At 65.2% G+C, this 54,603-nt stretch carries 61 protein-coding genes and 1 tRNA gene (2 of these 62 only partly in view); 23 read left to right on the forward strand and 39 right to left on the reverse strand.

Annotation, left to right across the window (positions count from 1 at the left end; all coding sequences use genetic code 11):
• Positions 1–2,050 carry the 3' portion of a CHAT domain-containing protein gene (locus tag V8J55_RS16505; protein ID WP_336446681.1) on the forward strand. 1,106 nt of this gene lie to the left of the window's left edge, so only the last 2,050 of its 3,156 coding nucleotides appear in the window; its start codon lies beyond the left edge, outside the window; its stop codon occupies positions 2,048–2,050.
• A gap of 61 nt (positions 2,051–2,111) precedes the next feature.
• On the opposite strand, the gene V8J55_RS16510 is transcribed toward V8J55_RS16505, so the two are convergent.
• Genes V8J55_RS16510 through V8J55_RS16520 form a run of 3 tightly spaced genes read right to left on the reverse strand, consistent with a single transcriptional unit; the run spans position 2,112 to position 3,815 of the window.
• Positions 2,112–3,224, reverse strand: a complete 1,113-nt coding sequence (locus V8J55_RS16510; protein ID WP_336446682.1) for a tyrosine-protein phosphatase — start codon at positions 3,222–3,224, stop codon at positions 2,112–2,114.
• Between the two features lie 41 nt (positions 3,225–3,265).
• Positions 3,266–3,460, reverse strand: coding sequence for an SDR family oxidoreductase (locus V8J55_RS16515; RefSeq protein ID WP_336446683.1), 195 nt, complete (start codon positions 3,458–3,460; stop codon positions 3,266–3,268).
• Positions 3,420–3,815, reverse strand: a complete 396-nt coding sequence (locus V8J55_RS16520) for a LysE family translocator (RefSeq protein WP_336446684.1) — start codon at positions 3,813–3,815, stop codon at positions 3,420–3,422. The genes V8J55_RS16515 and V8J55_RS16520 overlap by 41 nt, the downstream gene beginning before the upstream one ends.
• Positions 3,816–3,974: 159 nt before the next feature.
• Here V8J55_RS16520 and V8J55_RS16525 point away from each other — a divergent pair, with 159 nt between their 5' ends.
• Positions 3,975–4,265, forward strand: a complete 291-nt coding sequence (locus V8J55_RS16525) for an FAD-dependent oxidoreductase (RefSeq protein ID WP_336446685.1) — start codon at positions 3,975–3,977, stop codon at positions 4,263–4,265.
• A 353-nt stretch (positions 4,266–4,618) separates the two neighbouring features.
• On the opposite strand, the gene V8J55_RS16530 is transcribed toward V8J55_RS16525, so the two are convergent.
• The 11 genes from V8J55_RS16530 to V8J55_RS16580 all read right to left on the reverse strand — a co-directional run bounded on the left by V8J55_RS16530 (position 4,619) and on the right by V8J55_RS16580 (position 14,370).
• A tRNA-Met gene (locus V8J55_RS16530) sits at positions 4,619–4,695 on the reverse strand.
• A gap of 61 nt (positions 4,696–4,756) precedes the next feature.
• A complete protein-coding gene (locus tag V8J55_RS16535; RefSeq protein ID WP_336446893.1) occupies positions 4,757–5,242 on the reverse strand; it encodes a 2'-5' RNA ligase family protein in 486 nt (161 codons plus the stop codon).
• A 73-nt stretch (positions 5,243–5,315) separates the two neighbouring features.
• Positions 5,316–5,876, reverse strand: a complete 561-nt coding sequence (locus V8J55_RS16540; RefSeq protein WP_336446686.1) for a peroxiredoxin — start codon at positions 5,874–5,876, stop codon at positions 5,316–5,318.
• A gap of 142 nt (positions 5,877–6,018) precedes the next feature.
• Positions 6,019–6,768, reverse strand: coding sequence for an alpha/beta fold hydrolase (locus V8J55_RS16545; protein WP_336446687.1), 750 nt, complete (start codon positions 6,766–6,768; stop codon positions 6,019–6,021).
• A gap of 29 nt (positions 6,769–6,797) precedes the next feature.
• Entirely contained in the window at positions 6,798–7,739 is a 942-nt protein-coding gene (mltG, locus tag V8J55_RS16550) for an endolytic transglycosylase MltG (RefSeq protein WP_336446688.1), read from the reverse strand.
• A 244-nt stretch (positions 7,740–7,983) separates the two neighbouring features.
• A complete protein-coding gene (gene fabF, locus V8J55_RS16555; RefSeq protein ID WP_336446689.1) occupies positions 7,984–9,243 on the reverse strand; it encodes a beta-ketoacyl-ACP synthase II in 1,260 nt (419 codons plus the stop codon).
• 157 nt (positions 9,244–9,400) lie between these two features.
• Entirely contained in the window at positions 9,401–9,637 is a 237-nt protein-coding gene (locus V8J55_RS16560) for an acyl carrier protein (protein ID WP_003039428.1), read from the reverse strand.
• A 46-nt stretch (positions 9,638–9,683) separates the two neighbouring features.
• A complete protein-coding gene (locus V8J55_RS16565) occupies positions 9,684–10,895 on the reverse strand; it encodes a serine hydrolase domain-containing protein (protein WP_336446691.1) in 1,212 nt (403 codons plus the stop codon).
• A 31-nt stretch (positions 10,896–10,926) separates the two neighbouring features.
• A complete protein-coding gene (locus V8J55_RS16570; protein ID WP_336446692.1) occupies positions 10,927–12,684 on the reverse strand; it encodes a tetratricopeptide repeat protein in 1,758 nt (585 codons plus the stop codon).
• A 331-nt stretch (positions 12,685–13,015) separates the two neighbouring features.
• Entirely contained in the window at positions 13,016–13,687 is a 672-nt protein-coding gene (locus tag V8J55_RS16575; RefSeq protein WP_336446693.1) for a hypothetical protein, read from the reverse strand.
• 164 nt (positions 13,688–13,851) lie between these two features.
• Positions 13,852–14,370 (reverse strand): DUF3617 domain-containing protein, encoded by a 519-nt coding sequence (locus tag V8J55_RS16580; protein ID WP_037511364.1) that lies wholly within the window; start codon positions 14,368–14,370, stop codon positions 13,852–13,854.
• A gap of 88 nt (positions 14,371–14,458) precedes the next feature.
• On the opposite strand from V8J55_RS16580, the gene uvrB reads away from it, so the two are divergent.
• Together uvrB and V8J55_RS16590 are read left to right on the forward strand one after the other, a co-directional pair.
• Positions 14,459–16,645 (forward strand): excinuclease ABC subunit UvrB, encoded by a 2,187-nt coding sequence (gene uvrB / locus V8J55_RS16585; RefSeq protein WP_037511362.1) that lies wholly within the window; start codon positions 14,459–14,461, stop codon positions 16,643–16,645.
• A gap of 97 nt (positions 16,646–16,742) precedes the next feature.
• The gene (locus V8J55_RS16590) at positions 16,743–18,251 is read left to right on the forward strand and encodes a S10 family peptidase (RefSeq protein WP_336446694.1); all 1,509 of its coding nucleotides are present in this window, start codon (positions 16,743–16,745) and stop codon (positions 18,249–18,251) included.
• A gap of 40 nt (positions 18,252–18,291) precedes the next feature.
• On the opposite strand, the gene V8J55_RS16595 is transcribed toward V8J55_RS16590, so the two are convergent.
• The 3 genes from V8J55_RS16595 to V8J55_RS16605 are packed head-to-tail and all read right to left on the reverse strand — an operon-like array spanning position 18,292 to position 19,935.
• The gene (locus tag V8J55_RS16595; RefSeq protein WP_336446695.1) at positions 18,292–18,741 is read right to left on the reverse strand and encodes a hypothetical protein; all 450 of its coding nucleotides are present in this window, start codon (positions 18,739–18,741) and stop codon (positions 18,292–18,294) included.
• 20 nt (positions 18,742–18,761) lie between these two features.
• Positions 18,762–19,370 carry a TetR/AcrR family transcriptional regulator gene (locus V8J55_RS16600; RefSeq protein ID WP_336446696.1) on the reverse strand — a complete coding sequence of 203 codons (609 nt, stop codon included), beginning with the start codon at positions 19,368–19,370 and terminating at the stop codon, positions 18,762–18,764.
• Between the two features lie 10 nt (positions 19,371–19,380).
• A complete protein-coding gene (locus V8J55_RS16605) occupies positions 19,381–19,935 on the reverse strand; it encodes a DUF4287 domain-containing protein (RefSeq protein WP_336446697.1) in 555 nt (184 codons plus the stop codon).
• Between the two features lie 62 nt (positions 19,936–19,997).
• On the opposite strand from V8J55_RS16605, the gene V8J55_RS16610 reads away from it, so the two are divergent.
• Complete coding sequence (locus tag V8J55_RS16610) at positions 19,998–20,741, forward strand: NRDE family protein (RefSeq protein WP_336446698.1); 744 nt, start codon at positions 19,998–20,000, stop codon at positions 20,739–20,741.
• 9 nt (positions 20,742–20,750) lie between these two features.
• Positions 20,751–22,220, forward strand: a complete 1,470-nt coding sequence (locus tag V8J55_RS16615; RefSeq protein WP_336446699.1) for a PQQ-dependent sugar dehydrogenase — start codon at positions 20,751–20,753, stop codon at positions 22,218–22,220.
• Between the two features lie 44 nt (positions 22,221–22,264).
• On the opposite strand, the gene infC is transcribed toward V8J55_RS16615, so the two are convergent.
• Positions 22,265–22,801 carry a translation initiation factor IF-3 gene (gene infC / locus V8J55_RS16620; RefSeq protein WP_179495247.1) on the reverse strand — a complete coding sequence of 179 codons (537 nt, stop codon included), beginning with the start codon at positions 22,799–22,801 and terminating at the stop codon, positions 22,265–22,267.
• Between the two features lie 172 nt (positions 22,802–22,973).
• Positions 22,974–24,110 (reverse strand): penicillin-binding protein activator, encoded by a 1,137-nt coding sequence (locus tag V8J55_RS16625; RefSeq protein ID WP_443030835.1) that lies wholly within the window; start codon positions 24,108–24,110, stop codon positions 22,974–22,976.
• 61 nt (positions 24,111–24,171) lie between these two features.
• Between V8J55_RS16625 and rsmI the strand changes: the two genes are divergently transcribed.
• The 4 genes from rsmI to V8J55_RS16645 are packed head-to-tail and all read left to right on the forward strand — an operon-like array spanning position 24,172 to position 26,968.
• Positions 24,172–25,032, forward strand: coding sequence for a 16S rRNA (cytidine(1402)-2'-O)-methyltransferase (gene rsmI / locus V8J55_RS16630; RefSeq protein ID WP_336446701.1), 861 nt, complete (start codon positions 24,172–24,174; stop codon positions 25,030–25,032).
• The gene (locus tag V8J55_RS16635; RefSeq protein WP_336446702.1) at positions 25,029–25,379 is read left to right on the forward strand and encodes a YraN family protein; all 351 of its coding nucleotides are present in this window, start codon (positions 25,029–25,031) and stop codon (positions 25,377–25,379) included. The genes rsmI and V8J55_RS16635 overlap by 4 nt, the downstream gene beginning before the upstream one ends.
• Positions 25,380–25,389: 10 nt before the next feature.
• Positions 25,390–26,340: a glutathione synthase gene (gene gshB / locus V8J55_RS16640; RefSeq protein ID WP_336446703.1), complete on the forward strand. Its 951-nt coding sequence runs from the start codon at positions 25,390–25,392 to the stop codon at positions 26,338–26,340.
• Between the two features lie 22 nt (positions 26,341–26,362).
• Entirely contained in the window at positions 26,363–26,968 is a 606-nt protein-coding gene (locus tag V8J55_RS16645; RefSeq protein ID WP_336446704.1) for a DedA family protein, read from the forward strand.
• Here the strand turns inward: V8J55_RS16645 and V8J55_RS16650 are convergent.
• From V8J55_RS16650 to V8J55_RS16675, 6 genes are all read right to left on the reverse strand, one after another.
• The gene (locus V8J55_RS16650) at positions 26,965–27,903 is read right to left on the reverse strand and encodes a tyrosine recombinase XerC (RefSeq protein WP_443030830.1); all 939 of its coding nucleotides are present in this window, start codon (positions 27,901–27,903) and stop codon (positions 26,965–26,967) included. The two genes, V8J55_RS16645 and V8J55_RS16650, sit on opposite strands and share 4 nt — an antisense overlap.
• 61 nt (positions 27,904–27,964) lie before the next feature.
• Entirely contained in the window at positions 27,965–29,110 is a 1,146-nt protein-coding gene (gene hemW, locus V8J55_RS16655) for a radical SAM family heme chaperone HemW (protein WP_336446706.1), read from the reverse strand.
• 34 nt (positions 29,111–29,144) lie between these two features.
• A complete protein-coding gene (locus V8J55_RS16660) occupies positions 29,145–29,663 on the reverse strand; it encodes a DUF2239 family protein (RefSeq protein ID WP_336446707.1) in 519 nt (172 codons plus the stop codon).
• Between the two features lie 58 nt (positions 29,664–29,721).
• Positions 29,722–30,348 carry an RdgB/HAM1 family non-canonical purine NTP pyrophosphatase gene (gene rdgB, locus V8J55_RS16665; protein ID WP_336446708.1) on the reverse strand — a complete coding sequence of 209 codons (627 nt, stop codon included), beginning with the start codon at positions 30,346–30,348 and terminating at the stop codon, positions 29,722–29,724.
• A gap of 1 nt (position 30,349) precedes the next feature.
• Positions 30,350–31,066 carry a ribonuclease PH gene (gene rph, locus V8J55_RS16670; protein WP_336446709.1) on the reverse strand — a complete coding sequence of 239 codons (717 nt, stop codon included), beginning with the start codon at positions 31,064–31,066 and terminating at the stop codon, positions 30,350–30,352.
• 48 nt (positions 31,067–31,114) lie between these two features.
• Positions 31,115–31,915, reverse strand: coding sequence for a dienelactone hydrolase family protein (locus V8J55_RS16675; protein ID WP_336446710.1), 801 nt, complete (start codon positions 31,913–31,915; stop codon positions 31,115–31,117).
• Positions 31,916–32,034: 119 nt separating this feature from the next.
• Here V8J55_RS16675 and hrcA point away from each other — a divergent pair, with 119 nt between their 5' ends.
• Positions 32,035–33,078 carry a heat-inducible transcriptional repressor HrcA gene (hrcA, locus tag V8J55_RS16680; RefSeq protein WP_336446711.1) on the forward strand — a complete coding sequence of 348 codons (1,044 nt, stop codon included), beginning with the start codon at positions 32,035–32,037 and terminating at the stop codon, positions 33,076–33,078.
• 5 nt (positions 33,079–33,083) lie between these two features.
• Positions 33,084–33,617 (forward strand): nucleotide exchange factor GrpE, encoded by a 534-nt coding sequence (gene grpE / locus V8J55_RS16685; RefSeq protein ID WP_037511322.1) that lies wholly within the window; start codon positions 33,084–33,086, stop codon positions 33,615–33,617.
• 72 nt (positions 33,618–33,689) lie between these two features.
• Here the strand turns inward: grpE and def are convergent, their stop codons facing one another.
• Together def and recR are read right to left on the reverse strand one after the other, a co-directional pair.
• The gene (def, locus tag V8J55_RS16690) at positions 33,690–34,223 is read right to left on the reverse strand and encodes a peptide deformylase (RefSeq protein ID WP_037511319.1); all 534 of its coding nucleotides are present in this window, start codon (positions 34,221–34,223) and stop codon (positions 33,690–33,692) included.
• 31 nt (positions 34,224–34,254) lie between these two features.
• Complete coding sequence (recR, locus tag V8J55_RS16695) at positions 34,255–34,851, reverse strand: recombination mediator RecR (RefSeq protein WP_336446712.1); 597 nt, start codon at positions 34,849–34,851, stop codon at positions 34,255–34,257.
• Between the two features lie 35 nt (positions 34,852–34,886).
• Here recR and fmt point away from each other — a divergent pair, with 35 nt between their 5' ends.
• Both fmt and truA read left to right on the forward strand, forming a co-directional pair.
• Positions 34,887–35,807, forward strand: a complete 921-nt coding sequence (fmt, locus tag V8J55_RS16700; RefSeq protein WP_336446713.1) for a methionyl-tRNA formyltransferase — start codon at positions 34,887–34,889, stop codon at positions 35,805–35,807.
• A complete protein-coding gene (truA, locus tag V8J55_RS16705) occupies positions 35,804–36,544 on the forward strand; it encodes a tRNA pseudouridine(38-40) synthase TruA (RefSeq protein WP_336446714.1) in 741 nt (246 codons plus the stop codon). The genes fmt and truA overlap by 4 nt, the downstream gene beginning before the upstream one ends.
• A gap of 55 nt (positions 36,545–36,599) precedes the next feature.
• Here the strand turns inward: truA and V8J55_RS16710 are convergent, their stop codons facing one another.
• Entirely contained in the window at positions 36,600–37,127 is a 528-nt protein-coding gene (locus V8J55_RS16710) for a CarD family transcriptional regulator (RefSeq protein WP_037511307.1), read from the reverse strand.
• Between the two features lie 314 nt (positions 37,128–37,441).
• Between V8J55_RS16710 and V8J55_RS16715 the strand changes: the two genes are divergently transcribed.
• Positions 37,442–38,254, forward strand: a complete 813-nt coding sequence (locus V8J55_RS16715; protein ID WP_336446715.1) for an SDR family NAD(P)-dependent oxidoreductase — start codon at positions 37,442–37,444, stop codon at positions 38,252–38,254.
• Positions 38,255–38,329: 75 nt separating this feature from the next.
• On the opposite strand, the gene V8J55_RS16720 is transcribed toward V8J55_RS16715, so the two are convergent.
• The 5 genes from V8J55_RS16720 to hisG all read right to left on the reverse strand — a co-directional run bounded on the left by V8J55_RS16720 (position 38,330) and on the right by hisG (position 44,088).
• The gene (locus V8J55_RS16720; RefSeq protein ID WP_336446716.1) at positions 38,330–40,447 is read right to left on the reverse strand and encodes a sodium-translocating pyrophosphatase; all 2,118 of its coding nucleotides are present in this window, start codon (positions 40,445–40,447) and stop codon (positions 38,330–38,332) included.
• A gap of 183 nt (positions 40,448–40,630) precedes the next feature.
• Positions 40,631–41,563 carry a thiamine-phosphate kinase gene (gene thiL / locus V8J55_RS16725; RefSeq protein ID WP_336446717.1) on the reverse strand — a complete coding sequence of 311 codons (933 nt, stop codon included), beginning with the start codon at positions 41,561–41,563 and terminating at the stop codon, positions 40,631–40,633.
• 117 nt (positions 41,564–41,680) lie between these two features.
• The gene (gene nusB, locus V8J55_RS16730; protein WP_336446718.1) at positions 41,681–42,136 is read right to left on the reverse strand and encodes a transcription antitermination factor NusB; all 456 of its coding nucleotides are present in this window, start codon (positions 42,134–42,136) and stop codon (positions 41,681–41,683) included.
• Between the two features lie 10 nt (positions 42,137–42,146).
• Positions 42,147–43,439 (reverse strand): histidinol dehydrogenase, encoded by a 1,293-nt coding sequence (gene hisD, locus V8J55_RS16735; RefSeq protein WP_336446719.1) that lies wholly within the window; start codon positions 43,437–43,439, stop codon positions 42,147–42,149.
• Positions 43,426–44,088: an ATP phosphoribosyltransferase gene (gene hisG / locus V8J55_RS16740; RefSeq protein WP_336446720.1), complete on the reverse strand. Its 663-nt coding sequence runs from the start codon at positions 44,086–44,088 to the stop codon at positions 43,426–43,428. The genes hisD and hisG overlap by 14 nt, the downstream gene beginning before the upstream one ends.
• Before the next feature lie 39 nt (positions 44,089–44,127).
• Between hisG and V8J55_RS16745 the strand changes: the two genes are divergently transcribed.
• Positions 44,128–45,207, forward strand: coding sequence for a DUF2332 domain-containing protein (locus tag V8J55_RS16745; protein ID WP_336446721.1), 1,080 nt, complete (start codon positions 44,128–44,130; stop codon positions 45,205–45,207).
• A gap of 100 nt (positions 45,208–45,307) precedes the next feature.
• On the opposite strand, the gene V8J55_RS16750 is transcribed toward V8J55_RS16745, so the two are convergent.
• Positions 45,308–45,754, reverse strand: a complete 447-nt coding sequence (locus tag V8J55_RS16750) for a DUF1465 family protein (RefSeq protein ID WP_336446722.1) — start codon at positions 45,752–45,754, stop codon at positions 45,308–45,310.
• A 255-nt stretch (positions 45,755–46,009) separates the two neighbouring features.
• Positions 46,010–46,207 carry a YdcH family protein gene (locus tag V8J55_RS16755; RefSeq protein ID WP_058536547.1) on the reverse strand — a complete coding sequence of 66 codons (198 nt, stop codon included), beginning with the start codon at positions 46,205–46,207 and terminating at the stop codon, positions 46,010–46,012.
• A 123-nt stretch (positions 46,208–46,330) separates the two neighbouring features.
• Between V8J55_RS16755 and V8J55_RS16760 the strand changes: the two genes are divergently transcribed.
• Positions 46,331–46,489 carry a DUF465 domain-containing protein gene (locus V8J55_RS16760; protein WP_082521410.1) on the forward strand — a complete coding sequence of 53 codons (159 nt, stop codon included), beginning with the start codon at positions 46,331–46,333 and terminating at the stop codon, positions 46,487–46,489.
• Between the two features lie 45 nt (positions 46,490–46,534).
• Here the strand turns inward: V8J55_RS16760 and V8J55_RS16765 are convergent, their stop codons facing one another.
• The 3 genes from V8J55_RS16765 to V8J55_RS16775 form a co-directional block, all read right to left on the reverse strand.
• Positions 46,535–46,900, reverse strand: coding sequence for a PilZ domain-containing protein (locus V8J55_RS16765; RefSeq protein ID WP_336446723.1), 366 nt, complete (start codon positions 46,898–46,900; stop codon positions 46,535–46,537).
• A gap of 109 nt (positions 46,901–47,009) precedes the next feature.
• Positions 47,010–47,471, reverse strand: a complete 462-nt coding sequence (dksA, locus tag V8J55_RS16770; protein WP_037511269.1) for an RNA polymerase-binding protein DksA — start codon at positions 47,469–47,471, stop codon at positions 47,010–47,012.
• A 713-nt stretch (positions 47,472–48,184) separates the two neighbouring features.
• Entirely contained in the window at positions 48,185–49,036 is an 852-nt protein-coding gene (locus tag V8J55_RS16775) for a hypothetical protein (RefSeq protein WP_336446724.1), read from the reverse strand.
• 152 nt (positions 49,037–49,188) lie between these two features.
• Between V8J55_RS16775 and V8J55_RS16780 the strand changes: the two genes are divergently transcribed.
• The 6 genes from V8J55_RS16780 to V8J55_RS16805 all read left to right on the forward strand — a co-directional run bounded on the left by V8J55_RS16780 (position 49,189) and on the right by V8J55_RS16805 (position 54,381).
• Positions 49,189–49,533 (forward strand): ArsR/SmtB family transcription factor, encoded by a 345-nt coding sequence (locus tag V8J55_RS16780; protein ID WP_336446725.1) that lies wholly within the window; start codon positions 49,189–49,191, stop codon positions 49,531–49,533.
• Positions 49,530–49,988, forward strand: a complete 459-nt coding sequence (locus V8J55_RS16785; protein WP_336446726.1) for an SRPBCC family protein — start codon at positions 49,530–49,532, stop codon at positions 49,986–49,988. The genes V8J55_RS16780 and V8J55_RS16785 overlap by 4 nt, the downstream gene beginning before the upstream one ends.
• A 42-nt stretch (positions 49,989–50,030) precedes the next feature.
• Positions 50,031–51,311 (forward strand): serine--tRNA ligase, encoded by a 1,281-nt coding sequence (gene serS, locus V8J55_RS16790; RefSeq protein WP_336446727.1) that lies wholly within the window; start codon positions 50,031–50,033, stop codon positions 51,309–51,311.
• A gap of 110 nt (positions 51,312–51,421) precedes the next feature.
• Positions 51,422–52,186, forward strand: coding sequence for a 5'/3'-nucleotidase SurE (gene surE, locus V8J55_RS16795; RefSeq protein ID WP_336446728.1), 765 nt, complete (start codon positions 51,422–51,424; stop codon positions 52,184–52,186).
• 90 nt (positions 52,187–52,276) lie between these two features.
• Positions 52,277–53,329 carry a M23 family metallopeptidase gene (locus V8J55_RS16800; RefSeq protein ID WP_336446729.1) on the forward strand — a complete coding sequence of 351 codons (1,053 nt, stop codon included), beginning with the start codon at positions 52,277–52,279 and terminating at the stop codon, positions 53,327–53,329.
• Positions 53,326–54,381, forward strand: a complete 1,056-nt coding sequence (locus V8J55_RS16805; RefSeq protein WP_336446730.1) for a potassium channel family protein — start codon at positions 53,326–53,328, stop codon at positions 54,379–54,381. Before V8J55_RS16800 ends, V8J55_RS16805 begins: the two co-directional genes overlap by 4 nt.
• On the opposite strand, the gene V8J55_RS16810 is transcribed toward V8J55_RS16805, so the two are convergent.
• On the reverse strand, positions 54,378–54,603 hold the 3' portion of the coding sequence (locus V8J55_RS16810) for a DUF423 domain-containing protein (protein WP_336446731.1). The gene runs 101 nt beyond the window's last position; only the last 226 of its 327 coding nucleotides appear in the window; its start codon lies off the right edge, out of view; its stop codon occupies positions 54,378–54,380. The genes V8J55_RS16805 and V8J55_RS16810 overlap by 4 nt on opposite strands.

A 54,603-nucleotide genomic window follows, 5' to 3' on the forward strand; every position in this document is an offset into this window, starting at 1 on the left:
GAGCGCGAAATATGACGATGCCAGCACGCTTCAGGCACGCGTCATCGCCTTGCGCTCCGCGCTTCCTGAGAGCAGCCTGGAAGAGAATATCGCCGACCTCGGCCGAATGGGCGCGATCCTTGCCAAGCAGGGTAAGGCCGACGCTGCGATCGATTATCAACGGCGCGCGCTGGCGCTCGCGACCGGCTCGCTCGATCCCGGTCACCGCTATGTCGCGATCGCGTCGATGGCACTGGCCCGATCGATCGCACGCCAGGATCCCGCTTCGCCCGAATATGTCAGCCTTATGCGCGGTGCGGTCGCGCGCGCGCGCGCGGAACGGACGCGCGTGCTGTCGGCGCGGGATGTGGCGGGGGCGAGCGCGGGTGAGCGCGCGGTCGCCGCCGCCGTCAGCGAAGGCGGCTGGTCCGACGCCTCGGGGGCCGGCGCCTTCGCGCTGGCGCTCACCCTCAACGCCAATCGGGCGACGCAGGTCCGGAGCGAGGAAGCAAAGCTGCGATCCGAATCCTTCCGCATTGCGCAGGATTTGACATCGAGCGCATCGACCCGCGCGCTGGCCGGTATCGTCGCCCGCGAAGCGCTGGGCGATACCCCGCTCGCCCGGCTGGTGCGACGCCAGCAGGATCTGGCGTCGGAAATCCGTGACCTCAATCACACCCTTGGCACGGCGATGATCGGCGCGCCCGACGCCGCCGGGAATTTGAAGGACAGGATCGGGACGCTGGGCCGGGAACTTGGTGAAATCGATGCCCGGCTGCGTCGTTCCTACCCCGATTACGCGCGCCTCGCACTGCCCCAGCCCCTGAGCGAAGACGAGGTGCGTCGCCGCCTGCGTCCGGGCGAGGCGCTGCTTCTCGTCACCGAGGGCGAACTTTATGATTTCACTTTTGTCGTGACGACCAAGGGGGCGAGCTGGCACGCGGTGCCGCGGCTGCAATCCTTCCTGCGCGGCACCATCGAAGCGTTTCGCTGCGAGGTCGATCCCCAGACTTGCAGCGGCATCTGGACCGCGTCGCCGCTGTTCGAGCGCCGCTACGCCTGGGATCTCTATCGCTTCCTCGTCAAGCCGCATGAGCCGCTGCTCCAGGATGTAAAGACCCTCTATGTGACGACTTCGGGTGCGCTCGCCGACCTTCCCTTCGCCGCCTTCATCACCGCCGAACCCAAAGGCCCCGACACCGAGAAGGCGATCGCCGCCACCCCCTGGCTCGGTGATCGATTCGCGATCGTCAACCTGCCGTCGGTCGAATCCTTGCGGACGGGAAAGCGGCGGCCGGCCGGGCGAAACACACGCCCCTTCATCGGTTATGGTGCACCGGTGCTGGCCAAAGCGGGGAGCAAACGGGCCGCGACCGCAGGACTGTCGCCACAAACCGGAGCGATCGGCGCCGCGCTCGCCGATCCCGAACGCCTACGCACGCTTCCTTCGCTTCCCGGCACCGAGGTCGAGCTGAACGCGATGGCGCGCGCGCTCGACGCCGATGTCGACGCGGTCCACCTCGGTCCCGATGCCACCGAGACCGCCGTCCGAACGAACAGGCGATTGCGCGATGCGCGCATCGTCGCCTTTGCCACGCACGGGATTTTGCCCGGCGAGATCGAAGGCTTCGCTGAGCCCGGTCTGATCTTCACACCGCCCGGCCAGGCGACATCCGCCGACGACGGTATATTGACCGCCGCCGAAGCCGCAGAACTCGACCTCTCGGCCGAGTGGGTCATTCTGTCGGCCTGCAACACGGGAACGACCGAAGGGCCTGGCGGAGCCGACGCCCTATCGGCGCTGGCACGTTCATTCCTCTATGCCGGCACCGACGCACTGCTCGCGAGCCGCTGGCGCGTCGGCGACAGGGTCACGGCTGCGCTCACGGTCGAAACACTCGTCAACGCGCTGCGGAAGCCGAAAGCGGGCAAGGCGGCGGCCTTCCAGTCGGCCATGCGCGCGATCCGATCGGGCAGGCGCGAAGACGGCACCGTGGTGGAAGGCTGGACCAGCGACTGGGCGCATCCCGCCGCCTGGGCGCCATTCACCCTGATTGCGGCAGACAATTGACACAGTGCAGTATCACCGAGCCCGAGCGTCCGCTTTACAGAGCCGGACGCAAACACGGCGACTATTGCGGCACCCCCGCCAGCAAGGTCGCGCGAAGCCGGTCGATCGCGGCATCGTCCAGGCCAAGCCCCTCGCGAATATAGCGGTCGAACGAGCCATAGCGTTTATCGACTTCAGCGAAGGCCGCCTCAATATAGGCGGCGCGAACGGTCAACACCGGCTCGAGATTTTCCGGCGCGATCGGCGTCGGCAATTTACCGAGCATGGCGATCGTCGCGTCGTTCTTGGCGCGCAGATAGTCGTTGCTGGCCAGATAATCGGCCATCACCGTTTCGCGCGGGACGCCAAGGATCGTCAGGATCACCGCGCTCGCCCAGCCCGTGCGGTCCTTGCCGGAGGTGCAGTGATACAGCGTCGGCCCGGCACCTTCTGCGCCGATGCGGGAGAGCAGCGTGCGATAGGCACTGCGCGCGCTGTCCAAGGAGACGAAATCGCGGTTGGCTTCGGTCAGCATCTCCGCGCCCTTGCCAGCCGCGATCGTTGCCATCGCCTGGCGCATATCGCCGCCGACGCTGCCCTTGCTGTCCGCGACGACGTCGAGCAACAGGTGCTCGGCGCCGGCGGGCAGGCGATCGGGCTCATGGCTGCGTTCGCTTGCCGTGCGCAGGTCCGCGACGAGCGCGAGGCCAAGATCGCCCATCGCGCCGAGGTCGCTATCACTCAGCCGGTCGAGCTGATCCGAACGGTAGATCATTCCCATCTTCACCCAGCGGCCGTCGGTCGTGCGATAACCACCGACATCGCGCAAATTGGGTATCGTCCCCAGGTGAAGCCCGCGGTCCGCGATGACCAGCGGCGCGCCCCGATCGGGAACGAGCGCAAAAAACCAGCGCTTGCCGGGGGCAAGGCCGGAAATCCGGATGCTGCCCGTTGCATCCCCCTGCCCCACCGGTTTCGTCCGGTCGCTCACCACGGAATCGGCGCCCGCATAAATCGTCACCCGGCCTGCGCCCGGCGCCGACCAGCTGATCGTGCTATCCGCCGATACGCTGGCGGCGGTGAAGGGAATGACGCCCGGCTGCTCGGCAACCGCGCCGGCGACCGGCCGCTGGTCGACCGTCGCACATGCTGGCAGCGTCAGGACCAATGTGGCTGCAAGGGCTACCCGCCACATCCGATGATCGTCATTCCGCATTTTGAGATACCTTCCTGCGCTCAGCCGCGCTGCGACGAGATATTGCCGCCGTCGACGACGAGTTCGGCGGCGGTGATGTAGCTCGCTTCGTTCGAGAGCAAGAAGCGGACGACGCGTCCGATTTCCTCGGGCACGCCGATGCGTTCGAGCAGGATGCGCTTCTCGAAAAAGCCCTCAGGCAGATTGTCGACCGCGGGCTTCATCATCGGGGTCATGATCTGGCCCGGCGAGAAACAGCTTCACCGGATGCTCGGGCCGCCTGTCGAGTTCGACGTCCCCCGAGGCGACGGGCGCCGTCCACAAGCGATAGGCGAGATACACAAGATAGGCGATGCCCGCCCATTTGATGGCGACGAAAACACCATAAAAATTATGCGCCAGCGCGGCCAGGCCAACAATGGCAAAGGATAGCCAGATGACGTCGCCGAATGTCATCCCGGCGGTAAATGCCACGGCGCCATTGGGGCCGCGCCCGAGAACGCGCGCGACGATCGCGGCAATTCCGGGCCCGGGAGAAACTGCGGCGACCAGCAAGGCGATCGCAAACACGATAATTCCGGCCAGATCCATGACATTTCTCCAACTTCGCGGATGAAGGATTTCGTCGTCAGCCAAGGGAATAGCGGAGCGAAGTCCTCGTTCGCAAGTGGCGACGCTAAAGAAGACCCCGCCAATCGAGAAAAAAAAGGCGGTCCAGCTTATCGGGACAGGTTGCAAAGAAGTTGAGAAGTGGCTGATTCACGCCATCGACTCGCACCGAATAGATCCAGCACCCCTTTTTCGCGCAACGAGGGCAATATCGAGATCGGCCCCGGTCGTGCCTATCCGATCAGCTATGACGCGATCGTGCAGAAGAAGCGCGAAGCCGCGAACCTGCTGGTGCCGGTCGCGCTGTCGGCGTCGCATATCGCGTATGGCTCGATCCGAATGGAGCCGGTGTTCATGATCCTTGGCCAGTCCGCGGCGGCAGCCTCATCGATCGCGATCGACGACCAGATCGCCGTGCAAGACGTCGACTAATGACAAGCTTCGCGCAAGACTGACGTCGGAAGGGCAGATCCTCGAACTTGCGCACTGACAGGAACCCAGGACGCTAAACGCGTTCCGCTCGGCAATGGATCCCGCCGCCTAGTTCCCAGAAGCGGCTGCTTTCAGGCGCAAGTCCATCGCGGTGCGAACGTCATGGATCAGGCGCTAAGCCGCCCTTACATGAGGGGGCAAATGATACCCCCAAATTCCAGCATTGAATCGCAGATTTCAGCCAAAGGCGGAAATCCACTCTCATAATTTCAATGGGTTAGAGTTCATCAGGCTAATAGCGCGGCAGCCAAGATCGCCAAAAATATGTAAATATTTCAATGACTTAGATAGATTGGTAGCGGAGGAGGGACTCGAACCCCCGACACGCGGATTATGATTCCGCTGCTCTAACCAGCTGAGCTACTCCGCCCCGAAAGGCCGCCGCGACGGGCGAGCAGCGCCTATAGGCAGGGCGTTGGCGCTGGTCAATATCATGCACGCACGCCGCGAAAATTTCGCGCGAAGGCCGGCTGCCACGGCCCGCCAAGATAGTGATGCGCCGCGAGCCCCGCGATCGTCAGCGCACGCGGCCGGAAACCGGCGGCGAGTTCGGCGAGGAGCGCGCGCGCCTCGGCGGGCTCCACCTTGTTCTGGACGGTGATGTGGAGCCGCGGCGTTCCCTGGTCCTGCAGCGTCAGCATGCCGGTGAAATGCTCGGCGATACGCTCGCGAATCGTCAGCAGGTCGGGACTGTCGATGCGAAAGGCGACGCCGCCGCCGAGCGAATAGATCTCGCGCAAGCTGGCAGCGGGAGGCGGCGTGTCGGCGGCGATGCGGCGAATCAGCCGGTCGAGTTCATCGAGGCACGACGGCGGCAGCTGATGAAACAGCGTGATATGCGCCGCGAGATGGTTGCGGTCGGGCGGATAATGCGCCGCGCGCAGATTGTTGAAGTGAAGCTGGTCCGCCGCACCCATCGTCGCGGTCACGATGATGGGTACGGCGCCAGCGGCCCGGACGGGAGGGGGGGATGCCGGGCCGCTTATCGGTTTAAGCCGCCTGCGACAGCTTGCCCTGGTACGGGTTCGCCTTCACCCACTCGAGCGCCTTTTCGGGGGTCGATTCGACATAGGGATCGCTGTCGGTGCCGACGTCGTTGATGCCGGGTTCGACGAACATCTGAACCACGACGCCGTCATCGACGATCGCGGTGTAGCGCCAGCTGCGCATGCCGAAGCCGAGGTGATCCTTGTTGATCAGCATGCCCATGCGGCGCGTGAAGGCGCCCGAGCCATCGGGAACCATCTTCACATTTTCAACGCCGAGGTTCTTGCCCCAGTTGTACATGACAAAGGCATCGTTGACGCTGATGCAATGAATGTCGGCGACGCCTTCGGCAGCGAAGTCACCGTGGAGGCGTTCGAAGCCCGGGCACTGTTCGTTCGAGCAGGTCGGGGTGTAGGCGCCGGGCAGGCCGAACAGGATGTGGCGGCCTTCGCCGAACAGCTCGCCGGTGTCGACATCCTGCCAGCGGAACGGGTTCGGGCCGTCAACGGTTTCATCGCGAACGCGGGTCTTGAGCGTCACGGCGGGAACGGGCTGATTGATCATGGGAGAGCCTTTCTCTTGTTGGTTTCGTGCGCCTAAGCGCATGAAAGGCTGCTGCGGTCCAATCGATAAATTGGCAAAGGTTGATCGGATTTATCGATTAACTCCGATTGCAGAAATTCGAATGCCGAAATCGGCCGCGGGGCTATAGGCTGGCCCAGAATCGGCGCAGCGCGGCGACGACCTCGGCGGGCCGTTCGGCGATCGCCCAATGCCCTGCCCCCTCGATCACCGTCAGCGGTGTGCCCGTGTTCGCCGCAAAGCGCTGCGCGACCGACAGCTCGACATAGGGATCGCCCTCGCCCCAGATCAGCACGCCATTCGCGGGCAGCTTGCCGATATCGCGCGCCCAGTCATGCTCGAAACTGAGCCCCTTGGCCGAGCGATAGAGCTTCAGGATCGCGCGGCGCTTGTCCTTGTTCGCCCATTGCGCCGCCTCTTCGCGCGCGATGTCTGCGGGCATGCCCTGCGCCGCCAGCCCCGCGGCGAGCTTGGCGGGCTTGCTGAGCGCCATGAAGATTTCGCCGAGCAGCGGCGTGTTCCAGATGCGCGCGATCCGGTGGCCGCGATAGTCGGGATCGATCACCGCGTTCGAAACCGCCCAGCTGCGGATCAGGTCGGGGCGCAGCATCGCGACGCGCTGTGCGATGAGCGCGCCCCAGTCGTGGCCGACGATGTCGATCGGGCCGTGCGCCGCGAACAGGGCCTCAGCCTCTCCGACCGCCCAGTCGGCATAGGCTTCCTTGGTTGCAGGAAAACCGGCGGGAAGCGGAGCCGTGAAACCGGGAAGCGCGGGAACCGCGACCGGCGTGTCGCCGGGGTCGAGCGCGGCGAGCAGCGGACGCCAGATGGCAGGGCTGTCGGGGACGCCGTGAAGGAAGAGTTTTGCGGTCACTATCGGTCCCCCTATCGGCTGTGCGGCGGCTACTCCATCTCCCCGCGGTCGCGGCGCAGCTGATACCATTTCTGCACATTGGCATTATGCTCCGCGAGCGTGCGTGCGAAGATGTGGCCGCCGTCGCCCTTGGCGACGAAGAAGAGATAGTCGTTCGCCTCGGGATCGAGCACCGCGGCGATCGATGCCTTGCCCGGGTTGGCGATCGGCCCCTGCGGCAGGCCGATCATGCTGTAGGTGTTGTACCCGTTCACCGCCTGGATTTCGGAGCGCAGGATACGCCGCCCGAGCGGCTTGCCCTTGGTGATCGGATAGATGATCGTGGGATCAGCCTGAAGCCGCATGCCGACGCCGAGGCGGTTGGTATAGACCCCCGCGACGGTCCGGCGCTCGGCGGCAACGCCGGTTTCCTTTTCGACGATCGACGCCAGCGTCATCGCCTGATTGCGGTCCTTGACCGCGGTGCGCGGCGTGCGCTTGGCCCAAAGCTCGTTGAACGTCTTGTCCATCGCCGCCTGCATGCGCTTCACGACCGCAGCGCGACTCTCGCCGGTGGTGAAGGCATAGCTGTCGGGAAGGATGCTGCCCTCGGCGGGCACCGGGATTTCACCCTTCAGGCGTTTTTCGGCCATCAGCCGTTCCCACACCATGATCGAGGGCATGCCCTCGGGGATCATCACCATGCGCTGGATCGTCTTGCCCGACTGGAACAGTTCGAGGATGTCGCCCGCGTCCATCCCCTTTTCGATCTTGTATTCGCCGGGCTTGATCGGGTCGTCCGAGCCGAAGAAGCGCGCCTCGTTGCGAAAGCTCGACGCCGAGACGAGCCCGGCGTCCTCGAGGATCTGCCCCGCTTTCGCGATGCTCGCGCCCGGCGGGATCACAACCTCGGCCTCCTTCGGCGCGCCGCCCGAACAGGCGGCGAGCAGCAATGCCAGGATCGCGATCGTCAGCCAGCGGAACGGATGCACGATATTCTCCCTATTCGGCGCTTAAAGCGACAAAAGATACGGACACGCACGTCCAAAATGTCTCCTTTGTCGCTTTAGGCCGTAGCCTGGCGACGAGGGTGATAGAGCATGGCAAGGCAATGTAGGAAAGGGGTTTTAACTGCACACCCTGCCCTCGTCATTCCCGCGAAAGCGGGAACCCAGTTGTGACGTCGGCTCGCTGGGTCCCCGCTTTCGCGGGAATGACGAATATTGGGAATGTCGCTTAATCGATCGCCTTGACGATGACGCTGGCGTTGGTGCCGCCGAAGCCGAAGCTGTTGTTGAGCGCGGCCTTCACTTCGCGCTTCTTCGCCTTGTGCGGGACGAGGTCGACGCCGTCGGTGCCTTCGTCGGGATTGTCGAGGTTGAGCGTCGGGGGGACGATCTGATCGCGGATCGCGAGGATGCAGAAGATCGTCTCGACCGCGCCGGCGCCGCCGAGCAGATGGCCGATGGCGGACTTGGTCGAGCTCATCGACACATTGGCGATTTCATTGCCGAACAGGCGCTTGACCGCGCCGAGCTCGATCGTGTCGGCCATCGTCGAGGTGCCGTGCGCGTTGATATAGTCGATGTCGGCGACGGTCATGCCCGCCTTTTTCAGCGCCATTTCCATCGAACGGAACGCGCCCGAACCGTCGGGATGCGGCGCCGTCACATGATAGGCGTCGCCCGACAGGCCGTAGCCGACGACCTCGGCATAAATCTTCGCGCCGCGTGCCTTGGCATGCTCATATTCCTCGAGCACGACGACGCCCGCGCCCTCGCCCATCACAAAGCCGTCGCGGTCCTTGTCATAGGGGCGGCTCGCCTGTTCCGGGCGGTCGTTATAGCTCATGTTGAGCGCGCGCGCCTGCGCGAAGCCCGCGATGCCGATCGGACAGATCGTCGCCTCGGCGCCGCCCGCGAGCATGATGTCGGCATCGTCGTCGCGGATCATCCGCGCCGCGTCGCCGATCGAATGCGCGCCGGTCGAGCAGGCGGTGACGACCGCATGGTTCGGGCCCTGCAGCCCATATTTGATGCTGACCTGGCCCGAGATCAGGTTGATCAGGCGGCCGTGGACGAAATGTGGGCTGACGCGCCCCGGGCCCTTTTCGGCGAGCAGCAGGCTTTCGCTTTCGATGCCCGGCAGACCGCCGATGCCCGAACCGATCGAGCAGCCGGCACGCAGCTTCATTTCCTCGGGCATATCCTCGAGGCCCGCGTCCTCGATCGCCTGCCCCGCGGCGTCGATGCCATAGATGATGAAGGGATCGACCTGGCGCTGGACCTTGTGATCGACGCGCTTGCCGGGGTCGAAGCCATATTCATGGTCGGGGCCCTTCACTTCGCATGCGATGGTACATTTCTGGTCCGACGCATCGAAATGGGTGATCGTCCCGGCGCCCGATTTGCCCGCGAGCAGATTGGCCCATGTGGTTTCCACATCGGCGCCCAGCGGCGTCACCAAACCCAAACCCGTCACCACAACCCGGCGCATAGTCATTCCTTTCATCGGCCCCTGCCCCCGCAGGGCGCCGCGTCATTCAAGAAAACGCATATCCATAAAAAAAGCTTCCCGGCCTCTGCGCGCGAACGCTCGGGACCGGGAAGCCGGAAACGCGTGGGCGGCTCCGGCAGGGCCGGACCGCAGGGGCTTAGCCCTTGTTCGCTTCGATATAGTCGATCGCGTCCTTGACGGTGGCGATCTTTTCCGCCGCATCGTCGGGGATTTCGACGCCGAATTCTTCTTCGAACGCCATCACCAGCTCGACGATGTCGAGGCTGTCGGCGCCCAGATCGTCGATGAAGCTCGCTTCTTCGGTGACCTTGTCGGCTTCGACGCCCAGATGTTCGACGACGATCTTCTTAACCTTTTCGGCCGAATCGCTCATGCACAGTTCCTTTTTTCTGACTATGTCGTGAATGTTGAAAATTGCCCTAGTGCCCGTGGGCGGGGCTGGCAAGAGGGCTGGCATCGGCCGTGTGGCGAAGCGCCGCGTCGACCAAGACTTCCTCTGCAGCGCTGTAAGCCGACCGTGTCCCTTTCTGCCCCTCCGGCACCTGCGTGACGAAATAGGCAATGCCATCGCCGCCTTCAAGGTCGAACCAGAGCCCCGAACGCAATCCATAGGCATCGCCCGAATGACCGAGGCGCAAACGGCCGTCGCCGAACAGGTCGTCGCGGCATGCGGGGTCACGAAGCGCTGGACCGCCCGTGCTGTGCATAGCTATGCCATATTCGCAGAAAAAGCCGCCCGTCCCCTCGCCGCTCGTCGGATGCACGCGCGCCATCGCTTCGAGCCGCGCGAGGCTTTCGGGTTTCAAAAAGCTCTCGCCGCGGCGCAGCAGCATGATGCCGATGCGCGCGAGGCCGTTTGCCGAGATGCGAACCCCGCCCTGCGGGCTGAACCCCGCGCCATGGCGGGCGAGACGATAGGCGCCGAGGTCGCAGCTGCCGTTCGCTGCCGGCACGACCGGACAGGCCGGCCGCGCGCCCTTCATATCGTCGCGCACGACATTGCCCTCGGCATCGTGCAGCACGACGGCACGCGCGACCGCCGCGTCGCTGCACGTAGGCCAGTTGAAACAGGCATCGAGGCCGAGCGGACGAAAAACGAGCCGCGTCATCGCCTGATCGAACCGCTCGCCGGTTGCGCCCTCGATCGCAGCGGCAACGACCGGATAATTGAAATTGGCATAAGCGAAGGCGCCGCCGGGCGCGCGCGCCTTGTCCCAGGCAGCGGGATTGCCGAGCGCGGTTTCGAGATCGGCGTCCAGCGGCAATGCATAGTCGGTATCGTCGTTGAGCCCCGAACGATGCCCCAGCAACTGCGCCAGGCTGATCGGCCGGTCGGGATAAGCGGGATGGCGCAGCCGCCAGCCGAGATAGTCCGACACATCGCGGTCGAGATCCAGCTTCTCCGCCTCGACCAGCCGCAGCACGCCGAGCGCGACGATCAGCTTCGAAACCGAGGCGACGCGCACCGGATCATCGGGCGTGATCGCGCGGCCGCTCGTTCGGTCGGCCTGCCCTTGGACGACGCGCGTCTCGACCTGTCCTTCGCGGTCGAAACGCACCGCCACCGCGGCCGGGATTGGGGCGGGAGCGGGCGATGCGACCGAGGTCAGCAGGGCTAGAAGCGAGAGCATAGCGCCACTCTGCGCAGCACTCGGCCTAGCGTCAAGGCGCCGCTTTAACCGGGACGACACCCGAATCGCGGAGCGCGGCCGAGGCGCGCTGGATCACCACCGGGGTGATGATGAACCGGCCCAGCACCCGTTCGGGCGTCGCGTCGGCGGGCTGGCGCGTGTAGGCGAGCAGCCGCTGCCATTGCGCGCGCGCCGCCGCCACCTGCCCCTGCCGCGCCTGCACGATCGCGCGCACCATCATATATTGCGGCTCCATATTGCTCGGCGACGGCATGTGATCGAGGATCCGGCGCGCCTCATCCTGTTCGCCGCGTTCCGACAGGGTGAAGGCGAGCGTGACCGCCGGAACGCCGGGATAGGAGGAATCGAGCTGGAGCGACCGCCGGAGCAACAGCTCGCCCTCGGGCCCCATCCCGCACGTCAGTTTGAACAGGCCGAGAAACCCTGCCATGTCGGCATCATAGGGATTGAGCGCGATCGCGGCGTCGCCCATCGCATTACCGCCCGCGCAATTGCCCGTATAGAAATTGGCGCGCGCCATCGCGAACATGCCCGCGGCAGAATTGGGGCTGCTTTCATAGGAGCGCTGCGCCAGCGCCCGAGCTTCGGCAAACGCCTCGCGCCCCGCCGGCGTCATCCGCTGCGGCTGCCAATCGCCATAGCGCACGAGCGACAGTGCGGTGAGCGTCACGGGATCGCGCGGGTTCGCCTTCAGCGTCGCGCGCAGACAGGCGTCAACCTGTTTCACGTTCGTGGTATTGCGCATCTGGCGCACCCGGTTGAACTGCGCGAGGCACGGGAAGCCGGGCGAGAAATTGTCGGGCTGGCGCTGGACCTGGTCGCGCACGATCACGCCATAATCGCCGGCAAGCTGCGCGATCAGCGGCTCGATGGCGGTAAATTCGGGCGTTTCATCCTGTGTCAGGCGCAATTGCTGCGACCAGATGGCGCGCTGGTCCGCGACGCGGTTGAGAACGAGCGTGACGTCGGTATTGCCCTCGACCGTGCGGACGAGCGATGTGTCCAGCCGGTAGTCGCTTTTGCCGGGGGTGGCACTGCCGGGCGTCTTCGAACTCAAAAGGTCGACGAGATCGAAGCGCCGAAGCCCGTCGCGCAGCTTGCCGTCGAGGGCGCGGGCGAGGGCGCGCGATTCGGGCGAATTGCCCGCGGCCGGCGCGCTGACTTCGAGCAAGGGGACCGGCACCGGATCGCCGGCGAACAGCTGGTCGGATCCGCCGCGGAGCGTCCACAGCGTGAAGAGGGCAAGCGCGAGGAGGATGAGAACGACGATCCAGCGGCCAAAGTGGGCGCCGCGATCGGGCGCGCGCCGGACGCCGCCGCCGCGCCCCGTCGGCCGCCCCGCGGCGCCTGCGGTCTTGACGTCATCATCGCTCGCCAGGTCGTCGGCCGATCGCGCCGACGGCGGCGCCGCGCGATACTGGACGACGACTTCATAACTGCCCTGCGGGACGCGCAGCCGGTGGATCCACGGCGTATCGGCATAATAGCGGTCGAGAAGGCTGCGCAGACGCCCCACCATGACGCGCGGATAGCTGTCGACCGCCGGATCGAAATCTTCGCTGCGCCCGAGCGCCTCGGTCGCGATGGCATAGGCCTTGGGCGAGCTGCGCCCGCCACGAAGACGATGTTCGACAAGGAATTGGAGCAGCCGCGACAGCACCGGCGAGCGCGTGAACATCGGGGAATCGAGCAGCCTCTCGAGTTCTTCCGCGATGATCCGATCGACCTCGGCGGGGTCCTGTGTCTCGTTCGTTTTCGCCTGGTCCATGCTACCCTCAAATACCCCTGGCGGGCGGTGCGGGTGATACGCCAATCAACAAGCGCGGCCACCCATTGTTACTTCGACGTAACGGTAACAAGGCGGCCGCACGCCATATCAGAAGAAAAGCCCCTCGCCAATCTGCGAGGAAAAACGCGAAAACGGGTTAAGGATTGGTTATCAAATGGCAACATAGCGGCATGTGACCCCTTGTAACTGCCACAGTTTCGAAACTGTGGCATCCTTTGGGCATCGCGGCATTCCTACGATGACGCGGTGTTGAGGCCAAAAGGCGAAAGGTGCGAGCTGGTCCCTGGCACCCTTCGATCCCCCTCAGGCCTCATTTCAAGACTTCGCCGGGCGGCCCGACAGCCCCACCTGTTCTGTCGCCCGGCAAGTCGACATCCCTCGCTCTCCCCTCAACGCGCCGTGCCGGCAACAGGCGCAGGGCAAGCGCTGCCACCATGACGCTACCAAAGACGACGCCGACCAGCTGCTTGCCCGGATCGGCGCCAAAGGCTCGCCCGGCGTAGCTCGCGGTAAAAATGAACCAGATATAATAGATGCCGAACCGGTGCAGGCGTCCCCACCATTGGCCCAGCCGTCGCTGCCACCCGTCGGTCGAGGTCAGCGCCATCAGATAGAGCATCACATAGGCGAGGCCGCCGCCGATCAGCGACTGCCAGGTCCGCCCCGGCGCATAGACGATGACGTTGATGCCCAACGCGACGAGATGGATCGTATGGGCGAGCGCGAAGCCCAGCCCCCATTGCCGCCGCCGGCGAAGCAGCGCGCGCGTTGTCGCCCCCGGCCAGCGGCGCACCAGCGTCGATGCGAGAAATGCGACAAGGAACAGCGGCAGGCCGGCGCGCGCGGTCCATCGCGCAGCAAGCCCCGCGCGCTCGGCGGCATCGCCACCCGTAAGCAACCCCGCCGCCACCGCGAGCAGCCCGGCGGCGAGGCCGAGCCAGAGCGGGGTCCCGCGGCGGTCGAGCCAGCCGGTCAAATTCACGTGGCTTCGATGCGCAAGGCGCGCATGCACGCACATGTCGGCTCGTCGGCGCCCAACGTCACATAACCAGACATATTAGCGACCCCCATATTTCCTCTGTATATACGAAAGGGGCGCCGGTTTCCACCGACGCCCCATCGTTTTTCGTCAAAAAGATGCAGGACTTAGGTTGTGGCGGGTGCCTTGCACGGACCAGTGTGGGTGCTGGTCATCTGCATGACCATTTCCATGTCGCCGCCGGTCGGAACCTTGCCCTTCGTCGTGATGGTGACGTCGGTCTTCTTGGCTTCCATCGTGCCGGCCATCGCCATGTCGACCGTCTGGCCGTTCGCCGTGCAGGTGCCCGCGACGTCGATCTTGCCGCCCGCAACGTCCTTCTTCGACCATTTGCACTCGCCGCCGTTGCCCGGCCCCTTGGCGAGTTCGGCCGCGACATCTTCCTTGTCGACCTGCTCCTGCGTGAAGCACTGGTCCATGCCGCTGGCGCCTTCCATCATCTTCGTCATCTGGTCTTTCGCTTCCGCCGGCATGCCGGGGACTTCGAATTTCACCAGCTTGACGTCGGTTTTCCAGTTACCGGCTTCGCGCTTCACCGGACCGCTGGTCGCAGCGGTCTCGCTCTTGCCGCAACCCGACACCGCGATGAGGGCGCCGATCGCGGCGACCGTCAGAAATTTCTTCATACCCTGTCTCCTGTGACTGTCCGTTTGGGGGTTCTGTTTTGATTCATTGCGATTGTGGACCCGCCCCATCGATACCATATTGGCGGCAATGGCAATTCAGATTCGTACATCGCTCGATGAAATCGACACGGCGGAGGGCTATGTCCCGCATCGCCCGGCGCGCCCCGACAAGGTCGAAGGCGGCAAGCGATTCGAGCTAGTTAGCGACTATGAGCCCGCGGGCGACCAGCCAACCGCGATCAAGGAACTCGTCTCCACCGCGCTCGACGGCGAGCGCGATCAGGTGCTGCTCGGCGTCACGGGGTCGGGCAAGACCTTCACGATGGCGAAAGTCATCGACGAATTGCAGCGTCCCGCCCTCATCCTCGCACCGAACAAGATCCTCGCGGCGCAGCTTTATGGCGAGTTCAAGAGCTTCTTTCCGAACAATGCGGTCGAATATTTCGTCAGCTATTACGACTATTACCAGCCCGAGGCCTATGTGCCGCGGTCGGACACCTACATCGAGAAAGAGTCGAGCGTAAACGAGGCGATCGACCGCATGCGCCACTCGGCGACGCGCGCGCTGCTCGAACGCGACGATGTGATCATCGTCGCGTCGGTATCGTGCCTCTACGGCATCGGCTCGGTCGAAACTTACTCCGCGATGATCTTCGACCTCAAAAAGGGCCAGGTCGCCGACAATCGCGAGATCATCCGCAAGCTCGTCGCGCTCCAGTACAAGCGCAACGACCAGGCCTTCGCGCGCGGCAATTTCCGCGTACGCGGCGACAGCCTCGAAATCTTCCCGTCGCACTATGAGGACATGGCGTGGCGCGTCAGCTTCTTCGGCGACGAGATCGAGGAGATCACCGAGTTCGACCCGCTGACGGGCAAGAAGATCGCGACCCTCAACTATGTCCGCGTCTTCGCCAACTCGCACTATGTGACCCCGGGGCCGACGTTGAAGCAGGCGAGCGAGGCGATCCGGCACGAGCTGACCGAGCGGCTTAAGGAACTCGAGACCGAAGGGCGCCTGCTCGAGGCGCAGCGGCTCGAGCAGCGCACCAATTTCGACCTCGAGATGATCGCCGCGACGGGAAGCTGCGCCGGGATCGAGAATTACAGCCGCTTCCTCACCGGCCGCCTGCCCGGCGAGCCGCCGCCGACCCTGTTCGAATATCTTCCCGACAACGCATTGCTCTTCGTCGACGAGAGCCACCAGACGATCCCGCAGATCGGCGCGATGTCGAAGGGCGATCACCGCCGCAAGATCACCCTCGCCGAATATGGCTTCCGCCTGCCGAGTTGCATCGACAACCGCCCGCTGCGCTTCGCCGAATGGGACATGATGCGCCCGCAGACGGTCAGCGTGTCGGCGACTCCGGGCACGTGGGAAATGGACCGTACGCAGGGCGTCTTCGCCGAACAGGTGATCCGCCCCACCGGCCTGATCGACCCGCCGGTCGAGATCAAGCCGGTCGAGGAACAGGTCGACGACCTGATCGTCGAGGCGAAGAAGACCGCCGCCGCGGGCTATCGCACCCTCGTCACGACGCTGACCAAGCGCATGGCCGAAGACCTCACCGAATTCCTCCACGAAGCGGGGCTGAAGGTCCGCTACATGCACTCCGACGTCGAGACGCTCGAGCGCATCGAGATCATCCGCGACCTCCGCCTTGGGGTGTTCGACGTGCTCATCGGCATCAACCTGCTGCGCGAAGGGCTCGATATTCCCGAATGCGGGCTCGTCGCGATCCTCGACGCCGACAAGGAGGGTTTCCTGCGCAGCGAGACCAGCCTCGTCCAGACGATCGGCCGCGCCGCGCGCAACGTCGACGGCCGCGTCATCCTCTACGCCGACCGCATCACCGGCAGCATGGAACGCGCGATGCGCGAAACCGACCGCCGCCGCGAAAAGCAGGAAGCCTATAACGCCGAGCACGGCATCACCCCGACGACGATCAAGCGCAACATCGGCGACATCATCGCCCACGTCGCGTCGAAGGATCAGGTCACGATCGACATCGGCGAGGACAAGCCCGCGCACATGGTCGGGCATAACCTCCGCGCCTATATCCAGGACCTGGAAAAGAAGATGCGCGACGCCGCCGCCGACCTCGAGTTCGAGGAAGCCGGGCGGCTCCGCGACGAGATCCGTAAACTGGAGGCCGACGAACTTGGCCTGCCCGTCGATCAACAAGTCGCGCCGCGCGTCGGGCGCTCGAACGAGGGTAAGCCGGGGACGCGCAAGGGGCGGTTCGGGAAGCAGAGCAAGACGAAGTGGGGGCGGTGAGGCCCGCTTCGACAAAACGTATACGTTTTCCGATGAGCGTCCTTGCTCCCGTCGCTTCGCCTGCCTAGGGTCCGCCCCGCAACGGGGAGAACCATCAATGAAAACAGGTCTGTCGCTTATCGCCCTGGCGCTTGCCGCCACCACGCCTGCCGCGCTTTACGCGCAGGACAAGCCCGCTGACGAGAAGGCGAAAGCCGAGAAATCCGTCGATTATGAGCCGCAAGTCCGCACGACAAAGCTGTCGGGCACCTTCGGCGGCCAGCGGATCAACTATGCCGCGACGATCGGCGAGACGATCATCAAGAACAAGGATGGCGTTCCCGAAGTCGCGGTCGTCACCACCTCCTACGTCAAGGAGCCGCGTGATCCGAGCCGGCCGATCACCTTCCTGTTCAACGGCGGCCCCGGATCGGGCACCGTCTGGCTGATGATGGGGGCGTTCGGGCCGAAGCGTGTCGCGATCCCCGGCACCGGCGTCGACGACGGCGCGCCGCCCTATCCGATCGTCGACAATCCCGATGCGCTGCTCGATGTGACCGATGTGGTCTTCATCGATCCGCCGGGCACGGGTTTCTCGCACCTGATCGGCAAGGCCGACCCCAAGGATTATTACGGCGTCACGCAGGACGCGAAGCTCGTCGCCGAGGTGATCCGCCGCTGGCTCAACGACAACGGCCGCTGGAACAGCCCGAAATATCTCGGCGGCGAGAGCTATGGCACGACGCGTTCGGCCGCGGTCGCGAACCAGCTGATGAACGAGACGTACAACGACGTCGCGCTGAACGGCATCATCCTGATTTCGACCGTGCTCGATTTCGCGGCGGGCGCGGACACACCGGGCAACGAGCTGTCGCCGATCACCAATCTGCCGTCGATGGCGGTCACCGCGCTCTATCATGGCAAGGCGACCGCCGCGTCGCCCGAAGCCTTTGCCGAGGAAGCGCGGCAATGGGCGATCGGCCCGTATGCGACCGCCCTCCTCAAGGGCCAGAAATTGCAGGGTGAGGAGCGCGCCGCGATCCGCCGCGAGCTGTCGCGCTTCACCGGGCTATCGGAAACCTATCTCGAAAGCGCCGACCTCCGCGTCACGCCGAACCGTTTCTACAAGGAACTGCTCCGCGACCGTGGGCTCACCGTCGGCCGCCTCGACAGCCGCTACACCGGCAAGGATTATGACAGCGCGGGCGAAGGCCCCGACAACGACCCGAGCTTCTATGGCATCGACGCGAGCTATACCGCCGCGATCAACAGCTGGAGCCGCGACGGGCTGGGGTTCAAGACCGACCGCGAATATCAGTCGATCGGCCGCATCGGCGGGCAATGGGACTGGCGTATCGGCGATCGCGACAGCAATAGCTATCTGAATGTCGCACCCTATATCGGCCAGGCGCTACGCGAAAATTCGGGGCTGAAGGTGCTCGTCGCGCAGGGCTATTATGATTTCGCGACGCCCTTTTTCGCTGCCGAATATGCGCTGTCACGCACCGGCATCCCACAGGATCGCATCAGCTACACCTATTATGGCGCGGGCCACATGATGTATATTCGCGACGAGGACCGGCACAAATTATCGGCCGATATCCGCGCCTTCATCCGCGCGCGATAGGAACGATCAGGGGCGCCGCGGGGGGCGCCCCTTTTTCGTTTCAGCGCAGCACGCCCGCCGCGGCCTGCCGCCGCGCGTAGAAGAAGAGCGCGATCAGGATCACCCAGATCACGATGGCGAAATACATCGGGCCCGGACCGAAAAGCCCCGTGAACTCCTCCTTCTTCAGCACGAATTGATAGAGGGTCATCAACAGCAGCCCCGCCGCCGAGACGAGGAACGCGCTGACCGCATGCCGGCTGCGCATCAGCAGCAACAGCGACCCGGCAAAGCTTCCCCAGACGCCGAGCGCCCAGCCGATGTTGGCCCACATCGGGAAGTCGCCAAACCAGGCGATCTGCTCGGGCGTAAAGCCGCCCATCTCCTTCATATACCAGTCGCTCTTCATCTTTGCGAAGGTGTAGTCGGTCACCGCCATCAGATTCCACAGCAGGCCGAATATCCCGACCACCCACAGGTGCCAGGGCGTTTTGCGCACTTCGGTCATCATATGTCTTCCCCTCCAGAAAGTCAGGCGAAGCTATCATCCTTTGCCGTCGCCATCAACGTGGTGATATAGTCACGCAATACAGCAATGTTGCGGTCGAAATAGCCGATGTCGCGGTAAGTGCGTGCCTGCATCACCGCGCCCTCCATCACCGTCAGCACGAATTCGCCGAGCGCCTTGCGGTCGACGTCCTTCGGCAGCCGGTCGGCGGCGGCATCGAAGCAACCCGCGATCGCGGTCGACCAATTGCTGAAGTTCGCCGCCATCAAATCGCGCACCACCGGGTCGGGCTCATGGATTTCGAGCGCGAGGCTGCCGATCGGGCAACCATAGGTGCAATCGGTGACGATCAGGTGCGTGCGATAGCCTGCGAGCAGCGCGAATATCTTGTCGATCGGATCGTCGACCCCCTCCCAGTTCGGCGCGAGCAGCATCTCGTCGATCCCGTCGCGATAGAGTTCGAGCACCCCGACGAGCACATCCTGCTTGCCCGGAAAGAAATGATAGAGGCTGCCCGAATGGACCTGGCTGCGCGAGAGGATGTCGGCGACCGAGGTCGAGAGATAGCCCTTCTCCCAGAACAGCTCCATCGCGGTCATCAGGATGCGCTGGCGGGTGTCGGCGGCGTTCAATGGCCTTCCCCTATCCGGCGCGATCATAGGCGGCGCGGAGCCAGCCCGCCACATCGTCGCCTGCGTTTTCACCTGCGGCGATGCGCACGCGGTGCGAGACCATCGCATTCCAGCTCCCCGCGGCTTCGAGCTTGCCTGCGGGCTCATCGCCCTTCAGCGCAAGGCCGATGTCGAAGCGGTCCTTGGTCGACGGCTGGAGCAGCGCGAACTGCTTCTTGCGGCGCAGACTGACATAGCCTTTCTTCGGCGCCAGTTCGACGTCGTCGCCGAAGCCCTTCACCAACAGGATCAGCCGGTCATAGAGCGGCCGCCAATGCGCCCTGGCGCCGTCGAACGCCGCCGCGACCAAGGCATCGCCATCTTGCGACAGCGAAGATGATTCGTTGGCGGCATGCACGATCATATTGGCATAGCCGTGGCCGAGCCCATGTTCCGATTTCAGGTGGTTCACCAGCGCCATGTGCCCGGAAATGCCGGTCGCGCGCGCCGCGGCGACCCATTCATCGAGCGCCTTGCCGGTCTTGGCCCGGAGGCTTTCGCCCATCTTCTCGAATTCGTCGGCCATCGCCGTCCTCCCTCGTCAAGATGAGTTGATTGAACATTCAATCAAGAAATTTGTCAAGATGCTTGGCAAGCGGTTGGCGAGCCCCGATATGCACTGGCATGTGTGTCGTTGCCCTTGCTCACAAAGCCCATCCCGACTGGCCCCTCATCCTCATCGGCAATCGCGACGAGTTTCACGCGCGTCCTGCTGCACCACTCGCCGAATGGGATGACGGCAGCGGCATCGTCGCCGGCCGCGACCTGCAAGCCGGGGGAACCTGGCTCGGCTTGCATCGGCCCAGCGGACGCATCGTCGTGGTGACCAATGTCCGCGGTGCCTTGCCCGATCCCGCAAAGGAATCGCGCGGCGCGCTGGTGGTCGACCTGCTGCGCGGCCACGGGCGCTTCGCTCAACCGGCAGAGGCCGATCTCGATAGCTTCAACGCATTTAATCTGTTCGCGATCGATGGAACGCCGCGCCTGTTGACAAACCGGCCACAGCCCCTTGTCGCATCGCTGGGGACGGGCGTCCACGCGCTTGCCAACGAACCGGTGGACCGGCCGTGCGATCGTGCGGAACGGCTGCGCACCGCTCTCATGGCGACCATGGAGCAGGTAGGCGATCCGGTCGCACTACTCGATCTGCTTGCGGCCGACGACGAGCCCGCGCTGTTCCTGCGCGGCCCAGTCTATGGCACACGGTGCAGCAGCGTCGTCGCGCTGGACAACAACGGGACCTGTGTAATCGCCGAACGGTCCTTCGACAAGAGCGGCACAGTAACGGGACAGATATCTTTCAGAATTGACGCATTAAAAACAGCCGATTAGACTAAATGGATGGGGAAAAAATTCCACGCTGCGGCGCTTTCCGTCCTTTCGGGCATCTTGCTTTCGAGTTGCGGCGATGGTGGTGGCGATCCGCCGGTGGTCATCCCGCCCAACCAGCCACCGACGCTCACGTCGGCGACTTCGGTTTCCACGGTTGAGAATGCAACGCTGGCCTTTCAGGCGACGGCGACCGACCCCGATGGCAATACGCTGACCTTTTCGATCGGGGGCACCGATGCGACGCGCTTTTCGATCACCGCAAGCGGGCTTCTGAATTTCCTCTCCGCGCCCGATTTCGACAACCCCGCCGACGAGAATGGCGATAATATCTATCTGATACAAATCTCGGTAAGCGACGGAAGGACCAGCGTATCACAGCCTCTGGCTGTCACGGTGACGAACAGCCGCGAAGGCATAGTGGTCAATCGCATCTTCGCCGGCCTCGAACAGACTGTCACAATGTCGGCGATACCGGGCGATTCACGCCTTTTCGTGGCCGAGGGCGACGGCTCGATCTATTATTTCGATCCGGCGGCGAGAACACGAACATTATATACCCGCGTCATAAGCAAGAGCGGATTCAGATCGGCCGGCCTGTTGAACATGGCTGCATCGCCCGATTATGCGAACGATGGCCTGCTGTATGTCTCGCTCCAGACCCCGACCGAAACCTCGGTCTATGCACTGGACCGCGCGAAGGCCGATCCGGGCTCGGCAAGCAATTCCATCGAAGTCGCCACCTTCCCTCAACAGGTCCTCCCGATCACGCAGGCCGGCTGGCTGGGCTTCGCGCCCAACGGCGACCTATATTATGGCCGGGGCGCCGCGCGTTATACCAACAATGACGAAGGCGCGCACGCCGACGACACCTACCGCGGCAAGCTCATCCGCATCCGCCGCAACGCCTCCCCCGGAGCGCCATCGCAATATAGCTATGACCTGGCTGCGAAGGGTCTATTCGGACCGGCAAGCGGCACCTTCGTCGGAAACACGCTCCTGATTGGCGATACCGGCCTCAAGGTGACAGGGGAAATCGATCGTTTCGATATCAACGGACCGGTCGTTAGTTTCGGATATCCTTACCGCGAGGGCAATACCGCCGTATTTCCCCCCGAGCCGGCTGGCCTGATCGCGCCCGTGCTGGAGATCGCCTTCGGCGCAGGATTAAAACAGAGCGGCGGCATCATCTTGGGACCCGTGTATAACGGGCCGATTACTTCGCTTCGCGGGCAATTGATCTTCGCCGATGCCCAACTGCTCAACGGCAATAGCATGGGGAGCATCTGGACGATCGACGCCAGTCAACTGCTCGGCGCGACGACAACGCTTCCGTCTGCCGCCTACTCCTTACGCAAGGCGGATTTCACGCCCAATAGCGGGGGGATGTCTGCAGTCAGGAGCTTTGCCGCGACCGCCGACGGGAAGCTGTTCATTCTCGACCGCGGCGGCTCGATCTATGAAGTCGTCGCCGGAAGCTAGGAACAGCCTTCGCCGAAGGCCGTTCCCCACAAAATTGCCTGCGGCTATTTCGGCGCGATGACCATCAGCATCTGGCGGCCTTCGGTGCGCGGATGCGCCTCGACCTTCGCGATTTCCGACGTCAATTCGGCAACGCGCTGGAGCACGTTGAGGCCGAGCTGCGTGTGGCTCATTTCGCGGCCGCGGAAACGCATGGTCATCTTGACCTTGTCGCCTTCCTCGAGGAAGTCGAAGACCTTCTTCATCTTCACATCGAAATCATGATCGTCGATATTCGGACGCATCTTGATCTCTTTGATTTCCTGCGTCTTCTGGCTCTTGCGTGCGAGGTTCGCCTTTTTCTGCGCCTCATATTTGAACTTGCCGACGTCGAGGAACTTGCACACCGGCGGATCGGCGTTCGGGGATACTTCCACCAGGTCGAGACCAACCTCGGCCGCCTGCTCGATCGCTTCGGCCGTCAGCATCACGCCCAGATTTTCGCCTTCCTCGTCGATCACGCGGACTTTGGGGGAGGCGATAAATTCGTTGTAACGCGGGCCGTTTTTCGGCGGCATCGGTGCCATTGGGCGACGGGTCATGGGCGGTGGTATAGCTGTATCTCCTGGAACATTTAAAATAGGCGTGCAGCATCGACGCAAAAACACGCGTGGTGGTCATATAGTGATCAAAGCGCCGTCGTAAAGGCCGCCGCACTCACCTTATAACGCTTTTCGGACCGACTGTGGCCGGTCTGCCACTGTCAGCGGACGACTACCATTTGGTCGGCGCGGGATCGACGACGCGGAAGCCGCCCGCACCGATTTCGCTGACCTCGAGCGCGCGCTCGGCGATACCCCTGTTACTGAAGCGGAAGATGCCGTCGATGCCGCCGAAACCGTCGGCGGCGAGCAGGCGGTTCGCGGGAAAATTGGTCCCCGGCTTCCAGTCGCGCGCGATGCGCACCGTCAGCAACACCGAGTCATAGCCCAGGCTGGCGAGCCGGTACGGCGCCTTCCCGAAACGCGTGCGATATTTGGTCGCAAGCTGGCCGTAGAGGCCGTCCGACACGCTGGCGAACCACGACCCGCGCATCACCGCGCTGCTGCCGAGCGCGGCATCGGTATTCCACAGTTCGGTGCCGAGGATCTGCTTGTTCCCCGTCGTCTTGATCACGGGCACCGCGCGAATGGCGTTGCCGCCGCTGTCGGCGATCAGCACCGCGTCCATCGCACCCGCATTGGCGATCCGCCTCGCCGCACCCGTCAGCGCGGTCGCGCTGCGGTCATAGCTTTCGACCGCGACGAGCGTGCCGCCCGCTTCGGCCACCGCGGCGCGGAACGCCGCCGCCGAACGGTCGCCATAGACATTCTTGGGCACGAGCGCGCCGAAGCGCTGATGACCCTTGGCGCGCGAAAAGGCGACGACGCGTTCGACCGACTGACCGGGGACGAAGCCCATGATGAAGACGCCATTGCCCGCAACGCTACTGTCGTTCGAGAAGCTCAGCACCGGCACCTTCGCCCCGCGCGCGATCGGCGCCACCGCGGTGACATCCTCGCTGAGCAGCGGGCCGAGGATCAGCTTGTTGCCGTCGGCCACCGCCTGCCGCGCCGCCGCCGCCGCACCGAGCGCGGTGTCATAGGTGGTGATGCGGACACGTTCGGTGCGCGAATCGAGCAGCGCGAGCGTCGTCGCATTGGCGATTGCGGTACCGACGTCGGCGTTCGGGCCCGTCTGCGGCACGAGCAGTGCAACGCGGTGGCGATCGGTATCGGTCGGCAGACCGGGGCCGACATTGTCGTCGGGGTTCGTCGGCGGCGGCGGGGTCGCCGGGCCGTTGGACTTGGGCACGACCTGACATGCCGCGAGCAGACCCGCCATCGCCATCACGCCGAGCCCGCGCAGCATCTGACGACGCGGCGATGCTTTGTTTTGGCGCTGGTCGGCAGTTTCTGCCATTTTCGGCGTCATGCCAGATTCGAACATCTCAGATTCTCCCTTGCCCGGTCTCTATATCGTCGCGACGCCCATCGGCAACCTTGGCGACATCAGCGCGCGCGCGGCGACGACGCTCGCCTCCGCCGGCGTGATCGCCGCGGAGGACACGCGTGTGACCGCGAAATTGCTGTCGCATCTGGGATTGCGTGTGCCGATGACCCCCTATCATGATCATAGCGACGAACGCACCCGCGCCGCGCTGGTTGCGCGGATGAGCCAAGAAGTTGTCGTTTTGGTGTCGGATGCCGGCACCCCGCTGATTTCGGACCCGGGATACAAGCTGGTGCGCGACGCACGCGCGGCGGGGCGCCACGTTACCACCCTGCCCGGCCCCTGCGCCGCGATCGCCGCGATCACCCTGTCGGGGCTGCCGAGCGACCGTTTCCTCTTCGCGGGCTTCCTGCCGAACAAGACGAAGGCGCGCGCCGACACGCTCGCCGAATTCGCCGGGCTGCGCGCGACTTTGGTCTTCTACGAAAGCGGGCCGCGGCTGTCGGCGTCGCTGGCGGCGATGGCCGAAGCGCTCGGCGACCGCGAGGCGGCGGTCGCGCGCGAGATCAGCAAGATGTTCGAGGAATGCGTCACCGGCACGCTGACCGAGCTTTCCGCGCGCTACGCCGACGCGCCGCCCAAGGGCGAGATCGTCGTCATCGTCGGCCCGCCCGGCGAAGCGGCTACCGAGGAAGCCGACGATGCAACGCTCGACGCGGCGCTCCGCGAAGCGATGGCCGACAAACCCGTCGCGCAGGCGGCGAAGGCGGTCGCCAAACGCTTCGGCCTCGACCGCCATGACGTCTATGCGCGTGCGCTGACGCTGAAAGAGCAGGCTTGAACCGCGCCGCCGCCGAAGCCCGCGGCCGCAAGGCCGAACGCCGCGCCGCCTGGTGGCTGCGCCTCCACGGCTGGCGCATCATCGGCGAGCGGCTGCGCGTCCCCGTCGGCGAAGTCGACCTTGTCGCGCGGCGCGGGCGCACGATCGCCTTCATCGAGGTCAAATGGCGCGACCGCGCTGCCGATCTCGACCTTGCCATCGACCAATATCGCCTGCGCCGCGTCGCCGCCGCCGCCGAAATGCTGCGCCCGCGCTTCGCCGGCCCGCGCGACGACATCAGGATCGACGTGATGCTCCTTGCGCCAAGGCGCCTGCCACGCCATCTGGTCCACGTCTGGCAACCCTGAGGAAGAAATAATGACCCTGCGCGCCGCGGTACAAATGGACCCGATGGACAATATCAACATCGGGGGCGACAGCAGTTTTGCGTTGATCCTGAAGGCGCTCGAACGCGGCTACGAGCTCTATCATTACGATGTGCGCGGCCTGACGTGGGAAGCCGGACGGCTCACGACGAAGGCGCACCGCATCCTCGAAGCAAAGCGTGAACCGGGCGCGCACTATAAATTCGGCGATGAAGTGCTGATCGACCTCGGCCGCGACGTCGACGTCGTGCTGATGCGGCAGGATCCGCCCTTCGACCTCGGCTATCTCACCGGCACATGGCTGCTCGAGCGCATCGCCAATGAAACGCTCGTCGTGAACGACCCCGTTTCGGTCCGCAACGCGCCAGAAAAGGTGTTCGTGCTCGATTTCCCCGAGTTCATGCCGCCGACGATGGTCACGCGCAGCCTCGACGCGGTGAAGGATTTTCAGGCGCGCCATGGCGCCGTTGTAATCAAGCCGCTCCACGGCAATGGCGGCAAGGCGGTATTCCGCATCGACGCCGACGGCAGCAATTTGGGCGCGCTCGTCGAGCTGTTCGGACAGGTTTGGCCCGAACCCTTCATGGTCCAGCAATTCCTGCCGAGCGTATCGAAGGGCGACAAGCGCATCGTGCTTGTTGACGGCGAGGTCGCGGGCGCGATCAACCGCAAGCCCGGCGAAGGCGAATTCCGCTCGAACCTTGCGGTCGGCGGCTTTGCCGAAGCCACCGAGCTGACCCCACGCGAACAAGAGATTTGCGACGTGCTCGGCCCGCAGCTGCGCGAACGTGGGCTCGTCTTCGTCGGCATCGACGTGATCGGCGGCGAATGGCTCACCGAAATCAACGTCACTTCGCCCACCGGGATCGTCGCGATCGATCGGTTCAACAACAGCGATACGGCGGGAATGATCTGGGACGCGATCAAGCGACGGATCGGCTGAGCCGCCCGCGCGTTTTCCCGCCATGACCGATTTCATCCTGAATCTGATCCAGAGCTGGGGCTATGTGGGGATTTTCGCCCTCATGTTCCTCGAGAACGTCTTTCCGCCGATCCCGTCCGAAGTGATCATGGGCCTCGGCGGGATCGCGGTCGCGCAGGGCCGCTTCGATTTCTGGACGCTCGTTGCGGTCGCGGTCGCAGGGACTACGGCGGGCAACTGGATCTGGTACGCGATCGGGAGATGGATCGGCTATGAGCGGCTCAGACCCTTCGTCGATCGCCACGGCCGCTGGCTGACGCTCGACTGGGACGAGGTCGAACGGCTGCACAATTTCTTCCTGAAATATGGCCCCGCGATCGTCTTCATCGCGCGCTTCATGCCCGTTGCGCGGACGATGGTGTCGCTGCCCGCGGGAATGGTGGGGATGAACCAGCTCAAATTCCTGATCTGGACCGCCGCCGGCTCGACGATCTGGATCGCCGCGCTCGCCGGCGCAGGCAATTGGTTCGGCAAGCAGTTCGCGAACCTCGACGCGTTCGTCGGCCCACTCGCCCTCGTCGCCATCGGCTCGCTCCTCGTCGTCTATATCTACCGGGTCATCACATGGAAGGCGAAGCGGATCGACTAAGCGCGGGGATGCGCGCTCCGGTAGATGTCGAGCAGGTGGGCGGCATCGACCGCTGTGTAGACCTGCGTCGAGGCGAGGCTCGCATGACCGAGCAATTCCTGCAGACTGCGCAGATCTGCGCCGCCCGCGAGCAGATGCGTCGCGAAACTGTGGCGCAGGGCGTGCGGCGTCGTGCGTTCGGGAAGGCCCAGCGCGCGCCGCGCCGAGCGCACGCTCGCGCGCACCACGCCGGGCTGGAGCGGTCCGCCCCGCGCGCCGAGGAAGATCGGTGTCTCTTTGGCAATCGGATAAGGGCAAGCTTCGACATAGCGTGACACCGCGCTCGCGACCGCGGGCAAGATCGGCACGATCCGCGTCTTGCCGCGTTTGCCCGTCACGCGCAGCGTCTCGCCGAGCGGCAACACCGCGCCGGTCAGCGACAGCGCCTCACCGATGCGCAGACCGGCGCCATAGAGCAGCAAGAGCAGCGCAAAATCGCGCGCGCCGACCCAGCCCTCGCGGGCATTATCCTCGACATCCTGCGCCAGCGCGAGAGCCTCGGCGGGCGAGACCGGGCGCGGCAGGCCCTTCTTGACGCGCGGCCCGCGCATCTGCGGCACGCTCGCACCCGACCCGCCGACAAAGCGTAGGAACCCGCGCAGCGCCGAAAGCTCGCGCGCCGCCGACGCATTGCCCAGCCCCTCGGCACGCCGGTCGGCCAGATAGGCGCGGAGGTCGTTTGGAGTCAGTGCCTTCAAAATGCCCGCATCGACGGCGCCGCCGCGATGGCGCGACAGGAAGGCGCAAAACCGCTCCGCGGTCGCGATATAGGCGCGGCGCGTATGCTCCGACCGACGCTTCTCGTGCGCCAGATGGGCATCCCAGTCGCGGATCAAATCTTGCGCCAAACCAACTCCTGTACCCCCGCTCGTGACGAGCGAAGTCGAGACACCCATCGGCGTCGCGCGAGCCCGAGGGGCATCTCGACTTCGCTCGATGCGAACGGGTTTTAAGAGTCTAGCCGGTCCGAACCACCTCGGAAAGGATCGAGTCCAGCAGGAGGATGCCGTCATCGGTGACCGCCAGCCGGTCGCCGTTCTGGGTCATCAACCCCTGCCGCGCCAACCGCGCCACCGCGCCGTCATCGACGAAAGCTTCGCGCGCCAGCCCGCTGCGTAACTCGATCCGCGCCAGATCGATCCCTTCGGTCAACCGCAGCCCCATTAGCATCGCCTCCGTCGCGCGCTCGTGCGCCGGCAGGTCGGTTTCGACCTTCAACCCGTGGCCGTTACGTTCGACGGCCGCGACGAAATTCTCGGGCTTCTTGTGCCGCTCGGTCGCCTGCCCCAGTCGCCGCCCGTGCGCTCCGGGGCCGATGCCCGCATAATCGGCGTAGCGCCAGTAAGCGAGATTGTGGCGGCTCTCCTGCCCGACGCGCGCGTGGTTCGACACTTCGTAGCGCGGCAGCCCCGCGGCGCGCGTCATCGCCTGCGTCGCGTCGAACAGGTCGGCGGCGGCGTCGCCGTCGGGGATGGTGAGGTCGCCCTTCGCCGCAAGCGTCGCGAAGCGCGTGCCGGGCTCTATGGTAAGCTGATAAAGCGAAAGATGGTCGGTGCCGAAGGCGAGTGCGCCCGCCAGTTCGCTTTCCCACGCCGCCATCGACTGGCCGGGCCGCGCGTAGATCAGGTCGAAGCTGACGCGCGCGAAATGTTCCTGCGCGGTGGCGATGGCGCGGCGTGCCTCATCCTCGCTGTGCGCGCGGCCAAGAAATTCAAGCACTTCCGAATCGAAGCTCTGGACGCCTATCGAAACGCGATTGACCCCAGCGGCGGCGAGGTCAGCGAAATTGGCGACCTCGACCGAATTGGGGTTCGCCTCCAGCGTGATCTCGACATCGCTCGTTAAACCCCAAGCTTCCTCAGCGGCGGCGATCACCGCCGCGACGGTCGCGGGCGGCATCAGGCTTGGCGTACCGCCGCCAAAGAAGATCGAGCCGACCGTGCGCTCCGGCAGCAACGCGGCCTCATGCCGCAAATCGGCCAGCAACGCATCGCGCCACCCCGCCTGATCAACGCTTTCGCGCACATGGCTGTTGAAGTCGCAATAGGGGCATTTCGACACGCAAAACGGCCAATGGACATAAAGGGCGAGCGGTTCGGCCATGGGCGCCATATAGGCGATGCGCCGCAGATGTCAGCTAGCGGCCCAAAAGATGCCCGATATGATGGCGGATATCCTCGGGCCAGCCGGCGATCAGTCCGGCAAAAGCCGCATCATCGTCGCGGTAAAGCGCACGAAGCGCCTCCTCATAGCCGGGGCGGTCGCCGCAAAGGTGGCACATGAAGTTATACGCGGTGTCGCGCCGCTGCTTTGCGCTGGGGGCGCCCTTGCTCGCACTTTCGACCAGCCGGCGCAGTGCTGCCGACGCACCGCCCGGCTGCGCGGCGAGCCAATCCCAGTGCCGCGGCAACAGCGTGACCTCGCGCGCCTTGACGCCAAGCCGCGGACGCCCCGCGGATGGCGGCGCGGGTGCGGTCTTGGCGGCATCCCAATAATCGAGGTCGGTCAACCGCCCGGTCGCGTCGTCGAAGACAAGGATCGCGCCAAGGTCGGCGGGATAGCGATCTTCGAGCGTACGAGTGACGGTTTCGCGGCTTCCCGAGGCGAGTTGCGCATCGCCGAGAAAGGCAGTGACGGTTTCATGTTCCTGAGTCATGCAGGCCCATTATACCCGGATAAAATAAAAGTCAATTTACCCGGGTAAAATGCTTCATCTATTCGAAAACGTTGGCCACCAATTTCGCGAACGCATCGGCCCTGTGGCTGACCGCATGCTTTTCCGCCGGATCGATTTCGGCATAAGTCAGCGTGTTACCAGTCGGAACGAAGACCGGATCATAACCGAAACCGAGTTTCCCGCGCGGCGGCCAGGTCAGGCTGCCCTCGGCGCGGCCCTCGAAGACTTCGGCATGGCCGTCGGGCCAGGCGAGCGCGAGGGTGCAGACGAAACGCGCGCTGCGGTCGACGTCGGGGCCCTGCTCCGCGAGCAGGCCTTCGACCTTGCCCATCGCCATGTACCAGTCGCGGCCCGGATTGCCCTCGAACCATTGCCGTTCGGCCCAGTCGGCGGTGTAGACACCGGGCCGACCGCAGAGCGCCGCGACCTCGAGCCCGCTGTCGTCGGCGAGCGCGGGCAACCCCGACGCCGACGCGCTCGCATGCGCTTTCAGCAGCGCATTCTCGCGAAAGCTCGTCCCCGTCTCCTCGGGCTCGGGCAGGCCAAGGTCGCCCGCCGACACCGGCTCGATCCCGAAGGGTTCGAGCAGCGCGCGGATTTCGCGCACCTTGCCTGCATTATGGCTGGCGATCACCAGCTTGCCGGGGGCGAGCCTCCGCGTCATCTCAGCGACCCGTGGCCTTGTCCTGCGCCGCGAAAATCTCGCCGCAGCCGATGCGTGCGAGACGCAGCAGGCGGAGCAAGCCTTCCTCGTCATAGGTGGCGCCCTCGGCGCTCGCCTGCACTTCGACGATCTGGCCTTTGCCGGTCAGCACGAAATTGCCGTCGGCCTCGGCGACCGAATCCTCGTCATAATCGAGGTCGAGCACCGGCGTGCCCCGATAAATGCCGCACGAGATCGCGCCGACCTTGTCTTCGATCGGATCCTCGGCGATCGTCTTCGCCGCGAGCAGCTTGTCGACCGCGAGGCGGAGCGCGACCCACGCGCCCGAGATCGACGCGGTGCGCGTGCCGCCATCGGCCTGGATCACGTCGCAGTCGATGATGATCTGGCGCTCGCCGAGCTTCTTCATATCCACGACGGCGCGCAAAGACCGCCCGATAAGACGCTGGATTTCCTGCGTCCGCCCGGACTGCTTGCCCTTTGCGGCTTCGCGGCTACCGCGCGTATGGGTCGCGCGGGGCAGCATGCCATATTCGGCGGTGACCCAGCCCGCGCCCTTGCCGCGCATCCATGACGGCACCTTTTCGTCGACGCTGGCGGTCACCAGCACCTTGGTGTTGCCGAAGCTGACGAGCACGCTGCCCTCGGCGTGGATGGTGAATTCGGTTTCGATGACGATGGGACGCATCTGGTCGGGCGCGCGGCCGGAAGGGCGCATGAAATTTCCTTTCGATTGGTGATTGCGGTGGCCCTTAGGCCGCCGGCCTCATTCGCTCAACCGCATCTTGAAGAAATCGAGGATTTCGTCGCGCGCCTGCACCGTCGGCTGGCCCGCCTCATCGATCAGGTGGATCGTGACGACGCTGTGCGGGTTCTTCATCGGACTGTCGGGATTGGCCGCGCTGTCGGGCAACACCTTGCCGATAAAGCGGTCCCCAAGCGCATCCTCATAGGCGGCGAAACGCGCCGCCTTGCAATATTTGTCGCCCTCGAAGCGGTAGGCGAGCACGGTGAGGTCCTCGGCCTCCATCCGCGCCCTCACCGCCGCGAGTTCGCCCGGCGCAATGTGCATGCCCGCCGCGTCGTTGAGCGGCAGCGACGGCTGCGCGAGGACCGGCGCGAGCACCGCGGGCTCGAGCATCATCGACAGCGCGAAATTGCCGGTGAAGCACATGCCGATCGCGCCGACGCCCATGCCGCCGCATTCCTTATGCGCCTGTGCCGCGAGCGCGCGCAGCCATAGCGTCGCGGGTGAGCTCTCGTTCGCCTCGAACGCCCGGAACTGGCGGCTGATGCACCCGCCGATCATCGTGAACAACATGCGAGGCGCCCGCGGCACCGCGCCGTCCTTGCCGAAGATATGCGGCATATAGACGGTAAAGCCCGCATCGCGGACCCAGCGGGCGAAGCGCGTGACGTGCGGGCTGATGCCGGGCATTTCGGTCATCACGATGACGGCAGGGCCGCGGCCCATCGTGTAGACGCGATGCGTGCGGCCGAGCAGGACGATGTCGCGGTGCTCGAAATCGTCGAGCGGGTCGTCCTGGGTAAGCGGGTGTGTTGGCATGACTTTCTCCCCCGGGGCGGGAGGCTATGCAGAAGGCCCGCCAATTGCACCTCCTTTTCTTGGATGGGCCGCGAAGCACCGCGCTTGCCCCTTCCCCTCCCCATCCCTAAATCCCCCATATGACCACTCCGCCGATCACCGAACTCACCACGCGCGCGCGCGACGTGTTCCGGCTGGTCGTCGATGCGTATCTGGAGACCGGCCAGCCGGTCGGGTCGCGCACGCTGTCGAAGCTCGCGGCGCTCAACCTCTCGCCCGCGTCGATCCGCAACGTCATGCAGGATCTTGAGGAATTCGGCCTGCTCGCCAGCCCGCACACCAGCGCCGGCCGCCTGCCGACCGAACAGGGCCTCCGCCTCTTCGTGGACGGCATGATGCAGGTCGCCGAACCCTCCGCCGAAGACCGCGCGCAGATCGAGGCGAGCCTGTCCGACGCCGGCCCGATCGAAAGCGCGCTCGCGCAGGCGACCTCGGCGCTGTCGGGACTGTCAGCGTGCGCCGGGCTCGTGCTTGTGCCCAAGCATGAGCGCGTACTCAAACAGCTCGCCTTCGTACCGCTGTCGGCGAACCAGTCGCTCGTCGTGCTCGTCGCGGGCGACGGGGCGGTCGAGAATCGCGTCATCGACATTCCGGCGGGGCTCAATCCCTCGGCGCTCGTCGAAGCGGGCAATTATATCTCGGCGATGCTCGCCGGCCTGACGCTGACCGAGGCGATGGCGCGCGTGCGTCACGAGATCGAGGCCGAGCGCATCGCAATCGACCGCGCCGCGCAGGACCTCGTCAGCCGCGGCCTCGCTATCTGGTCGTCCGACGGCGCCGACCGTCCGGTGCTGATCGTCCGCGGCCAGGCGAATCTGCTCGACGAGAGCGCGGTCGGCGACCTCGACCGCGTGCGGCAATTGCTCGACGAACTCGAAACGAAGCAGGATATCGCGCAACTGCTCGACAGCGCGCGCGAGGGCAGCGCAACCCGGATTTTCATCGGCTCGGAGAATAAATTATTCTCGCTTTCGGGCTCGTCCGTGATAGCGGCGCCCTATCGCGGATCGGACGGGCGCGTGGTCGGCGTGGTCGGGGTCATCGGCCCCACACGCTTGAACTATGCCCGGATCGTTCCCATGGTGGATTTCACCGCACAATCGCTCTCCAGACTGATACGATAAGGCTTATGACGAACAATGAAAACGACACGCCGGTCGACGACGGCGCGAACCCCGAAGTTGAAACCGCCGAAGGCAATGAAGAGCTGGCGCAGCTCGCCGAACAGCTCGCCGCGGTACAGCAGGACCTGCTCTACGCACGCGCCGAGACGCAGAATGTCCGCCGCCGCGCGGAGAAGGAAGTCGCCGACGCGCACGCCTATGCCGCGACGAAGTTCGCACGCGACATCCTGTCGGTCGCCGACAACCTCGGCCGCGCACTCGCCGCGCTCAGCGACGAACAGCGCGCCGACGAGGCGATGAAGCCGATGATTACCGGCCTCGAGGCCACCGAGCGCGAATTGCTCAGCGTCTTCGAACGCAACGGCATCACGCGCATCGCCGCGATCGGCCTGCCGCTCGACCCGAACCAGCATCAGGCGATGCTCGAAATCCCGAGCGACAAGACGCCGGGCACGATCGTGCAGGAAATGCAGGCGGGCTATATGCTGAAGGATCGCCTGCTGCGCCCCGCGATGGTGGGCGTCGCAAAGGCGGGGTAAGCCGCCGCGATATCGCAGACAAAAAGAAACCCCGGTGGAAGCCGGGGTTTCTTTTTGTCGGTTATTGGCCGGTCACGCCGCCTTGCGCAGCTTCGCGAGCTTCTTCAGCACCATTTCGCGCTTCAGCCGCGACAGATGGTCGATGAAGAGAATGCCTTCCAGATGGTCGTGCTCATGCTGGATGCACGTCGCCATCAGGCCGGTCATGCGTTCCTGATGATGCTTGCCGTCCTCATCCTGCCAGTCGACGGTCACCTCGGCGGGGCGCGTCACATCGGCATATTGCTCGGGGACCGACAGGCAGCCCTCCTGATAGACGCTATGCTCCTCGCTCTCGTCGGAAAAGACGGGGTTGATGAACACGCGCGGCTCGCGGATCACCTTCTTGCCCTCTTCGTCGTCGGGATCGGGTTCCTGCAGGTCGATGACGAGGATGCGCTTCGGCACCGCGACCTGGATCGCGGCGAGTCCGATGCCGGGGGCGTCGTACATCGTCTCGAACATGTCGGCGACCAGCTGCTTCAGCTCGGCGTCGAATTTTTCGACGGGCTTGGAAATGACGCGCAGCCGGGGATCCGGGGTCTCTATGATAGGGAGTAAGGCCATGGCGTGCAGGTATGAACTCGGACGCCCGACGTCAACCCACCGGCCGCCGAGCACGAAGCGCCTGCGCGAGTGTCCCCTCGTCGAGATAATCGAGTTCGCCGCCCACCGGCAAACCATGTGCAAGCTGGGTCAGCCGCACCGGATAGCCCTCGAGCCGCTCGGCGAGATAATGCGCGGTCGTCTGCCCTTCCAGCGTCGCGTTCATGGCGAGGACGACCTCGTCGATGCCGCCCGCCGCGACGCGATTGACCAGCGCGTCGATCGCCAAATCCTGCGGGCGGATGCCCTCCAGCGCCGAGAGCCGGCCGCCGAGCACATGATATTTGCCGGGGAAGAGCCGCGACTTGTCGAGCGCCCAGAGGTCCGACACCTCCTCGACGACGCACAGGCTTCGCGCATCGCGGCGCGGGTCGGCGCAGATCGCGCACGGATCGCGCGTGTCGACATTGCCGCAAATCCCACAGGTGACGAGCCGTTCGGACACGGTCTGCAGCGCCGCGAGCAGCGGCACAAATGCGCTCTCGCGCTTCTTCATCAGGTGCAGCACCGCGCGCCGCGCCGAGCGCGGGCCGAGGCCCGGCAGGCGGGCGAGTTGCTGGACGAGCGCTTCAATCTCTTGCGATGCCATGACGGATGGTCTTAAGCGGCGCGCAAGAAATGACAATGCGCATCGCCTTCATGGGAACGCCGCCCTTTGCGGTGCCGACGCTCGCCGCGCTTCATGCCGCGGGGCACGAGGTCGTGGCCGTCTATACGCAGCCGCCGCGCCCCGCGCAGCGCGGCAAGAAGCTACAGCAAAGCGCGGTGCACCTCTGGGCCGAGGAACACGGCCTGCCCGTCCGCACGCCAAAGAGCCTGAAGAGCGAAGAGGCACAGGCCGAATTCGCGGCGCTCGACCTCGATGTCGCGGTGGTTGCGGCCTATGGCCTGATCCTGCCGCAAGCGATCCTCGATGCGCCGCGCCACGGCTGCCTCAACGTCCATGGCTCGATCCTGCCCCGCTGGCGCGGCGCCGCGCCGGTGCAGCGCGCGATCCTCGCGGGCGATGCCGAAACGGGTGTGACGATCATGCAGATGGATGTCGGCCTCGACACCGGCGCAATGCGGCTGATCGGGCGGACGCCGACGAGCGGCAAGACCGCGGGCGAATTGACCGACGAGCTGGCGGCGATGGGCGCCGACCTGATGGTCAAGGTGCTGTGCGACCTCCACGCGTTTGCCCCCGAAGCGCAGCCCGACGACGGCGTCACTTACGCCGCGAAGATCGACAAGAGCGAAGCGCGGCTCGATTTCCTGACCAGCGCGGTGCAGGTCGAACGGCAAATCCGCGCGTTCAATCCGATGCCCGGCGCCTTTTTCGAACTCGACGGCGAACGCTACAAGATTTTGGCCGCCGAGGTCGCGCACCCGGCCGATACGGTCGCGGGCGCCACTCCCGGCGTCACGCTCGACGATGCGCTGACTGTCGCCTGCAACCCCGGCGCAATCCGCGCGGTGCGTGTCCAGCGCGCCGGCAAGCCCGCGATGGACGCCGGCGAACTGCTGCGCGGCCGCGCGATAGCGGCGGGCACGCGCCTCGCATGACCCGCTTCGCCCTCACCATCGAATTTGACGGCCGCCCCTATATGGGCTGGCAGCGGCAGGCGCACGGCCCGAGCGTCCAGCAGGCGATCGAGGAAGCGATCCACCGCTTCACTGCCGAGAATGTGCAGGTGTTCAGTGCCGGGCGCACCGATGCGGGGGTCCATGCGATCGCGATGCGCGCACATGTCGACATCCAAAAGCCGCTGACCCCGTTCAAGCTGACCGAGGCATTGAACGCGCAGCTTCGCCCCGCGCCGGTCGCGGTGGTGGCGTGCGAGATCGTCCCCGACGACTGGCACGCGCGCTTCGCCTGCATCGGACGCGCCTATGAGTATCGCATCGTCAACCGCCGCGCGCCGCTGACGTGGGACAAGGGGCTGTCGTGGCAGGTCGCCCGGCCATTGGATGCGGGCGCGATGCACGCGGCGGCGCAGCAGTTGATCGGCCTGCACGACTTCACCACCTTTCGTTCGGCGCATTGCCAGTCGCAAAGCCCGGTGAAGACGCTCGATAAGCTGACCGTCAGCCGCCACGGCGAGGAGATCATCGTCGAGGCAGCGGCGCGCAGCTTCCTCCACCATCAGGTGCGCTCGATGGTCGGTTGCCTCGCGCTCGTCGGCTATGGCAAATGGTCGGCGCGCGACCTGAAGGCCGCGCTCGATGCCGCCGACCGCAACGCGCTGGGGCTGAATGCGCCCCCCGACGGGCTCTATTTCGTGAGCGCGACTTATCCCTGAATCAAAAAGGGCGGCCCTCCCGGACCGCCCTTTTTGTTATCGCCGGGCTGCGAGCTTACACCTTTTCGGCGTAGTACAGCGGCGCATGCTCGTTGAGGATCTGGAGGATCTTCGCCTGCGCGGTCTTTTCGTCGCTTTCTTCCATCGCGCCGAGTTCGCGCGCGAGGCGGCTCGATGCCGCTTCGAAGATCTGGCGTTCCGAATAGCTCTGCTCGGGCTGGTCGTCGGCGCGGAACAGGTCGCGGGTCACTTCGGCGATCGACACGAGGTCGCCCGAATTGATCTTCGCTTCATATTCCTGGGCGCGGCGCGACCACATGGTGCGCTTCACCTTGGGCTTGGTGGTCAGGACCTGCAACGCTTCCTTCAGCGTCTTGTCCGACGACAGCTTGCGCATGCCCACGCCTTCGGCCTTGTTCGTCGGCACGCGAAGCGTCATTTTTTCCTTTTCGAAGCGCAGGACATAAAGTTCGAGCTGCATGCCGGCGATTTCCGACCGCTGCAGTTCGATGACGCGCCCCACGCCATGCTTGGGATAAACAACATAATCGCCGACTTCGAACAAGAGCGTGTTCACGGACATGCAAATTCCTTTCTGTGCCTTGACCCTGACCGGAAACTGCGACAACACCGGGACATCCGACCCTCCGTATTGAGGGGGATGAGCATTCGGGCGGCGCTAGCCAGTCAGAGTGACAAGGGATATGGCTCCATCGGAAACGCCGAATGTGCCCCAGCCCGAGCGGCGGGAAGAGGCGGGATGTCGGCGTGTTGATATTTATTATAACAGATTCGCAACAAAATTGCCACCCCTGCGCGGAAATGCGTCGGTCGGCACCTTGACGGCTCCTCAGACCCGTTTCAGGTTGAAACGAAATCAATAGATAGGGAGCCGGTATGCAGGGTCAAATCTGGTGGATCACGGGCGCGTCCTCGGGCATCGGCGCGGCTCTCTCGCGCGCGCTCTCGGCACGCGGCGCGAAGCTGATCCTGTCGGGGCGCAACGTCGCGGCGTTGGAGGCCGTCGCCGCCGACTGCGCCACCGAAACGCTGATCCTCCCTTTCGAGGCGACCGATTATGCCGCCCTCCCCGCCACCGCCGAGCAGGCATGGAGCTGGCAGGGCCGCATCGACGGGCTCGTCAACAACGCCGGCATCTCGCAGCGCAGCCTTGCGATCGAGACCGATTTTTCGGTTTATCAGCAGATCATCGGCGTCGATCTGCTCGCCCCGATTGCGCTCACGCAGCAATTGCTGCCGCGCATGGTCGGCGCGGGAGGCGGACAGATCATCGCGATCTCCAGCGTCGCGGGCATCGCGGGCGTGCCGCTGCGCAGCGCGTACTCGGCGGCCAAACATGGCCTGATCGGCTATCACGACAGCGTGCGCGCCGAGAATGAGCATCTGGGGCTGAAGATACTCGTCGTCGCGCCGGGATCGGTGCGGACGAACGTCAGCCGCAACGCGCTGAACGCCGACGGCAGCGTGCGCGGGGAAAGCGACGCCGCGATCGACAACGGCCTGTCGCCCGACGACGCAGCGGCGCAGATGCTCGCGGCGGTCGATGCCGGAACGCGCGAACTGGTCGTCGCCGAGGGCGCCGAGGCGATGATCGCGGGTTTACGCCGCAGCGATCCCGATGCGCTGTTCGACCGGATGAGCGCGATGGTGCAGGCTGGCTATGCGCAGCAGATGAAGGCGCAGCGCTAACCCTCACAACACAGACAAGAAAAGCCCCGCCGGATCGCTCCGGCGGGGCCTTTCTTTGCCCGCGGGCAGCGCAGCCTACGCCGCGCCGTGCGCTAGCGCCGCGAGGAGCAGGATCGCCACGATGTTGGTGATCTTGATCATCGGGTTGACCGCCGGACCCGCGGTATCCTTGTACGGATCGCCGACGGTGTCGCCGGTCACCGCAGCCTTATGCGCCTCGCTGCCCTTGCCGCCGTGGTTGCCGTCTTCGATATACTTCTTGGCATTGTCCCATGCGCCGCCGCCCGAGGTCATCGAGATGGCAACGAACAGCCCGCCGACGATCACCCCGAGCAGGAGTGCGCCGAGTGCTTCCAATGCCGCGGCCGGACCCGCAACCGCACGGATCACGAAGAACACGACGATCGGCGCGAGCACCGGGAGCAGCGACGGGATGATCATTTCCTTGATCGCCGCCTTGGTGACGAGGTCGACCGTGCGCGCATAGTCGGGCTTCGATTCATAGGTCATAATGCCCGGGTTGTTCTTGAACTGGTCGCGAACATCCTTGACCACCTCGCCCGCGGCGCGGCCGACCGCGGTCATGCCCATCGCACCGAACAGGTACGGCAGAAGCGCGCCGAGCAGCAGCCCGACGATGACATAGGGCGACGACAGCGAGAAAGTCAGCGGCTCGGTCAGCCCGAGCTTCGCCGAATATTCGGTGATGTCGGCCGTATATGTACCGAACAGCACCAGCGCCGCGAGACCCGCCGAGCCGATGGCATAGCCCTTGGTCACCGCCTTGGTCGTGTTGCCCACGGCGTCGAGCAGGTCGGTCTTTTCACGGACCGAATCGTCGAGGCCCGCCATTTCGGCGATGCCGCCGGCGTTGTCGGTGACCGGACCATAAGCGTCGAGCGCGACGACCATGCCGGCGAGCGCCAGCATCGCGGTGGCGGCAAAGGCGATGCCGACGATGCCCGCGGTCTGAAAGGTGACGACAATGCCGACGCAGATCACGAGCGTCGGCAGCGCGGTCGATTCAAGGCTGACCGCGAGACCCTGGATCACGTTGGTGCCGTGGCCCGTTTCCGAAGCCTTCGCGATCGAGCGCACCGGACGAAAATTGGTGCCGGTGTAATATTCGGTGATCCAGATGATCAGCCCGGTGATGACGAGGCCGAGCAGCGAGCAATAGAAAAGGTCGCTGCCGTTGAAACTCGTCCCCGCGATGTCGGTCGCCATGTCGCCCTTCAGCACATAGCTGGTCGCGAACCAGATCGCCGGGATCGAGAGGACCGCGGTGACGAGGAAGCCCTTGTACATCGCGCCCATGACATTCTTCCCGCCGCCGAGGCGCACGAAATAGGTGCCGATGATCGAGGTGATGATGCACACGCCGCCCATCAGGAGCGGCAAGGTCATCAGCGGGAGCAACATATCGCCCGTGCCCTTGAGCAGCAGCGCGATCAGCACCATCGTGGCGCCGACAGTGACGACATAGGTTTCGAACAGATCGGCGGCCATGCCGGCGCAGTCGCCGACATTGTCGCCGACGTTATCGGCGATCACCGCGGGGTTGCGCGGATCGTCCTCGGGAATTCCGGCCTCGACCTTGCCGACCAGGTCGGCGCCGACGTCGGCAGCCTTGGTGAAGATACCGCCGCCAAGGCGCGCGAAGATCGAGATCAGCGAAGCGCCGAAAGCGAGCGCGACAAGCGCATCGACGACGGTGCGATCCTCACCGCCAACGGTGAAGCCGCCCGGGCCGATCAGATACCAAAAGAAGACCGAGATCGCGAGCAAAGCGAGGCCCGCCACGAGCAGCCCGGTGATCGCGCCGGCGCGGAACGCCATGGTGAGGCCCGCCTGCAATCCGGTTTGCGCCGCGGCCGCGGTGCGGACGTTGGCTTTCACCGAAATGTTCATGCCGACGAAGCCGGCGACGCCCGACAGGATAGCGCCGATCAGAAAGCCCGTTGCCGAAATCGGGCCAAGAAAATAGCCGACAAGGATGGCGACGACGACGCCGACGATGGCGATGGTGCGATATTGGCGGCCCAGATAGGCCTTGGCGCCTTCCTGGATGGCGCCTGCGATTTCCTGCATCTTCTCGTTACCCGCCGAGGCGCCGAGCACCTGCCGCGAAGTAATAAAGCCATAGAGTACGGCCACCAGGCCGCACGCTATCGCGATCAAAACCGGATCCATGCGTGACTATTCCTTCCCATTGAGAAGGGCGACGCAGAAGATATCAGTCGAGCACGTCCGACTTATTGATGCCGGTTCGCTCTCTCCCCTGATGCGACCGCCCCAAATTTGGACGCCGATTTATGGGAAGAAAGAAAGCCAAGGGCAAGCCCGGTAATTTTGGCGCTTTTCCGTGTTTTCGTGTCAGTGCATGAAACCGAGACGCTCGGGCAGCGCGATCCGCTGCGCCCGATGCGTCAGCATGATTCCCTCGCCGACCCCGACGTGACCAAGGGGCGTGACGACGGCATTCAGCCTCGCCGCAATCTCGCGGATCGCCGCGGCGGCCGAGGGATCGGCGGTGAACAGCAACTGATAATCGTCGCCCGCACTCGCCGCCGCGAGCCGCGTGTCGAGCACGTCGGGGCGCACCGCGAGCAACGCCGCCGAGAGCGGGATCGTCTCCAGCATGATGCCCAACTGACACCCACTCGCCTCGGCCATGCGCTGCGCGTCGATCAGCAGGCCGTCGGACACGTCCATCATCGCATGGACGTGCGGCGCCACCACTTGCCCAAAGGCCAGCTGGGGCTCGGGGCGGCCATAGGCGGCGAGGCAGGTCTCGTTCGGATCGACCTGCCCGAGCCGCATCGCGAGGCCCAGCCCGGCATTGCCGATCGTGCCGGTGACCCAGATCTGGTCGCCGGGCTTGGCGCCGCTCCGCGCCGGCGCGCCCGTCGCTGGCGCCTTGCCGATGGCGGTGAGCCCGAATGTGCGCGGCGCGCCGGCGGGAATGCCCACCGTATCGCCGCCGAGCAGGGGCACGTCATACCGGCGCAGCACCTCGCCCAGCCCGCGGACGAAGGCCGCGTCCCAAAACTCGTCGCCAGTCAGGCTGTACCCGACGAGCACGCCGAGCGGCGCCGCGCCCTTCGCCGCGAGGTCGGAAAGGTTCACCGCAACGAGCTTCCACGCGACATCCTGCGGCCGCTCGTCAGGGAGGAAATGGATGCCCTCGACGATCATGTCGTGGGTGAGGACAAGGTCGCCGAGCACCGCGGCGTCGTCGGCCAGCCCGCGCGCGGCGGGATCGGTCGCGATGGCACGCAGGCGGGCGATGAAATCGGCTTCGCTCATATTACCCTCTCGTCCGATGAGGGGTGACTTCCGTTCGTGTCGAGCGAAGTCGAGACACCCATCGCGATGTCGCCAAGCCGAGGGGCATCTCGACTTCGCTCGATGCGAACGGATATCTTATGCGCGGGTTCCGCGCACATCCTTGCCGATCGCATCGAGCAGCCCGTTCGCGAACCCCGCTTCGCGCGTATCGAAGAATGCCTTCGCGACATCGACATATTCGCTGACCACCGCGCCGACGGGCACGTCGCCGCGCGCCATCAGCTCATAGGAACCCGCGCGCAGGATCGCCTTCATCGTCCGGTCGAGCCGCTCCATCGACCAGCCGCTCGCCAGCCGTGCGACGATCGCCACGTCGATCTCGTCGATGCGCGCGAGCGTGCCCTTGACGATGTCGTCGAAGAAGGCGGTGTCGGCGTCGGCATATTCCTCGTCCTCGATCGTCGCGCCGATGCGGTGCTGATGGAATTCGTGGATCAGCTTGGGCACGGGCGTGCCCTCCATCTCATGCTGATAGAGCGCCTGGACGGCGGCGAGACGGGCGGCGGAGCGGGACTGGGAACGCTTGTTCATGACTCTTTTCTTAGCTGAGACGCTGGCTGACCGAAAGCGCGTGGGCGGGAAGCCCCTCGGCGCCCGCGAGCGCGACCGCGGCCGGACCGATTGCGGCAAGGCTCGCTTCGTCGAGCGCGAGGAAGCTAGTGCGCTTCATAAAATCGCTCACCGACAGTCCGCTCGAAAAACGCGCGCGGCGACCGGTCGGCAGCACATGGTTGGGACCGGCGACATAATCGCCGATCGCTTCGGGGGTCTGGCGGCCTAGGAAAACCGAGCCGGCGTGGCGCACCTTGGCGAAGAGCGCGTCGGCCTCGGCCGGATCGACCGCGAGTTCGAGATGTTCGGGCGCGAGCCGGTCGCAGAGCGGGATCGCGTCGGCGAGGCTCGGCACGATGATCGCCGCGCCATTGTCAGCCCAGCTTTCCTGCATCGTCGATGCGGTGGACAGCGTCGGGATGATATGCGCGACCGCCGCCGCGACTGCGTCGGCAAAGTCGGCGTCGTCGGTGAACAGGATCGACTGGCTCGTCGGGTCATGCTCGGCCTGGCTCAAGAGATCGGCGGCGATGATATGCGGCGCGTTCCGATTGTCGGCAACGACGACGATCTCGCTCGGCCCCGCGACCATGTCGATCCCGACGACACCATAGACTTGCCGCTTCGCCTCCGCGACCCAAGCATTGCCCGGGCCGGTGACGACGTCGACCGGCGCGATCCTGTCGGTGCCATAAGCGAGCGCCGCGACGGCTTGCGCCCCGCCGATGCGCCAGATCTCGTCGACCCCGCCGATATGCGCCGCAGCCATTACGACCGGGTTGGTCTCGCCGCCCGGCGTCGGGGTCATCATCACGATCCGTCCGACCCCCGCGACTTTCGCGGGGAGGATGTTCATCAAGACCGACGACGGATAGGCGGCACGCCCGCCTGGGACATAGACTCCCGCCGCATCGACCGCATTCCAGCGCGCGCCGAGCCGCGCACCCGTGGCGTCGCGATAGTCGCGATTCTCGGGGAGCTGCGCGGCGTGATAGGCACGGATGCGGTCGGCGGCGAGGTTCAGCGCATCGCGAAGTTCGGGCGCCAACGCCTCGTAAGCGGCTGCGCATTCCTCTTTCGAAATGCTCCACCCGCTCGCGCCCAAATCGAAGCGATCGAACTTCGCGGTATAGTCGGCGAGCGCGGCGTCGCCCTCGGCCTTCACGCGCGCGATGATCGCGGCGACGTCGGCGGAAACGTCGGAATCGCTCTCGCGCCGATCGTTGACCAGCGCGTCGAACTCGGCGGCGAAGCCGGGTTCGGAAGCATCAAGCCGCCGCATCGCCCTGCCCTACAGCCTGACGGAATTTCTCGACCAGCGCCGGCACTTCGGCCGAGCGCAGCTTGAACGCCGCGCGATTGACGATCAGCCGGGCCGAAACCTCGCTGATGATCTTCTGTTCGGCGAGCGCATTTTCGACCAGCGTACGTCCGGTCGAAACCAGATCGACGATGTGCGAGGCAAGCCCCAGCTTCGGCGCGATTTCCATTGCGCCATTGAGCTTGATGCATTCGGCCTGGATGCCCTGCGCCTCGAACCAGCGGCGCGTCGTTCCGGGATATTTGGTCGCAACACGAATATGGCTTTCGCCCAGCCCCGGCGGCGCGCTGCCCTCGGGCCCGGCGAGCGACAGGCGGCAATGGCCGATGCCAAGGTCGACCGGCGCATAAAGCTCGCTATAATCGAACTCGTCGACGACGTCCGATCCGACGATGCCGAGCTGCGCCGCGCCATGCGCGACGAAGGTCGCGACGTCGAACGCGCGCACGCGGATCAGCGAGATGTGTGGCTGATTTGTCCCAAAAACTAACGCTCTGCTTTTCTTATCGAAAAACTCGCCCGACGGCTCTATCCCGACGCGCGCAAGCAGGGGCAGCGCCTCGTCGAGGATGCGCCCCTTCGGGATGGCAAAGATGATCGGTTCGGGCATAAGCTTGCGCGCCCATAAGCGGCGAGAGGAAAAAGGGCAATGAGCGAGCGCTACGAGTTCATCGACATGGCCGAGACCGGGCCGAAGGCCGTCCGCACCGCTTTCGCCAACCAGGTTGCCTATTGCCGCGCCAACGACGCGCGCGTCACCGCCCGCGTCGTCGCGGCGCTGGCAACATTGCTCGACAAGCCGACGAGTGAATTTGCGCGCCGTATCGCCGGCTGGCAGGGCGCGCCGCTCGCCGACGCGCTGCCGCTGCGCGCCGCCGGCGGCATCCACGCGCTGCACCTGTCGGGAACCGCGCACGAACTCGCGCCCATCTATGCCGATTCGGAGGATATCAACGACGCCACGATCATCGCCGGGGTCGTCGCGCGGCACGAGGCGGCGCTGCTCCCCTGGCTCGACGGCCCACCGCAGACCAACGAGGCGGGACGCTCGTCGAACTTCATCGCGGCGATGCTCTGGCTTGCCGACAAGGGCCTGCCCCCGCGTTTCGACTGCCTCGAAATCGGGTCGAGCGGCGGGATCAACCTGATGATCGACCGCTATCATTACGACCTTGGCGGCGTGCATGTCGGGCCAAAGCCCGGCGCAATCGCCTTCACCCCTCAATGGCGCGGCGACCATCCGCCGCAGCATGCGATCGAGATTGCCGGCCTCAAAGGCTGCGACGTCGCCCCCATCGACCTGACCGATCCCGAGCAGGCGCTGCGGCTGAAAGCCTATATCTGGCCCGAGCACCATATCCGCTTCGCGCGCATCGCGGCGGCGATCGCCGCCGCGACCGAGGAGCCGCCGCAGCTGATCCGCGCGACCGCCGCCGATTTCGTCGAGGCCGAACTCGCGCGCCCGCAAGCCGAAGGGACGACGCGCGTGCTGATGCATTCGATCGTCTGGCAATATGTGCCCGCCGACCAGCAGGCGCGGGTGACCGCGGCAATGGAGGAAGCCGGCGCGCGTGCGACCGCCGACCGGCCGCTGGCGTGGGTGGCGCTCGAGGCGAACCGGACGGTGCATCATCACGAAATGGTCGTGCGCTATTGGCCGGGCGGAGAGACGCCGAGGAAAATTGCCCAAGCGCACGCGCACGGTGCATGGATCGAGTGGCTGGGCTAGCTCTCTGTTCTTCGTCATTCCGGCGGAAGCGGGAACCCAGTGCGGCGTTAGCCGACGCATGCTCCGGGTCCCCGCTTTCGCGGGGATCACGAACGTGGGATTAAAGCCGCGCCTCCAGCCGCGCCAGCAATTGCTGCACCGGCGTCACCGCCGGCGCTTCCCAGCCAGCCTCCAGCATCGAGATCCGTTCGAACAATCGCTCGCTCGCCGCAATAATCCGGCGCACCGACACATCGAAGCTCTCGCATATCGCCCAGTCGGCCGCGACCGCCTCGCCGATCCGCGCCGCGCTGTCGTGCGGCCCCGCCCCCGGGTCACCCGCGAACATCGCGCGGCGGTGGAGCAGCCAGGCGATGACGTTCATCAGCCGCGTCGTTGTCTTCAGCGATTCGCACGCAAGCCCGATCTGCGCCGCCGCATCGCCGGCGGCCCGCCCGAGATCGCGCTGCGCCGCAAAGGCGGCGTGCGCCTCGTCGGCGAGCAGCATCGCCTCGACATAGAGATTTTCGACCTGTGCGCGCTGCACCGGCACATCGATTGCCATCATGTTCGTTCGCCCACCGACCATGACGCGGGAGATGCCATGCTCACTATCGGGTCCGCAACGTCGGTAACCATGAAATTACGTGCGCCGGCCGTCCCGTTTTGATTCAGGCGTTCAGGATCGGTCGACATTTGGTTCAGGCCGAGTCGAAAATGGTGATTTTTCCGGACCCGGAGCGCAGCGTACTTCAGTACGTGAGCACCGGAAGTACGGGAAATCGCCATTTGCAGGCCGGCTTGGGCCGAATGTCGGCCGATCCTAGGCGATGATGTCGGGAAGCAGCTGATCCTCGCACCAGGAGATCTCGTCGCGCAGGCGCAGCTTGCGTTTCTTGAGGCGCGCAAGCTGCAGCTGGTCGGGAACCGCCGCAGTGCCGAGCGCAATGATCGCGGCATCGAGGTCGCGATGCTCGATGCGAAGCAGTTCCAGGCGCTGAGTAATTTCCTCGGGGTTCACATCGCTTCCCTGCCACGTTCACCACTGGTCCGCAACGGGGACCGCTTGGCCGAATCGGCACGACATCGGGGCGGTTTCGTGATTTAATTCGCCTTGCCCATCGAGTCGAAAAGGAGAATGCCAATGAGCACGTCGCACCTTTCCACCCTGAAGTCCCGTCACGCGGACCTCGATGCGAAAATTGCGAATGAAGAGCGCCGTCCCGCCCCCGATACCGGAGTCGTCGCGCAGCTCAAGAAGCAGAAGCTGAAACTCAAGGAAGAGATGCTCGCGATCGCCTGACCGCCAGCGCTATCGCCCCGCTGATGCCACCCCGTGAGGGACGCATCAGCGCCGGCGATAGAGGGGCCCTTTCTCAAGGCCCGTGCGCCGAAGATGCGGCGGCAAATCGGACTCTGAAACCACCTGACGACGTACCGCCTGCGGGTCGACCGGACGGTCGAACGCAATACCGAACTTGCCCTCGCCTACCCAGATCACGCGGCCCGCGACCGGGCCGACATTGCGCAGGTTGACCTCGACCGCCGCGCCCTGCGCGACCTTGACGTTCGCCTCGGCCAGCATGCCGCCGGGCGACAGGTTGCGCACGCGCACGGTGACGGGGTCCGGGCTGCCGGGCAGGATCAGCCCGGCCTGCAGGAACAGGCTGTCGCGATCGGCACCGCGCGACAGCGCCGCGACTTCCTCGTCCACCGATCTGGGTCCTAGTGAATCCATTGCGCCCCGTTCCTCTTGTGATTGAGGAGCGGAATCTAGGGCCGGGTCGTTGCGGAAACGTAAATGGGACCGATGTCCCTGGCGACTAATCTTCGCGCGAAATCCGTTCGTTGCGCTCGTGGCGCTCCTGCGCCTCCAGCGTCATCGTCGCGATCGGGCGGGCTTGCAGGCGCGCGAGCGAAATCGGCTCGCCGGTCACCTGGCAATAGCCATATTCGCCTTCGTCGATGCGGCGGATCGCCGAATCGATCTTGGCGATCAGCTTGCGCTGGCGGTCGCGGGTTCGAAGTTCGATCGCCCAGTCGGTCTCGCTCGACGCGCGGTCGGCGAGGTCGGGTTCGCGCAGCGGGCCGTCCTGAAGATGCGCCAGCGTCGATTCGGATTCGGAGAGGATCGATTTCTTCCATGCGCGCAGCAGGCCGCGGAAATAATCCTGCTGCCGCTCGTTCATAAACTCTTCGTCGTCGCCGGGGACATAATCCGAATCGAGATTGGATTTGGCTTCGCGAAGCGCGTCAGCGCCAACGTCGGCAATCTTGGTCGGCATGAGGGGCTCTCGCGTCCTTTCCTGTCACCTTACGGGCTGTTAAACAGCACGGGGAGTGGCGCGCCTATACCCAGCCGCTGGCGACGATACAAGCGCCAAGCTGCCGATAGCGACGGTCCGTGAAGCAGCGATGAACCGGCATGGCGTCGGGGGCGATTCTGCCGACCGATGGCAACCCGCCGGACGCCATCGCACGGCGCGATTTAGGTCCGAAGGTTAACCAATTGCATAGAATTATTGCATAATCCGTTCTGTTTTGGGACAGATGCTGGGATTTTGATTGATTCCGCGTGGCATTTCCCGCTCTCGGACAGGTGAACGCGGTTAACGCAATTGCCGCGTTCATAAAGCTTTGGCCTTTTGCGTTATAGCGAAGGTGACGGGGGTGCTGGTCGATGGCGCTTCGTACCTGCAACGGGAAAGAAAGAAAAACCTATGTCTGTCCGAATGGCCCTTGCCAAGCTTTGCGCCTGCACCTGCGGCGGGGCAATCATCGGTAGCGGCGCGATGCAGATCGCGGACGTCCCGAAGGCGCGCGCGCAGTCGGTCCAGTCCTGCAAGCCCTGCGTCGGCAAGAAGGTCGTGCGCAAACGTCATGCGGCGCGCAAGCCCGTGAAGCGCGTGCGCCGCGTCGTGACGACGAAGCGCATCATCCGCACCGCGACCCCGCAACAGCAAGTCGTGACGCAGACGATCCCGCTGCCCCCCATCCCCTATGCGCCTTTCCCGCGCGGCGGTTTTGAGGGCGGCAGCAGCGGCGGCGGCGTGACGGTGATCGGCGGCGGCTTTGGCGGCGGTTTCGGCGGCGGCTTCTTTGGCGGCTTCTTCGGCGGCAGCAGCGGCGGCGGCAGCAGCGGCAGCATCGTCGTCACCTCGACGACCACCGGCGGCCTCAGCACGACGTCCAGCACCTCGTCGGGTGTTTCGACCTCGACCGGCGGCGTCTCGACGTCCACCGGCGGTGTGTCGACCTCGACTGGTGGTGTCTCGACATCCACCGGCGGCGTGTCGACTTCGACGGGCGGCGTTTCAACTTCAACCTCGACGGGCGGCGTCTCGACCTCGACCGGCAGCGTCAGCACCTCGACCTCGTCGGGCAATGTTTCGACCTCTTCGGGCAACGTCAGCACCTCCTCGTCGAGCAGCAGCTCGTCGTCGAGCTCATCCTCATCGTCTTCCTCCTCGTCGTCGAGCTCGTCCTCGTCGGGCGGCAGCTCTTCGAAGGGCAGCTCGGGTTGGGGCAGTTCGTCGCACGGCAGTTCGTCACACGGCAGCTCGGGCGGCTCCAGCAGCTCGTCGTCGAGCTCGTCTTCGTCGTCCTCGTCGAGCAGCAGCACATCGAGCGGCGCGACCGGCGGCAGCAGCAGCTTCGGTTCGACCGGCAGCACCAGCTCGTCGTCGTCCTCCTCGTCGAGCAGCAGCTCCTCGTCGTCCTCGTCGAGCTCGGGCGGCAGCACCAGCAGCTCCTCGGGCGATCCGACCCCTGTTCCCGCCCCGCCGATGATGCTATTGTTCGGCGCTGCAGCCGCTGCGCTTGTTGTGCGGCGCCGCGCGGCGAACCGCAACGACGACGACGCCAGCGCGGCTTGAGAGATCCACTGGCGGTCGGGGGGCTAACCCAGACCACCGAACTAAGGGCTGCCCTTCGGGGCGGCCCTTTTTTATGTGCGGCGAGAATCAGTTTGCCATATGGAAAACTATTTATATAGTTCGCCATATGGTGAACCAACAAGCCGCGCTCGATTCGCTCTTCCACGCGCTCGCCGACCCGACGCGCCGCGCGGTCGTCAGCCGGCTGCTCAAAGGCGCCGCACCGGTAAAGCAGCTATCCGAACCCTTCGAGATGGGCCTCCCCGCCTTCCTCAAACATCTGTCGGTGCTCGAGGCGTCGGGGCTGATCCACACCGAAAAGCACGGCCGCGTCCGCACCTGCCGCGTCGATGCCGAGCGGCTCGCGGCGGCAGAAGGCTGGCTCTCGCAGCAACGCGCGATCTGGCAGGGCCGCGCCGACCGCCTCGCCGACTTCGTCGAATCGCAAAATCCTCCGGAGCAAAACGCATGAGCAAAAGCGAACTCACCATTTCCCGCCATATCGCCGCCCCGCCGTCGGCGGTGTGGGACGCCTGGAGCGATCCGACGAAACTCGCCCGATGGTGGATCCCGGCGCCCATCGAATGCCGCGTGGTCACGCTCGACCTCCGCCCCGGCGGCGGCTTTGTGACGCAAATGCGCGACGAGGGGGGCGATTTCCAGCCGCATGTCGACGGCTGCTTCCTCGAAGCGACCCCCGAACAGCGCCTCGTCTTTACCACCGTGCTGACCGAAGGCTGGCAGCCCGCCGAACCCTGGCTCGCGATGACGGCGATCCTGACCTTCGAGGCCCGCGACGGCGGCACCCTCTATTCGGCGCGCGTCCTGCACAAGAATACCGAGGATAGTGCGAAGCATGAGGAAATGGGTTTCCGCGAAGGTTGGGGCACGGTGCTCGGCCAGTTGGCGGCGTTACTGGAGCGCTAAGACGGCTTGCGCGGCGCGGGCGGCAACGCCATAGCGCGGCGCATGCACGATATCCGCCTGATCCGGGAAAATCCCGAAGCGTTCGACGCCGGCCTCGCGCGCCGTGGTCTCGAACCCCTGTCCGCCCAGATCGTGGCGGCCGACGCGTCGCTGCGCGCGCTGCAGACCGAGATCCAGGGCTCGCTGGCGCGCCGCAACGAAGCGTCGAAGTTGATCGGCCAGGCGATGGCCAGTGGCGACAAGGACAAGGCCGAGGCGCTGAAGGCCGAGGTCGCCGACCTCAAGACCGCGCTTCCCGCGAAAGAAGACGCCGAGCGCGAACAGCTTGCCGCGTTGCAGGACATTCTCGCCGCGATCCCGAACATCCCGCTCGCCGACGTCCCCGTGGGCGAGGACGAGGAAGGCAATGTCGAGATCGCGCGCTGGGGCACGCCCCGCACGTTCGATTTCACGCCGCAGGAGCATGCCGATTTCGCCCCCGCGCTCGGCCTCGACTTCGAGACCGCGGCGAAGATGTCGGGCGCGCGTTTCGCTTTCCTGAAAGGCCAGATGGCGCGGCTCGAACGCGCGCTCGGCCAGTTCATGCTCGACAAGCAGACCAATGAGGCGGGCTATACCGAGTGCGCGACCCCGCTGATGGTCCGCGATGAGGCCGCATACGGCACGACGCAGCTCCCGAAGTTTCGCGAGGATCTGTTCCAGACGACCGACGGCCGCTGGCTCATCTCGACGTCGGAGATGAGCCTGACCAACGCGGTGCGCGAGGAAATCCTGCCCGAGGCCGAGCTGCCGATCCGCATGACCGCGCTCACCCCCTGCTTCCGTTCCGAAGCCGGATCGGCGGGGCGCGACACGCGCGGCTATATCCGCCAGCACCAGTTCTGGAAGGTTGAGCTCGTCTCGATCGTCCGCCCCGAGGACAGCGACGCCGAGCTTGAACGCAAGACACGCGCGGCCGAAACGATCCTTGAGGCGCTCGAGCTCCCATACCGCAAGATGCTGCTGTGCAGCGGCGACATGGGCTTTGCCGCGCGCAAGACCTATGACCTCGAAGTGTGGCTCCCGGGCCAGAACGCCTATCGCGAGATTTCGAGCTGTTCGAACTGCGGCGACTTCCAGGCGCGGCGCATGAACACGCGCTTCCGCCGCGAGGACGTAAAGGGCAACGAGTTCGTCCACACGCTCAACGGCTCGGGCCTCGCGGTCGGGCGCACCCTCGTCGCGATCCTCGAAAATTACCAGCAGGCCGACGGCAGCGTCGATATTCCGAAGGCGCTGCTTCCCTACATGGGTGGGATCGTCAAGCTCACGCCCGCCGGCTAACCACCCATCGTCACCCCGGACTTGATCCGGGGCCTGCCTTCCTTCGCGAAGAAAAGGCGGGTGCCGGGTCAAGCCGGGCATGACGAAACAGAAACGGAAAGACCAAAAACGTGCGCATCCTCCTCACCAACGACGACGGCTATCACGCCCCCGGCATGGCGGTGCTGGAGGCGATCGCGCGCCAGCTTTCGGACGACATCTGGGTCTGCGCCCCCGCCGAGGAACAGTCGGGCGCCGGCCACTCGCTCACCCTGTCGCGCCCGGTGCGTATCCGCCAGCACGAAGAGCGCCGCTGGTCGTGCAGCGGCACGCCTACCGATTCGGTGATGATGGCGATCGGCAAGCTGATGCCCGAAAAACCCGACCTGATCCTGTCAGGGGTCAACCGCGGCGCCAATCTCGGCGACGACATCACTTACTCGGGCACCGTATCGGCGGCGATCGAGGGCGCATTGGCCGGCATCCCGGCAATCGCGCTCAGCCAGGTTTATGCCAAGGAAGGCATGGGCGACAGCGTGCCGTTCGAGGCGGCCGAAGCCTGGGGCGCGAAAGTGCTGCGCCCGCTCCTCGACATGGAGATGGCGCCGCGCACGCTGATCAACATCAACTTCCCCGCGATCCCCGCCGCCGAGGTGCAGGGCATCCGCGTCACGCGTCAGGGCTTCCATGATTATGGCCGCGGCTCGATCGTCGAGGGCACCGACCCGCGCGGCTATCGCTATTATTGGTTCGGCCTCCACGGGATCGAGCACAGCCTCGGCCACGACAGCGACCTAGAGGCGATCGATGACAATTATATCTCGGTCACCCCGCTCCAGCTCGACCTGACCCACGACGCGTCGCTCGCGGCGCTGCGCGGTGCCTACGGCGGCTGATAGGCTCAACTCCCCCGGCCCTCGGGAAATTCCGTGTCGTAACGAGACAGAAATGTAGCCACCGCCGCTTTGCTTTGGCAAAGGGAGCGCATGGGGGATTTCAGACATCATATCGCGGCCTTTTTGTGCGCCGCATCGCTCGCCGGTTGCATTCCGGCGACACCCGCACCGCCATCGCGGCCCGCTCCGGCGCCGGACTTCGAACGCCGCTCGCTCGGCGAAGCCTTGGACGTCTATGAACGCCCGACCTGGACGCTCAAATCGGTCACAACCAACGCGGTCCGCGTGAACGCGGGCGTCTATTCGGTCCGCCCCAGCGACACGCTCCGCGCGGTCGGTGAGATGACCGGCGCGGGGTCCGAGGCGCTCGCGATCGAGAACGACCTCGCGCCGCCCTATACGCTCCGCTTCGGGCAGGAACTCCGCGTCCCCGCCGGCCTTTATCACCGCGTCGGCGCGGGCGAGACGGGGATCGGCATTGCCGCGGCCTATGGCGTCGATTGGGGCGAGATCATCACGATCAACGCCCTCACCGACCCCTATATATTGCGCGTCGGCCAGCGCCTGCGCCTGCCCTCCGACGCGCGTCCCGTTCCGCGCGGTCCGGTCGATATCGACGCGCGCGCCGCCGCCTTCCGCCTCAACATCGACGACATCCTCACCGGCAGCCAGCCCGCGCTCGCCGAGGCAGCTCGACCGACCGCTGGCAGCGCCGCCCCGCGCCCGCCGGTCACCACCGCGATCGCCGAGCCCGCCTATTTCGCCGGCCGCTTCGAATGGCCGCTCAATGGGCCGATCCTCGCGCGCTTCGGTCCGATCGCGCCGGGCAGGGTCAGCGACGGCATCAACATCGCCGCCGCGGCGGGCACCCCCATCCGCGCGACCGCAGGCGGCGTCGTCGCCTATGCCGGCGACCAGGTCGGCATCTATGGCGGGCTGATCCTGATCAACCATGGCGGCGGCTGGGTCAGCGCCTATGGCCATGCGGGCCGGATCGACGTCAAGCGCGGCCAGAGCGTTCGCATGGGGGACGTCATCGGCCGCGCCGGCGCGACCGGACAGGTCCAGACGTCGCAACTCCATTTCCAGCTGCGCAAAAATCGCATACCAGTCGATCCGATGAAGCAGTTGCCGCCCCGATGAGCCGTCGGCCTTCCGACAAGCTGAAAATGCCGCACATCTTTCGCCCGCTGAAGCGCGCGAGCAACTGGCCGATCTGGGCCGATGTCATCACGCGGCTCGGCGTCGCCTTCCTCCTGATCGCGATCGTCGTGCTCGTCCACTGGGTCGACCGCGCGGGGCTGAAGGACAGCCACGACGGCCACATCAGCTTCCTCGACGTCGTCTATTTCACGATGATCTCGGTCACCACGACGGGCTTTGGCGATATCGCACCGGTGTCCGACCGCTCGCGCCTGATCGAGGCGGTGATCGTCACCCCGATCCGCATCATGGTGCTCTTCATTTTCGTCGGCACCGCCTATAATTTCGTCCTCAAGCGCACATGGGAAAAATGGCGTATGGCCCGCATCCAGGCAAAGCTCACCGATCATTATGTCGTGCTCGGTTACGGCACCAGCGGCGCCGAGGCGGTCCGCGAACTCATCGCGCGCGGCACCGACCCCGCGTGCATCGTCGTGATCGACCAGTCGGGCCCGCGCATCCAGGCGGCCGAGGCGGCGGGTTGCAACGTGCTCCAGGGTGACGCGTCGAACGACGACACGCTGATCGACGTCCAGATCGCGAAGGCGCACACGGTCCTTGTTTCGGCGGGACGCGACGACAGTTCGATCCTCATCGTGCTCACCGTCCGTCATCTCGCCCCGAATGTGCCGATCAGCGTCGTCATCCGCGCGCAGGACAATGAGCTGCTCGCGCGGCAGGCGGGTGCAACGAACGTCATCAACCCCGTCAGCTTCACCGGCCTGCTCCTCGCCGGATCGGCACAGGGCGAGCATGTCGCCGACTATATGGCCGACCTCGCCGCGATCGGCGGCAAGGTTCAGCTGCGCGAACGCCCGGTCCGCGGCGAGGAAATCGGCGGCAGCCTCGACCGGCTCGCGAGCGGCGGGCGCGGCCTGCGCATCTATCGCGGCGGCAAGCCTTATGGCTTCTGGGAAGACGAAGCGAGCAAGCTGCAGGCGGGCGACATGATCGTCGAGGTCGTCAACTGCGAGACGTGCGAAGCCGGTTAACCGCGCCAGTAAAGCCAGCCGGCCCAGAGCCAGCCGATGATCAGCAGCGTTCCGCCGATCGGCGTTACGGCGCCGAGCCACCGCGGCCCGCCGAGCGCCATCGCATAGAGGGTGGCGGCGAACAGCGCCGCGCCGACGAGCAGCATGATCGCCGGCCCGCGCGCGACGCCCATGATCGCGATTGCCGCAACCGCATGGATCAGCTGATACAGCCCGCCGGTA

The sequence above is a fragment of the Sphingopyxis sp. CCNWLW2 genome (assembly GCF_037095755.1).
GTDB lineage: Bacteria > Pseudomonadota > Alphaproteobacteria > Sphingomonadales > Sphingomonadaceae > Sphingopyxis.

Excerpts from the sequence above, each read along its gene's own strand:
- V8J55_RS16510 (WP_336446682.1), bottom strand. The coding sequence starts at position 3,224 with ATGTGGCGGGTAGCCCTTGCAGCCACATTGGTCCTGACGCTGCCAGCA.
- V8J55_RS16515 (WP_336446683.1), bottom strand. The coding sequence starts at position 3,460 with ATGACCCCGATGATGAAGCCCGCGGTCGACAATCTGCCTGAGGGCTTT.
- V8J55_RS16520 (WP_336446684.1), bottom strand. The coding sequence starts at position 3,815 with ATGGATCTGGCCGGAATTATCGTGTTTGCGATCGCCTTGCTGGTCGCC.
- V8J55_RS16535 (WP_336446893.1), bottom strand. The coding sequence starts at position 5,242 with ATGGGTGCGGCGGACCAGCTTCACTTCAACAATCTGCGCGCGGCGCAT.
- V8J55_RS16540 (WP_336446686.1), bottom strand. The coding sequence starts at position 5,876 with ATGATCAATCAGCCCGTTCCCGCCGTGACGCTCAAGACCCGCGTTCGC.
- fabF (WP_336446689.1), bottom strand. The coding sequence starts at position 9,243 with ATGCGCCGGGTTGTGGTGACGGGTTTGGGTTTGGTGACGCCGCTGGGC.
- V8J55_RS16560 (WP_003039428.1), bottom strand. The coding sequence starts at position 9,637 with ATGAGCGATTCGGCCGAAAAGGTTAAGAAGATCGTCGTCGAACATCTG.
- V8J55_RS16565 (WP_336446691.1), bottom strand. The coding sequence starts at position 10,895 with ATGCTCTCGCTTCTAGCCCTGCTGACCTCGGTCGCATCGCCCGCTCCC.
- V8J55_RS16570 (WP_336446692.1), bottom strand. The coding sequence starts at position 12,684 with ATGGACCAGGCGAAAACGAACGAGACACAGGACCCCGCCGAGGTCGAT.
- V8J55_RS16580 (WP_037511364.1), bottom strand. The coding sequence starts at position 14,370 with ATGAAGAAATTTCTGACGGTCGCCGCGATCGGCGCCCTCATCGCGGTG.
- uvrB (WP_037511362.1), top strand. The coding sequence starts at position 14,459 with ATGGCAATTCAGATTCGTACATCGCTCGATGAAATCGACACGGCGGAG.
- V8J55_RS16590 (WP_336446694.1), top strand. The coding sequence starts at position 16,743 with ATGAAAACAGGTCTGTCGCTTATCGCCCTGGCGCTTGCCGCCACCACG.
- V8J55_RS16595 (WP_336446695.1), bottom strand. The coding sequence starts at position 18,741 with ATGATGACCGAAGTGCGCAAAACGCCCTGGCACCTGTGGGTGGTCGGG.
- V8J55_RS16605 (WP_336446697.1), bottom strand. The coding sequence starts at position 19,935 with ATGGCCGACGAATTCGAGAAGATGGGCGAAAGCCTCCGGGCCAAGACC.
- V8J55_RS16615 (WP_336446699.1), top strand. The coding sequence starts at position 20,751 with ATGGGGAAAAAATTCCACGCTGCGGCGCTTTCCGTCCTTTCGGGCATC.
- infC (WP_179495247.1), bottom strand. The coding sequence starts at position 22,801 with ATGACCCGTCGCCCAATGGCACCGATGCCGCCGAAAAACGGCCCGCGT.
- V8J55_RS16625 (WP_443030835.1), bottom strand. The coding sequence starts at position 24,110 with ATGCTGCGCGGGCTCGGCGTGATGGCGATGGCGGGTCTGCTCGCGGCA.
- rsmI (WP_336446701.1), top strand. The coding sequence starts at position 24,172 with ATGCCAGATTCGAACATCTCAGATTCTCCCTTGCCCGGTCTCTATATC.
- gshB (WP_336446703.1), top strand. The coding sequence starts at position 25,390 with ATGACCCTGCGCGCCGCGGTACAAATGGACCCGATGGACAATATCAAC.
- V8J55_RS16645 (WP_336446704.1), top strand. The coding sequence starts at position 26,363 with ATGACCGATTTCATCCTGAATCTGATCCAGAGCTGGGGCTATGTGGGG.
- V8J55_RS16650 (WP_443030830.1), bottom strand. The coding sequence starts at position 27,903 with ATGGGTGTCTCGACTTCGCTCGTCACGAGCGGGGGTACAGGAGTTGGT.
- hemW (WP_336446706.1), bottom strand. The coding sequence starts at position 29,110 with ATGGCCGAACCGCTCGCCCTTTATGTCCATTGGCCGTTTTGCGTGTCG.
- V8J55_RS16660 (WP_336446707.1), bottom strand. The coding sequence starts at position 29,663 with ATGACTCAGGAACATGAAACCGTCACTGCCTTTCTCGGCGATGCGCAA.
- rdgB (WP_336446708.1), bottom strand. The coding sequence starts at position 30,348 with ATGACGCGGAGGCTCGCCCCCGGCAAGCTGGTGATCGCCAGCCATAAT.
- rph (WP_336446709.1), bottom strand. The coding sequence starts at position 31,066 with ATGCGCCCTTCCGGCCGCGCGCCCGACCAGATGCGTCCCATCGTCATC.
- V8J55_RS16675 (WP_336446710.1), bottom strand. The coding sequence starts at position 31,915 with ATGCCAACACACCCGCTTACCCAGGACGACCCGCTCGACGATTTCGAG.
- hrcA (WP_336446711.1), top strand. The coding sequence starts at position 32,035 with ATGACCACTCCGCCGATCACCGAACTCACCACGCGCGCGCGCGACGTG.
- grpE (WP_037511322.1), top strand. The coding sequence starts at position 33,084 with ATGACGAACAATGAAAACGACACGCCGGTCGACGACGGCGCGAACCCC.
- def (WP_037511319.1), bottom strand. The coding sequence starts at position 34,223 with ATGGCCTTACTCCCTATCATAGAGACCCCGGATCCCCGGCTGCGCGTC.
- recR (WP_336446712.1), bottom strand. The coding sequence starts at position 34,851 with ATGGCATCGCAAGAGATTGAAGCGCTCGTCCAGCAACTCGCCCGCCTG.
- fmt (WP_336446713.1), top strand. The coding sequence starts at position 34,887 with ATGCGCATCGCCTTCATGGGAACGCCGCCCTTTGCGGTGCCGACGCTC.
- truA (WP_336446714.1), top strand. The coding sequence starts at position 35,804 with ATGACCCGCTTCGCCCTCACCATCGAATTTGACGGCCGCCCCTATATG.
- V8J55_RS16710 (WP_037511307.1), bottom strand. The coding sequence starts at position 37,127 with ATGTCCGTGAACACGCTCTTGTTCGAAGTCGGCGATTATGTTGTTTAT.
- V8J55_RS16715 (WP_336446715.1), top strand. The coding sequence starts at position 37,442 with ATGCAGGGTCAAATCTGGTGGATCACGGGCGCGTCCTCGGGCATCGGC.
- V8J55_RS16720 (WP_336446716.1), bottom strand. The coding sequence starts at position 40,447 with ATGGATCCGGTTTTGATCGCGATAGCGTGCGGCCTGGTGGCCGTACTC.
- thiL (WP_336446717.1), bottom strand. The coding sequence starts at position 41,563 with ATGAGCGAAGCCGATTTCATCGCCCGCCTGCGTGCCATCGCGACCGAT.
- nusB (WP_336446718.1), bottom strand. The coding sequence starts at position 42,136 with ATGAACAAGCGTTCCCAGTCCCGCTCCGCCGCCCGTCTCGCCGCCGTC.
- hisD (WP_336446719.1), bottom strand. The coding sequence starts at position 43,439 with ATGCGGCGGCTTGATGCTTCCGAACCCGGCTTCGCCGCCGAGTTCGAC.
- hisG (WP_336446720.1), bottom strand. The coding sequence starts at position 44,088 with ATGCCCGAACCGATCATCTTTGCCATCCCGAAGGGGCGCATCCTCGAC.
- V8J55_RS16745 (WP_336446721.1), top strand. The coding sequence starts at position 44,128 with ATGAGCGAGCGCTACGAGTTCATCGACATGGCCGAGACCGGGCCGAAG.
- V8J55_RS16750 (WP_336446722.1), bottom strand. The coding sequence starts at position 45,754 with ATGATGGCAATCGATGTGCCGGTGCAGCGCGCACAGGTCGAAAATCTC.
- V8J55_RS16760 (WP_082521410.1), top strand. The coding sequence starts at position 46,331 with ATGAGCACGTCGCACCTTTCCACCCTGAAGTCCCGTCACGCGGACCTC.
- dksA (WP_037511269.1), bottom strand. The coding sequence starts at position 47,471 with ATGCCGACCAAGATTGCCGACGTTGGCGCTGACGCGCTTCGCGAAGCC.
- V8J55_RS16780 (WP_336446725.1), top strand. The coding sequence starts at position 49,189 with ATGGTGAACCAACAAGCCGCGCTCGATTCGCTCTTCCACGCGCTCGCC.
- V8J55_RS16785 (WP_336446726.1), top strand. The coding sequence starts at position 49,530 with ATGAGCAAAAGCGAACTCACCATTTCCCGCCATATCGCCGCCCCGCCG.
- serS (WP_336446727.1), top strand. The coding sequence starts at position 50,031 with ATGCACGATATCCGCCTGATCCGGGAAAATCCCGAAGCGTTCGACGCC.
- V8J55_RS16800 (WP_336446729.1), top strand. The coding sequence starts at position 52,277 with ATGGGGGATTTCAGACATCATATCGCGGCCTTTTTGTGCGCCGCATCG.
- V8J55_RS16805 (WP_336446730.1), top strand. The coding sequence starts at position 53,326 with ATGAGCCGTCGGCCTTCCGACAAGCTGAAAATGCCGCACATCTTTCGC.